This window comes from Streptomyces sp. NPDC045695 (genome assembly GCF_056432025.1).
Window position 1 is genome coordinate 274300 of record NZ_JBWKJU010000007.1, and the last position, 57671, is coordinate 331970.

At 73.0% G+C, this 57671-nt stretch carries 45 protein-coding genes and 1 pseudogene (1 of these 46 running past the window's edge); 18 read left to right on the forward strand and 28 right to left on the reverse strand.

Annotated elements, in window-relative coordinates; translation table 11 throughout:
• Positions 1-47 precede the first annotated feature (47 nt).
• Together AC07DU_RS15735 and AC07DU_RS15740 are read right to left on the reverse strand one after the other, a co-directional pair.
• Complete coding sequence (locus tag AC07DU_RS15735; protein ID WP_479111809.1) at positions 48-1085, reverse strand: DNA polymerase Y family protein; 1038 nt, start codon at positions 1083-1085, stop codon at positions 48-50.
• Positions 1082-4687 carry a DNA polymerase III subunit alpha gene (locus AC07DU_RS15740; protein ID WP_479111811.1) on the reverse strand — a complete coding sequence of 1202 codons (3606 nt, stop codon included), beginning with the start codon at positions 4685-4687 and terminating at the stop codon, positions 1082-1084. Before AC07DU_RS15740 ends, AC07DU_RS15735 begins: the two co-directional genes overlap by 4 nt.
• A 157-nt stretch (positions 4688-4844) precedes the next feature.
• Between AC07DU_RS15740 and AC07DU_RS15745 the strand changes: the two genes are divergently transcribed.
• The 8 genes from AC07DU_RS15745 to AC07DU_RS15780 all read left to right on the forward strand — a co-directional run bounded on the left by AC07DU_RS15745 (position 4845) and on the right by AC07DU_RS15780 (position 16826).
• Entirely contained in the window at positions 4845-5936 is a 1092-nt protein-coding gene (locus AC07DU_RS15745) for a DUF3533 domain-containing protein (RefSeq protein WP_479111813.1), read from the forward strand.
• A gap of 87 nt (positions 5937-6023) precedes the next feature.
• Positions 6024-6953, forward strand: a complete 930-nt coding sequence (locus AC07DU_RS15750) for an alpha/beta fold hydrolase (RefSeq protein ID WP_479111815.1) — start codon at positions 6024-6026, stop codon at positions 6951-6953.
• Between the two features lie 225 nt (positions 6954-7178).
• On the forward strand, positions 7179-7343 hold the full coding sequence (locus AC07DU_RS15755) for an FxSxx-COOH cyclophane-containing RiPP peptide (RefSeq protein WP_479111817.1): 165 nt from the start codon (positions 7179-7181) through the stop codon (positions 7341-7343).
• A gap of 29 nt (positions 7344-7372) precedes the next feature.
• Positions 7373-9649, forward strand: a complete 2277-nt coding sequence (fxsBH, locus tag AC07DU_RS15760) for a radical SAM/SPASM protein FxsBH, inactivated beta-hydroxylase extension form (RefSeq protein WP_479111819.1) — start codon at positions 7373-7375, stop codon at positions 9647-9649.
• A 50-nt stretch (positions 9650-9699) separates the two neighbouring features.
• Positions 9700-10434 carry an AAC(3) family N-acetyltransferase gene (locus AC07DU_RS15765; RefSeq protein ID WP_479111882.1) on the forward strand — a complete coding sequence of 245 codons (735 nt, stop codon included), beginning with the start codon at positions 9700-9702 and terminating at the stop codon, positions 10432-10434.
• A gap of 43 nt (positions 10435-10477) precedes the next feature.
• Positions 10478-11872, forward strand: coding sequence for a TIR-like protein FxsC (locus AC07DU_RS15770; RefSeq protein WP_360888005.1), 1395 nt, complete (start codon positions 10478-10480; stop codon positions 11870-11872).
• On the forward strand, positions 11856-15845 hold the full coding sequence (gene fxsT / locus AC07DU_RS15775; RefSeq protein ID WP_479031792.1) for an FxSxx-COOH system tetratricopeptide repeat protein: 3990 nt from the start codon (positions 11856-11858) through the stop codon (positions 15843-15845). Before AC07DU_RS15770 ends, fxsT begins: the two co-directional genes overlap by 17 nt.
• An 84-nt stretch (positions 15846-15929) precedes the next feature.
• Entirely contained in the window at positions 15930-16826 is an 897-nt protein-coding gene (locus AC07DU_RS15780; protein ID WP_360888008.1) for a DUF4231 domain-containing protein, read from the forward strand.
• Positions 16827-16870: 44 nt separating this feature from the next.
• Here AC07DU_RS15780 and AC07DU_RS15785 read toward each other — a convergent pair whose 3' ends face one another.
• From AC07DU_RS15785 to AC07DU_RS15795, 3 genes are all read right to left on the reverse strand, one after another.
• Entirely contained in the window at positions 16871-17350 is a 480-nt protein-coding gene (locus tag AC07DU_RS15785) for a hypothetical protein (RefSeq protein ID WP_479111821.1), read from the reverse strand.
• An 89-nt stretch (positions 17351-17439) separates the two neighbouring features.
• A complete protein-coding gene (locus AC07DU_RS15790; protein ID WP_479111823.1) occupies positions 17440-18321 on the reverse strand; it encodes a S1 family peptidase in 882 nt (293 codons plus the stop codon).
• Positions 18322-18992: 671 nt separating this feature from the next.
• Positions 18993-20309, reverse strand: coding sequence for a DUF5685 family protein (locus tag AC07DU_RS15795; RefSeq protein ID WP_479111825.1), 1317 nt, complete (start codon positions 20307-20309; stop codon positions 18993-18995).
• A 285-nt stretch (positions 20310-20594) separates the two neighbouring features.
• Between AC07DU_RS15795 and AC07DU_RS15800 the strand changes: the two genes are divergently transcribed.
• The gene (locus AC07DU_RS15800; protein WP_360887858.1) at positions 20595-21044 is read left to right on the forward strand and encodes a cell division protein SepF; all 450 of its coding nucleotides are present in this window, start codon (positions 20595-20597) and stop codon (positions 21042-21044) included.
• A gap of 9 nt (positions 21045-21053) precedes the next feature.
• Here AC07DU_RS15800 and AC07DU_RS15805 read toward each other — a convergent pair whose 3' ends face one another.
• Together AC07DU_RS15805 and AC07DU_RS15810 are read right to left on the reverse strand one after the other, a co-directional pair.
• On the reverse strand, positions 21054-22223 hold the full coding sequence (locus AC07DU_RS15805) for an acyl-CoA dehydrogenase family protein (protein ID WP_453373878.1): 1170 nt from the start codon (positions 22221-22223) through the stop codon (positions 21054-21056).
• Positions 22224-22454: 231 nt separating this feature from the next.
• Positions 22455-24152: an MFS transporter gene (locus tag AC07DU_RS15810; RefSeq protein ID WP_479111827.1), complete on the reverse strand. Its 1698-nt coding sequence runs from the start codon at positions 24150-24152 to the stop codon at positions 22455-22457.
• Between the two features lie 315 nt (positions 24153-24467).
• Here AC07DU_RS15810 and AC07DU_RS15815 point away from each other — a divergent pair, with 315 nt between their 5' ends.
• Together AC07DU_RS15815 and AC07DU_RS15820 are read left to right on the forward strand one after the other, a co-directional pair.
• Positions 24468-25583: a hypothetical protein gene (locus AC07DU_RS15815; RefSeq protein WP_479111829.1), complete on the forward strand. Its 1116-nt coding sequence runs from the start codon at positions 24468-24470 to the stop codon at positions 25581-25583.
• A gap of 238 nt (positions 25584-25821) precedes the next feature.
• The gene (locus AC07DU_RS15820) at positions 25822-26883 is read left to right on the forward strand and encodes a phosphatase PAP2 family protein (RefSeq protein ID WP_453373881.1); all 1062 of its coding nucleotides are present in this window, start codon (positions 25822-25824) and stop codon (positions 26881-26883) included.
• A gap of 309 nt (positions 26884-27192) precedes the next feature.
• On the opposite strand, the pseudogene AC07DU_RS15825 reads toward AC07DU_RS15820, so the two are convergent.
• Together AC07DU_RS15825 and AC07DU_RS15830 are read right to left on the reverse strand one after the other, a co-directional pair.
• Positions 27193-28146 (reverse strand): annotated as a pseudogene (locus AC07DU_RS15825) (helix-turn-helix transcriptional regulator); the annotation flags it as partial.
• Positions 28147-28176: 30 nt separating this feature from the next.
• Positions 28177-28902, reverse strand: a complete 726-nt coding sequence (locus tag AC07DU_RS15830; protein ID WP_479111831.1) for a LysM peptidoglycan-binding domain-containing protein — start codon at positions 28900-28902, stop codon at positions 28177-28179.
• Positions 28903-29197: 295 nt separating this feature from the next.
• On the opposite strand from AC07DU_RS15830, the gene AC07DU_RS15835 reads away from it, so the two are divergent.
• A complete protein-coding gene (locus AC07DU_RS15835; protein ID WP_360887879.1) occupies positions 29198-30010 on the forward strand; it encodes a hypothetical protein in 813 nt (270 codons plus the stop codon).
• Between the two features lie 230 nt (positions 30011-30240).
• Positions 30241-30639: a hypothetical protein gene (locus AC07DU_RS15840; RefSeq protein ID WP_479111833.1), complete on the forward strand. Its 399-nt coding sequence runs from the start codon at positions 30241-30243 to the stop codon at positions 30637-30639.
• 24 nt (positions 30640-30663) lie between these two features.
• Here AC07DU_RS15840 and der read toward each other — a convergent pair whose 3' ends face one another.
• The 4 genes from der to AC07DU_RS15860 all read right to left on the reverse strand — a co-directional run bounded on the left by der (position 30664) and on the right by AC07DU_RS15860 (position 34791).
• Complete coding sequence (gene der / locus AC07DU_RS15845) at positions 30664-32127, reverse strand: ribosome biogenesis GTPase Der (RefSeq protein ID WP_479111834.1); 1464 nt, start codon at positions 32125-32127, stop codon at positions 30664-30666.
• A gap of 75 nt (positions 32128-32202) precedes the next feature.
• Positions 32203-32790: a lysophospholipid acyltransferase family protein gene (locus AC07DU_RS15850; protein WP_360888013.1), complete on the reverse strand. Its 588-nt coding sequence runs from the start codon at positions 32788-32790 to the stop codon at positions 32203-32205.
• Between the two features lie 56 nt (positions 32791-32846).
• Positions 32847-33554: a (d)CMP kinase gene (cmk, locus tag AC07DU_RS15855; RefSeq protein WP_479111836.1), complete on the reverse strand. Its 708-nt coding sequence runs from the start codon at positions 33552-33554 to the stop codon at positions 32847-32849.
• 148 nt (positions 33555-33702) lie between these two features.
• On the reverse strand, positions 33703-34791 hold the full coding sequence (locus tag AC07DU_RS15860; protein ID WP_479111838.1) for a prephenate dehydrogenase: 1089 nt from the start codon (positions 34789-34791) through the stop codon (positions 33703-33705).
• Positions 34792-34914: 123 nt separating this feature from the next.
• On the opposite strand from AC07DU_RS15860, the gene AC07DU_RS15865 reads away from it, so the two are divergent.
• From AC07DU_RS15865 to AC07DU_RS15875, 3 genes are all read left to right on the forward strand, one after another.
• Complete coding sequence (locus AC07DU_RS15865) at positions 34915-35259, forward strand: DUF952 domain-containing protein (RefSeq protein WP_479111840.1); 345 nt, start codon at positions 34915-34917, stop codon at positions 35257-35259.
• A gap of 81 nt (positions 35260-35340) precedes the next feature.
• Positions 35341-35853, forward strand: coding sequence for a Rieske (2Fe-2S) protein (locus AC07DU_RS15870; protein ID WP_479111842.1), 513 nt, complete (start codon positions 35341-35343; stop codon positions 35851-35853).
• A gap of 28 nt (positions 35854-35881) precedes the next feature.
• Positions 35882-36562, forward strand: coding sequence for a nucleotidyltransferase domain-containing protein (locus AC07DU_RS15875; RefSeq protein ID WP_453373888.1), 681 nt, complete (start codon positions 35882-35884; stop codon positions 36560-36562).
• Here the strand turns inward: AC07DU_RS15875 and AC07DU_RS15880 are convergent.
• The 13 genes from AC07DU_RS15880 to AC07DU_RS15940 all read right to left on the reverse strand — a co-directional run bounded on the left by AC07DU_RS15880 (position 36551) and on the right by AC07DU_RS15940 (position 51577).
• The gene (locus AC07DU_RS15880) at positions 36551-37588 is read right to left on the reverse strand and encodes an ADP-ribosylglycohydrolase family protein (RefSeq protein ID WP_479111845.1); all 1038 of its coding nucleotides are present in this window, start codon (positions 37586-37588) and stop codon (positions 36551-36553) included. The genes AC07DU_RS15875 and AC07DU_RS15880 overlap by 12 nt on opposite strands.
• Complete coding sequence (locus tag AC07DU_RS15885; RefSeq protein ID WP_479111885.1) at positions 37585-38358, reverse strand: NUDIX hydrolase; 774 nt, start codon at positions 38356-38358, stop codon at positions 37585-37587. Before AC07DU_RS15885 ends, AC07DU_RS15880 begins: the two co-directional genes overlap by 4 nt.
• The gene (locus tag AC07DU_RS15890; protein WP_479111846.1) at positions 38322-39401 is read right to left on the reverse strand and encodes an AAA family ATPase; all 1080 of its coding nucleotides are present in this window, start codon (positions 39399-39401) and stop codon (positions 38322-38324) included. The genes AC07DU_RS15885 and AC07DU_RS15890 overlap by 37 nt, the downstream gene beginning before the upstream one ends.
• Positions 39398-39994, reverse strand: a complete 597-nt coding sequence (pnuC, locus tag AC07DU_RS15895; RefSeq protein ID WP_479111848.1) for a nicotinamide riboside transporter PnuC — start codon at positions 39992-39994, stop codon at positions 39398-39400. Before pnuC ends, AC07DU_RS15890 begins: the two co-directional genes overlap by 4 nt.
• Before the next feature lie 115 nt (positions 39995-40109).
• Positions 40110-41567: a pseudouridine synthase gene (locus AC07DU_RS15900; protein ID WP_479111850.1), complete on the reverse strand. Its 1458-nt coding sequence runs from the start codon at positions 41565-41567 to the stop codon at positions 40110-40112.
• On the reverse strand, positions 41567-42202 hold the full coding sequence (gene scpB, locus AC07DU_RS15905; protein WP_361948225.1) for an SMC-Scp complex subunit ScpB: 636 nt from the start codon (positions 42200-42202) through the stop codon (positions 41567-41569). Before scpB ends, AC07DU_RS15900 begins: the two co-directional genes overlap by 1 nt.
• On the reverse strand, positions 42199-43179 hold the full coding sequence (locus AC07DU_RS15910; RefSeq protein WP_479031923.1) for a segregation and condensation protein A: 981 nt from the start codon (positions 43177-43179) through the stop codon (positions 42199-42201). Before AC07DU_RS15910 ends, scpB begins: the two co-directional genes overlap by 4 nt.
• A gap of 400 nt (positions 43180-43579) precedes the next feature.
• On the reverse strand, positions 43580-44119 hold the full coding sequence (locus AC07DU_RS15915; RefSeq protein WP_360887918.1) for a hypothetical protein: 540 nt from the start codon (positions 44117-44119) through the stop codon (positions 43580-43582).
• Positions 44104-45255 (reverse strand): ParA family protein, encoded by a 1152-nt coding sequence (locus AC07DU_RS15920; protein ID WP_479111852.1) that lies wholly within the window; start codon positions 45253-45255, stop codon positions 44104-44106. The genes AC07DU_RS15915 and AC07DU_RS15920 overlap by 16 nt, the downstream gene beginning before the upstream one ends.
• 368 nt (positions 45256-45623) lie before the next feature.
• Positions 45624-46739, reverse strand: a complete 1116-nt coding sequence (ald, locus tag AC07DU_RS15925) for an alanine dehydrogenase (protein WP_479031833.1) — start codon at positions 46737-46739, stop codon at positions 45624-45626.
• Positions 46740-46891: 152 nt separating this feature from the next.
• Positions 46892-48856: a tetratricopeptide repeat protein gene (locus AC07DU_RS15930; protein WP_479031836.1), complete on the reverse strand. Its 1965-nt coding sequence runs from the start codon at positions 48854-48856 to the stop codon at positions 46892-46894.
• A 364-nt stretch (positions 48857-49220) separates the two neighbouring features.
• Entirely contained in the window at positions 49221-49856 is a 636-nt protein-coding gene (locus AC07DU_RS15935; RefSeq protein WP_360888019.1) for an NUDIX hydrolase, read from the reverse strand.
• Positions 49857-49939: 83 nt separating this feature from the next.
• Positions 49940-51577, reverse strand: a complete 1638-nt coding sequence (locus AC07DU_RS15940) for a CTP synthase (protein ID WP_392059611.1) — start codon at positions 51575-51577, stop codon at positions 49940-49942.
• A 500-nt stretch (positions 51578-52077) separates the two neighbouring features.
• Here AC07DU_RS15940 and AC07DU_RS15945 point away from each other — a divergent pair, with 500 nt between their 5' ends.
• The gene (locus AC07DU_RS15945; protein WP_453287565.1) at positions 52078-53889 is read left to right on the forward strand and encodes a glycoside hydrolase family 15 protein; all 1812 of its coding nucleotides are present in this window, start codon (positions 52078-52080) and stop codon (positions 53887-53889) included.
• Between the two features lie 105 nt (positions 53890-53994).
• A complete protein-coding gene (locus AC07DU_RS15950) occupies positions 53995-55377 on the forward strand; it encodes an FAD-binding protein (protein ID WP_479111854.1) in 1383 nt (460 codons plus the stop codon).
• Between the two features lie 19 nt (positions 55378-55396).
• Here AC07DU_RS15950 and AC07DU_RS15955 read toward each other — a convergent pair whose 3' ends face one another.
• Positions 55397-57040: a flavin monoamine oxidase family protein gene (locus AC07DU_RS15955; protein ID WP_479031842.1), complete on the reverse strand. Its 1644-nt coding sequence runs from the start codon at positions 57038-57040 to the stop codon at positions 55397-55399.
• Positions 57041-57051: 11 nt separating this feature from the next.
• Positions 57052-57671, reverse strand: the 3' end of a protein-coding gene (locus tag AC07DU_RS15960) for an APC family permease (RefSeq protein ID WP_479031845.1). It continues 943 nt past the right edge of the window; 620 of the gene's 1563 nt are visible here — the last part of the coding sequence; its start codon lies beyond the right edge, outside the window; the stop codon is at positions 57052-57054.

A 57671-nucleotide genomic window follows, 5' to 3' on the forward strand; every position in this document is an offset into this window, starting at 1 on the left:
CGCGTCGGTAAAAACTGGCGTGTCGGCGAACCGGCGCCGATCCTCCGTCAGGCGGCGAGCGTGCCGCGGCCGATCGCCCGCGGCCCGAAGCGTGCGCGGACCCGGTCCGTGACGGCTTCCAGGCGGCGGGCCTTCTCGTCCTCGGGGTCCAGACTGAGCTGATGCGCGGCCCGTTCGGCCGGGGTCAGGTCCTCGGCCCGCAGGGACAGCGCGCGGACCCGCGCCCGTTGCAGGCCGAGGCCCGCGTACAGGGCGTAGGCGGCCTCGGTCAAGGCGGCGGAGTGCGCGGTGGGTTCGGCGAGCGTGCGCGTGCGCGTGAGCGTGGTGCGGTCGGCGCAGCGCACGGTGAGCGAGAGGGCGCGACAGACCTGCCCGCGGCCCTCTTCCTGTGTACGAAGCCTCGCGCCGAGCTCCTGCGTCAGCGAGAGCAGGGCCCGCCGGTGCCGCACGGGATCCAGCTCGTCCCGGTCGAAAGCCCGCTCGGCGGCGATGCTGCGGGCGGCCGCCCCCGGCTGGACGGGGGTCCGGTCGATCCCGAGGGCGCGCTCGCGCACCTCGCGCCCGAGCCGGGCTCCGAGGATCCGCCGCAGGGCCGCGGGCGGGGCGGCGGCGACCCGGCCGACGGTGTCCAGGCCGTAGGAACACAGGGTGCGGGCGGCCTTGGGGCCGACCCCGTCGAGGAGGGTGACGGGCTTGTCCGCCAGGAAGTCCCGTACGGCGGCGGGCTCGTCGGGGATCAGCCGGGTCTCCCCCGCCCGGGTCCCGCGGGCCGCCGCCCGGGCCAGCATGGGGTTGGCGGCCACGCCGACGGCGGCGTCCACCCCGTACAGGGCGAGGGCCCGGACCCGGATCACGGCGGCCAGCCGGGCGGCGTCGCAGCCGAAGTAGCGCAGCGCGCCCCGGACATCGGCGAGGGCGCTGTCCGGCGGCAGCGCCTGCACGGCCGGGGTGATGCCGCCGAGCAGCGCGAGCACCCCGGCGTACGCCTCGGCCCCGAGCGGTCCCCCGTCGGCGGGGCGCAGCCGCAGGCACATCACGGCCGCGCGGGGCCCGGCCCCCCCGCCCGCGGACCGCCCGGTGGTCATCCCGCGCTCCCGGGGCTGGAGTGCCACAGCTTGCGGCCGGTCGCGGGGCCGGCGCCGGGGGGCTGGAGGTCGGCCCAGGGGTTCATCTCGTACCCCGTGGAGAAGTGGATCCGGCGGCCCGCTCCCCGCTCGGCGGCCGCGGTGTCACCGGTGCCGCCGCCCTCGTCACCGTCGCCGTCGCCGTCGACAGGCACGGACGGGCTCGACGCGCCCGGCGCGGCCGGTTCGGCCAGCCGGGCCGCCACCGCGTCCAGGCCGCCCGACGCCCGCAGTTCCACCAGCTCCGCCAGGTTCCACGCCGCCGCCCCGACCACGCTCAGGCTCTGCGGGCCCCGCCGCTGCACGACGCCCCGTACCAGCAGCAGGAAGGAGTGGAAGACGGTGTGCGCGCACCGCTCGTGGCTGTCGTCGAAGAAGGCCAGGTCGACCAGGCCCGTGCCGTCGTCCAGCGTCGTGAAGATGACCCGCTTCCCGGACCGGATCGGCGGGGTCTGGGTGGCCGCCTTGGCCCCCGCGACCAGGACGGTCCGCCCGTGCGCGGTGTCCCGCAGCCGGCTCGCCGGGATCACCCCCAGCTCGGCCAGGAAGGCGTGGTGGTCCGCCATCAGGTGCCGCGAGGCGTCCATGCCGAGGACGCCCAGCTCGGCGCTGAGCCGTTCCGCTTCGGTCAGGTCGGGCAGCCCGACGCGGGCCGTGGACCGGCCGCCCTCCAACGGGAGTTGAGCGCCGCCCCGGACCCCCGCCGCCCGCTGCGCGCCGTGCAGCTCGGTCAAGTGCAGCAGCAGATCGCGACGGTTGGCGCCGAAGGAGTCCAACGCCCCGACCTGCGCCAGCCGTTCGGCGACCGGGCGCCCGGGGTGCGCGCGGTCCCAGAAGTCGCGCAGGGAGGTGTACGGCCGTCCGGCCGCGATCCGCTCGGCCTCGGCCTCGCTGATGCCGTGGACGTCGGACAGCCCGAGGCGCAGCCCCCACACGGCGGGCGTCTCGGACACCAGTTCGATGCGATGGGCGACCGCGGACCGGTTCACGTCCAGCGGCAGCACCGGTACGCCCCGCCGCCGCGCGTCCGCCAGCAGCAGCCGCTTCGGGTACATCCCCGGATCGTGCGTGAGCAGCCCGGCGTAGAAGGCCGCCGGATGGTGCGCCTTGAGCCATGCCGACTGGTAGGTGGGCACCGCGAAGGCCACCGCGTGCGCCTTGCAGAAGCCGTACGAACCGAAGGCCTCCACGATCTCCCAGGTCCGGCCGATCACCTCCACCGGATAGCCGCGCTCGGCCGCCTTCGCCGCGAACCAGACCTTGATCCGCGCCTGCGACTGCGGGTCGGACAGCCCGCGCCGCACCCGGTCCGCCTCGTCCCGCCCGCAGCCGGTCATCACGTGCACGATCTCGATGACCTGCTCGTGGAAGACCACCACCCCGTACGTCTCGCGCAGCGCGTCGGCCAGGTCCGGGTGCGGGAAGCTGACCGGCGCCCGCCCGTGCCGGGCCGCGATGAAGGGCCGCACCATGTCGGCGGCCACCGGCCCGGGCCGGAAGAGGGAGATGTCGACGACCAGGTCGTGGAAGGTCGACGGCTGCAGCCGCCCCACCAGGTCGCGCTGGCCCGGCGATTCGATCTGGAAGCACCCCAGCGTCTCGGCCGAGCGGATCAGCTCGTACGTGGCCCGGTCGCCCGGCGGCACCTGCGCCGGGTCGTCCAGGTCGAGCTCCTGCCCCGTGCCGCGCCGGATCTCCGCGACCGCGTGCGCCATCGCGGACTGCATCCGCACACCGAGCACGTCGAGCTTGAGCAGCCCGAGCTCCTCCACGTCGTCCTTGTCGAACTGGGCCATGGGGAAGCCCTCGCCGCTGGTGGGCACCACCGGCGTACGGGCGAGCAGCGAGGCGTCGGAGAGCAGCACCCCGCACGGGTGCATGGCGATCCCTCGCGGCAGCGCGTCGAGCGATTCGACGAGCTCCCACAGCCGCCCGTACGACTCGCCCCGTACGTCGCGCAGTTCGGGGAGTTCCTCCAGCGCGGCGCGGGCGTCGCGGGCCCGGATGTGCGGGAAGGCCTTGGCGAGCCGGTCGACGGCGGCCGGGTCCATGGAGAGGGCGGCGCCGACGTCGCGGATGGCGTGCCGGACCCGGTAGGTCTCGGGCATGGAGACGGTGGCGACCCGCTCGGTGCCGAACCGGTCGATGATCCGCCGGTAGACCTCCAGCCGGCGGGCGGACTCCACGTCGATGTCGATGTCGGGCAGCACCCGCCGGCGCTTGGACAGGAAGCGTTCCATCAGCAGGCCGTGCGCGACGGGGTCGGCGTGCGCGATCCCGAGCAGGTGGTTGACGAGGGAGCCGGCGCCGGAGCCGCGTGCGGCCACCCGGATGCCCATCTCCCGTACGTCGTCCACGACTTGGGCGACCGTCAGGAAGTAGGAGGCGAAGCCGTGGTAGGCGATGACGTCGAGCTCGTGGTGCATCCGCTCCCAGTACGCGCGGTCGTCCGCGTAGCCCCGCAGCACCATGCCCGCCGAGGCCCGGGAGGCCAGGACCCGCTGGGCGCTGCGGTGGGCGGCGCCGACGAGCCGGGCCTCGGGGAAGTGCACGGAGCCCATGCCGAGGTCGTCCTCCGGGTCCACGGAGCAGGCCTCGGCGGTGTGCCGGGTCTCCGCGAGCAGCCGCCTGGCATCGGCGGGGCGCAGGCCCGCCGCCCGGGCGATCCGGTCGGCGGCCTCGGCCATGGCGGCGGGGCCCTTGAGCCAGCGCTCGCCGGTGTCGAGGGGGCCCCGGGTGTCGATGGGGACCAGGCGGCGGGCCGCGTCGAGGATGTCGGCGACCGGACCCTGGCCGGGGTCGGCGTAGCGGACGGCGTTCGTGAGCACGGCCGGGACGCCCTGCTCGGCGGCGAAGCCGACGGTACGGGCGGCCAGCCGCAGCGAGCCGGGCCCGGTGCCGGTGCGGCCGTGGTGGACGGCCTCCAGGCGCAGGGAGTCGCCGTAGACCTCCCGCCAGGGCGCCAGCAGCCGGGCGGCCCGGTCGGGGCGCCCGGCGGCGAGCGCCCGTCCCACCTCGGAGCCGGGCCCGAGCAGGACGAGGACGCCCTCGCCGCGCAGGGCGCTCCAGGGCAGCAGCGGGACCTCGGGGCTCCCCGCGTGGGCGGCGGTGACCATCCGGCACAGCTCGGCCCATCCGGCGGCCCCGTCCCGGGCCAGGAACACGGCCCGGGCGGCGGACTCGTCGAGGAAGGCCCCGCCCTTGACGGGGGTGCGCCGCCGGTACGAGGCCTCGCCGGCCGGGGCCCGGCCTCCGGTTCCGGGTCCACGGACACCCGTACGCGCGCCGCCCCCGGCGGAGCCGGTCGAGCCCCCCGACCCGGCCGGCCCCGCCTCGGGCGACACGGCGGGCGATACGGCCATGTCCACTCCGAACAGCGGCCGGATCCCCGCCGCCGCGCACGCCTTGGCGAACCGCACCGCGCCCGCCAGGGTGTCGCGGTCGGTCAGGGCGAGGGCGTCCATGCCCCGCTCGGCGGCGCGTTCCGCCAGCCGTTCGGGGTGCGAGCCTCCGTAGCGCATGGAGAACCCCGAAACGGTGTGCAGATGCGTAAAACCAGGCACCCGCGGCCTCCTGCTTCCCTCGTTGAACACCTCCTCCCCCTGTCTCCACCATAGAGCAATTCGAATACCCGTGCGAAACGCTTGTTCGACCGTCCGGGGGTCATCCGTTCGGCCCACCCCTGCTGCGGCCGGGCCCCCGCACGCCGAGCGTGTGAGCATGACCCAGCGCACCGAGAGCACCGACCCGCGCCCGTCCCAAGGCTTCCCCGCCGAGATCAAGGACGCCGTGACCACCCGGGCGGCCCTGCTGGTCCTGGGAGTGCTGGTCCTCCAGCTCGCCTTCATCACCTCGTACATCGGGGCCTTCCACCATCCGAAGCCCAGCGAGATCCCGATCGCCGTGACCGCCCCCGCCGCACCGGCGGCCGAACAGTCCGTGAAGCAGCTCGCGGCGCTGCCCGGCAAGCCGCTCGACCCGCACACGGTCAAGGACGAGGCGACGGCGCTCGCGCAGATCAACGACCGGGACGTCGACGGCGCGCTGATCATCGACCCGGCCGGCACGACCGACAGGCTGCTGGTCGCCTCCGGCGGCGGAGCCTCGCTCTCCCAGGCCCTGGAGGAGATCGTGGGCCGCGCCGAGAAGGCCCGCGGCCGCACGCTCCGGGTCACCGACGCGGCCCCGGCCGACCAGGGCGACAGCCGCGGCCTGAGCTCCTTCTACCTGGTGGTCGGCTGGTGCGTGGGCGGCTACCTGTGCGCCGCGATCCTCGCGATCAGCGCGGGCGCCCGCCCGGCGAACTCCGCCCGCGCCGTCATCCGGCTCGGCGCACTGCTCGCGTACGCGATCGCCGCCGGGCTGCTCGGGGCGGTCATCGCGGGCCCGGTCCTGGGCGCGCTGCCCGGCGGCATCGCGGGCCTGTGGGGGCTGGGCACCCTGGTCGTCTTCGCGGTCGGCGCCATCACCCTCGCCTTCCAGGGACTGGCGGGCGTGGTCGGCATCGGCCTGGCGATCCTGCTGATCGTGGTGTTCGGCAACCCCAGCGCCGGCGGCGCCTACCCGTACCCCCTGCTGCCGCCGTTCTGGAGGGCCATCGGCCCGGCCCTGCCGCCGGGCGCCGGTACGTACGCCGCGCGCTCCCTCGCGTACTTCAAGGGGAACGACGCGGCCGCTCCGATGCTGGTGCTGGCCGCCTGGGCGGTGGCCGGCTCGGCCGTCACCGTGGCCTGCGCGGCGTTCCGCAGGGGCCGTCCGGGGGCCGCCGTGGGCAGCGGACTCCCCGACGACGCGTCCTCCGATTCTCGATGATTCCGCTCGAAGTGCGCCCTACCGCGCTCCTCCCCCAGCGCGCACAATCACCGTGACGACTCGAGTCGACCGTGAGGGAGGGAACGCGTGCGCAAGCAGGTGCGCGCCGCGGACGGACGCACTCTGACCGTGGAGCGCTGGGGCGATCCGGACGGCAAACCCGTTTTCCTCCTCCACGGCATGCCCGGCAGCCGCCTGGGCCCGGCGCCCCGCGGCATGGTCCTCTACCAGCGCCGGATCCAGCTCATCGCCTACGACAGACCCGGCTACGGGGGCTCCGACCGCCACCCGGGCCGCACCGTCGCCGACGTGGCCCAGGACGTGGCCACCGTCGCCGACGACCTCGGCCTGGAGACCTTCGCCGTGGCCGGCCGCTCCGGCGGCGCCGCGGGCGCCCTGGCCTGCGCGGCCCTGCTGCCGCACCGGGTCACCCGGACGGCGGCGATGGTGGGTCTGGCCCCCCGCGACGCGGAGGACCTGGACTGGTTCGCCGGCATGGCCGCCTCGAACGTGAAGGAGTACACCACCGCCTTCGACGACCCGGAGGAGCTCGCGGCCCGGCTGATCCCGCGCGCCGCCGGCATCCGCAAGGATCCCGGCCGGCTGCTGGACGAGCTGCGCCGGGAGCTGACCGACAACGACCGCATGATCGTCTCGGACGCCGGCCTGCGGTCGATGCTGCTGCGCAACTACAGCGAGGGGCTGCGCCATTCGGCGTACGGGTGGATCGACGACGTGCTGGCCTTCATCCGACCCTGGGGCTTCGACCCGGCCGACATCCGCGGGCCCGTGCTGATCTGGCACGGCGAGCTCGACGTGTTCTCCCCCGTGGGCCACTCCCGCTGGCTGGCCCGCCGCATCCCGGGGGCCACCACCACCTTCGAGCCGGCCGCCGCGCACTTCGCGGCCCTGCGCGCCCTGCCCGACGTACTGAACTGGCTGCTCCGCCAGCCGCCCGCCGACGGCCCGGCCCCCCGCGGCCTGACCACCGGCCGCACAGAACAGCAGCCCGCCTAGGGACCCTCCGGCGACGGCCCGCCAGAAGAAATGGATCTTGCCATCCGGCGAACGGCCGAATAAGCCGCCTCGGAAATCCGTTGCGGTTGCTCTGGAACGGTTGACCAGGCGTCATGTCTGCGGTTGCCAAGGGGGTGTGGCCGAGTAAAGTCCACGCATGACGGCAGCGCGTCGCTGTTTGTCATACGCATGCCCATTCCACATGGCTTCCCCGAGGACGGTGTCGTGAACACTTCCGCAACCCCCCCGACCAGCACGGTCAAGGCCCGCCGGGTCCCGCTCACCAAGATCGACGTCCACACCGCCTCCGCGGTGTCGGCGCTCGGCCGCGTGCTGCCGTCCGAATCCGGTCGTTCGGTGCAGTCGCCGATCTTCAACTCCGCGCTCTGACACCGAAGTAAGCGCTCTAGACTGGTGGAATGACCGGCCTGATCGCATTTCGCGAGATCGTCCTGAAAGTTCACAGCAGATGCGATCTTGCTTGTGATCATTGCTATGTCTACGAACACGCAGATCAGAGCTGGCGAGCCCGGCCGAAAGTGATCTCCCCCGAGGTTATTTCGCATACCGCGTCGCGGCTCGCCGAACATGCCCGTGACCATGCACTCCCCTCCGTCACGGTGATCTTCCACGGAGGGGAACCCCTGTTGGCGGGCACCGCCCGGCTCCGGCTCGTCTGCCAGGAGTTCAGCCGGGCGCTGGCCGGTATCGCGGCCCTCGACCTGCGGATCCACACCAACGGGCTCCAGCTCAGCACCCGTTACCTCGACCTCTTCGACGAGTTCGGCGTCCGGGTCGGCATCTCCCTCGACGGCGACCGCGCCGCCAACGACCGCCACCGCCGCTTCGCGGACGGCCGTACGAGCCACCCGCTGGTCCTGGCAGCCGTCGACCTGCTCCGCTCCGAGCCCTACCGCCACCTCTACCAGGGCCTGCTCTGCACCGTGGACGTGGCCAACGACCCCGTGGCGGTCCTGGACGCGCTCGTCGAACTCGAGCCCCCGCGCGTCGACTTCCTCCTCCCGCACGCCACCTGGGAGAGCCCGCCGGCCCGGCCCGACGGCGCCCCCGACGCGTACGCCCGCTGGCTCCTGCGGGTCTTCGACCACTGGGAGCGCCTCGGCCGCCCGGTGCCCGTACGGCTCTTCGAGTCGCTCTTCTCCACCCTGCGCGGCGGACCCAGCCTCACCGAGTCGCTCGGCCTCGCGCCCACGGACCTCGTCGTCGTCGAGACCGACGGCACGCTGGAACAGGTCGACTCGCTCAAGAGCGCCTTCGAAGGTGCCGCCGCCACCGGGTTCAACGTCTTCGACCATTCCTTCGACCAGGTCGCGGCCCATCCGGGGGTCCGGGCCCGGCAGCTGGGCCTCGCGGGCGTCAGCGGTTCGTGCCGCCGGTGCCCCGTCGTACGTTCGTGCGGAGGCGGGCTCTACACCCACCGCTACCGGGACGGGGGCGCGGCCGGCGGCGACTTCGACAACCCCTCCGTGTACTGCACCGACCTGCGCGAGCTCGTGGACGGGGTCGAGGGCCGCACGGCCCTGCGGGAGACCGCGCCGCAGCTGTCCGATCCGGCCGAACTGGCCCGTTCCCAGGAGGAGCTGACGCGGGTCCTGCTGGCCCGGCTGCACGCGGACCTCGCCGGCGATCCCGGCTGGGCGCGCGCCTGGGAGCTGCTCGACGCCGTGGAGCGGGCCGGGGACGCGGGCGTGGACGCGCTGGACGCCGTACTGGAGCACCCCTTCACGCGGACGTGGGTACTGGCGGCCCTGGACGCCGCCCGGGACGGCGGGCGCGACGGCCGGCGGGACGGCTCCGAGGCGGCGCGCAGACTGACCGCGCTGGCCGTGGCCGCCGTGCTGCGGGGCGGGCTCGACCTGCCGGCCGAGGTGGTCTACCGGGACGGCGAGGTGTACCTGCCGACGCTCGGGCTGCTGCGGCTCGGGGAGCCCGGCACGCAGGGGCGGGCCGCGCTGCGGACCACCGACGAGGGGTACGCCGTACGGGACGGCCGCGCCGAGCACCGCTTCGGGCCCGCGGCGGGGGACGCGCGCTGGCAGCCCGTACGCACCTGGTCGCCCGGGCCGGACGCGGCCCCGGTGGCGCTGGAGGACCTCGACCCGTACCGCAATTGCTTCGCCCGCCCGCCCCGGCTCCGCCTGGGCGCCGGTGAGGCCGAGGAGTGGCGCGGCAGGCTGGACCGGGCGTGGGCGCTGCTGCACGAGGCCGTGCCCGGGTTCGCCCGGGCGGCGGCGGCCGGGCTGACCACGCTGACCCCGTTGGCGGGCGGCCCTCGCGCCGGCGGCTGGGGCGAGGCGGGCCGGCACGGGCCGGGGGCGCTCGGGGTGCCCTACGCGGCGGGGGTGCGGGAGACCGCGCTCGCGCTGCTGACCGGCCGGCGGCGGGCCCGGCTGCGGGCCCTGACCGAGGTGACCGACCTGTACGCGCTGGACGGGGAGTGGCAGCACCCGTCGCCGTGGCGGGAGCGCCCGGTGCCGGTGTCCCGGCTGCTGGCCGACGTGCACGAGCGGGTGGCGGTGGAGGCGTACCGGCGGGCCACACGGGCCGCAGAGCCGGGCGGAGCGGACCGTATCCACCAGGCTCTGGACCGGCTCTCGGAGGCGGCCGAACTGACCATCACCGGCAAGCGGCTCGTGGCGGAGCTGCGCTGGGAGCTGAAGGCGGTCGACGCGTGAGCACCCTGCGGCTGGCCGCGGCGCTGCGGCTGCTGGGGGTGCGTCCCGGGATGCGGCTGCTGGTGCACGCCTCGCTCGGCGGGACGGGGCTGCGCGCCGAGCAGCTGCGCGACGCCCTGACGGGCGTCCTCGGCCCGCGCGGCACCCTGGTGGTGCCGGCGTTCACTCCCGAGAACTCCACGACCTCCCATGCCCATCGGGAGCGGGTCGCGGGCCTGGACGAGGCGGGGCGACGGGCCTTCCGTGACCGGATGCCCGCCTTCGATCCGGCGAGCACCCCGAGTCAGGGCATGGGCTCCTTCGCCGAGGCCGTCCGCACCGCGCCGGGTGCCGCGCGCAGCGCCCACCCGCAGACCTCTTTCGCCGCTCTCGGCGCGGACGCGGAACGCCTCTGCTCCGGCCACCGCCTCGAAAGCCACATGGGGGAGGAGTCACCCCTGGGGAAGTTGTGCTGGGAGGGCGGCCGGGTACTCATGATCAATGTGGGGTTTTCCGTCTGCACCGCTTTCCATCTCGCGGAGTATCGAATTCCGAAGCCCCCCTTGCGCATGTACGAGTGTGTGGTGAAGGTGAACCTTCCGGGGGGCCGGCAGGGGCGGTGGGGGGAGGAGTGGACCGCGTACGAGGACGTCGCACTGGACGACGCCGATTTCGCGGAGATCGGCCGGGCGTTCCCGGATTCCGGGGTGCGCCGGGGGCGGCTGGGAGCCGCGCCGGCCATGCTCTTCTCGATTCCGGACGCAGTCGACCACGCCCTTGAGTGGATGACCGAAAACAGACGCTGATTGACTGAACGATGAGGGGATCTGGCGAAGCAGCTCCGGAATGATGTTTCTTCGCTCGCATCTTCGGGACGGGGGTCGTGTGCCCGCAAAAGGGGAGCCGTACTTTTTTCTGAGTTATGCGCATACACCGAGATTCGGGGCCGGGGGACCCGATCCGGACATGTGGGTGGAGCGCCTCTTCCGCGATCTCTGCGGCCACGTGATGGCGCTGACGGACCTGCCCGCCACCTACGAGGTCGGGTTCATGGACCGGGAGATACGCAGCGGTGAGGGCTGGTCGGAACGGCTCGCGCAGGCACTGGCCAAGTGCCGGGTCTTCGTTCCCCTGTTCTCGCCGCGGTACTTCGCCAGCGAAATGTGCGGAAGGGAGTGGTACGCCTTCGCGCAGCGCACCGTCCACCACGGGGCGGTCAACGCCGGCGGCTCGCCCGCCGAGGCCATCGTGCCCGCGTTGTGGGTACCGGTGCCCCCGGCCCAACTGCCCGGCCCCGCCGAGCGTTTGCAGTTCAACCACAACACCTTCGGCGAGCGCTACGTCACCGACGGCCTGTACGGGCTGATCAAACTGCGCGGTTACGCCGAGCAGTACGAGAAGGCCGTGTACGAGCTCGCCCGGCGCATCGTCCAGGTCGGCGAGAGCGTCCACCTCGATCCCGTCCGCCCGGTGGACTACCGCGTGGTGCCGAGCGCCTTCGGCCCGTCCAACAGCCCGACCGGCAGCCCCGCCCGCACCCTCCACGTCACCGTGGTGGCCGCCTCCCGGCACGACCTGCCGGACGGCCGCAGCCCCGAGTACTACGGGGACAGCGCGCTGGAGTGGAACCCGTACCACCCGGTGTCCCAGCGGCCCATCGCCTACGTGGCCGAGGACCTGGTCAAGAACCTCAACTACCAGACCACCATCGCCTCCTTCGACGACGAGGCCGGGCACTTCGACAGCAAGCAGCCGCCGACCCGGCCCGAGATCCTGATCGTCGACCGCTGGGTGGTGGAGGACGAACACCGCCGCCAGCGCCTGGCCGCCTTCGACCAGGAATCCCGCCCGTGGATCAACGTGGTCGTGCCGTGGAACCGCTACGACCACCAGAGCCGGGCGAAGGAGGCCGAGCTGGCGCGGCGACTGGAGGAAACCCTGCCCGTCAAGATGAGCCAGGGCCGGGCCGCCTGCCGGGCCGCCGCCAACGGCGTGGCCAACATGGAGACGCTCGGGCAGATCCTGCCCCAGGTGGTGGAGGCCGCCGCGCAGCAGTTCCTCAGACACGCGCAGGTCTACCTGCCGGCCGGCAACACCCACACCGACCGCCCGAGACTGCTCGGGCCGATGGGAATGGGCGGGCCTCCCACCCATCCGCCGGCCCCCTTCCCGCCCGACGCACACGACGGCCACAACGACACCAACGACACCGATCGGGGGGACGCGGATGACAGCGAGTCGTGACAGCAGGGACAGCCGTGACGGACGCATCGTCACCTTCTACTCGTACAAGGGCGGCACCGGCCGCACCATGGCGCTGGCCAACACCGCCTGGATCCTGGCGGCCAACGGCAAGCGGGTCCTCGCCGTGGACTGGGACCTGGAGGCCCCGGGCCTGCACCGCTTCTTCCACCCCTTCCTGGACCCCTCCACGCTCGGGGCCACCACCGGCGTCATCGACCTGATCAGCGAGTACGCGTGGGCCGCGACCAGCCCGGTGCAGCGCCCCGACGACTGGCACAAGGACTACGCGCGGATACAGCCCCACGCCGTCTCCCTCACCCCGGAGGCCCTCGGCTGGGAGTTCCCCGACGGCGGCACCCTGGACTTCGTCTCGGCGGGCCGGCAGAACCGCGAGTACTCCGCGACCGTCTCCACCTTCGACTGGGACAACTTCTACGACCGGCTCGGCGGCGGGCTCTTCTTCGACGCCTTACGCGCCGACATGAAGCAGAACTACGACTACGTCCTGATCGACAGCCGCACCGGCTTGTCCGACATCGCGGACATCTGCACCGTCCACCTCCCGGACGTGCTCGTCGACTGCTTCACCCTGTCCGACCAGTCCATCGACGGCGCCGCCTCCGTCGCCCGCCAGATCGACGAGCGGTTCAACGACCGGGGCATCAAGATCTACCCGGTCCCCATGCGCATCGACGAGGGCGAGAAGGAGAAGGCCGACGCCGGCCGCGCCCTGGCCCGGATCAAGTTCGACCGCTTCCCCCACGGCCTGGTGGGCGACGAGCTCACCTCCTACTGGGGCGCGGTGGAGATCCCGTACCGCCCCTACTACGCCTACGAGGAGACCCTGGCCACCTTCGGCGACGAGGCCGGGCTCACCAACTCCCTGCTCTCGGCCTTCGAGCGGCTCACCACGGTGATCACCGAGGGCGAGATCACCTCCATGCCGGTCATCGGCGACGAGGTCCGCCTGCGCATCAGGGACGCCTTCACCCGGCGCCGCCCGGCGCTGCCCGCCGACCTCTTCCTCTCGTACGTCGCCGAGAACCGCATGTGGGCCGACTGGATCGAGTCGGTGCTCACCCGGGCCGGCTTCCGGGTCGTCCCCAGGGACGTCTCGGCCGAGCGGCCCCCCGCGACGTCCTCCTCCGGGGACACCCTCGGCGGCGCGGGCATCAGCATCGACGCCGCCGCCCGGACCGTGGTGCTGCTCTCGACGGCCTACCTCAAGTCCGCCCGGGCGGTGGAGGTGTGGCAGCGCGCGGCCGCCGAGGACCCGACCGGGGGCCGGCGCCAGCTGGTGCCGCTGAGGGTGGGCGACGTACGGCTCTCCACGCCCTACATCGACCGCAATCCGGTGGACCTCTTCCGGCTCGACGAGGCACACGCCGTCAGCGCCCTGCTGCGCGCGGTGGAGCGGCCCACGGCCCTGCCCGACGGCGCCACCAGCTCCACCCATCCCGGCCCCCGCTTCCCGGGGACCGTCCCGAAGATCTGGAACGCGCCGCCCCGCAATCCCGGGTTCACCGGGCGCAGCACCGTGCTGGAGAGGATGCGCGACCAGCTCGGGGGCGGCATGGCCGTGGTGCTTCCGCAGCCGCAGACCCTCTTCGGGCTCGGCGGCGTCGGGAAGACCCAGGTGGCGCTGGAGTACGTCCACCGGTTCATGGCCGACTACGACCTGGTGTGGTGGATCTCCTCGGAGCAGACCGACGACGTGGTCGCGGCCCTCGCGGAGCTGGCCGTCCGCCTGGGCGTGCAGACCGGCGAGGACATGGCGGCCGCCTCCCAGGAGGCGATCGACCTGCTGCGCCGCGGGGTTCCCACCTCGCGCTGGCTGCTGGTCTTCGACAACGCCGACGACCCCGAGACGCTCAAGCGGTTCCTGCCGCCGGGCGGCCCCGGCCACGTGCTGGTGACCTCCCGCAACCAGTCCTGGTCGCAGTACGGGGACGCGCTCCCGGTGGACGTGTTCCTGCGCGAGGAGTCCATCGAACACCTCCAGCGCCGGGCCGACTCGCTCAGCAAGGAGGACGCCGAGCAGGTGGCGGTGGCCGTGGGTGACCTGCCGCTGGCCGTCGAGCAGGCGGGGGCCTGGATCGCGGAGACCGCGACCCCGGTGTCCGCGTACATCGAGCAGCTGGCCCAGCAGGCCGCCCGGGTGCTGAGCCTGAACCAGCCGCCCGGCTACCCGGAGCCGGTGGCCGCCACCTGGAACATCTCCATAGAACGGCTGCAGTCCCGCTCCCCGGCCGCCGTCCGGCTCCTGCAGCTCTGCGCCTTCCTGGCGCCCGAGCCGATCTCCGCGGACCTGCTCTACAGCAAGGAGATGATCGACGCCCTCAAGCCCTACGACCCCTCGCTCCAGGAGAAGCTGGTCCTGGGCCGGGTGATCCGGGAGATCGGCCGGTTCGCGCTGGCCAAGGTCGACCAGGTCAGCAAGAGCATCCAGGTGCACCGGCTGGTCCAGGCCGTGATCCGGTCCCAGATGCAGGAGGAGGAGCAGCGCGAGGCCCGGCACGCCGTGCACCGGATCCTGGCGGGCGCCCGTCCGGACGACGACGAGCCGATCGACAACCCGGCCACCTGGCCGCGGTTCAACACCATCTGGTCGCACCTGACCCCGTCCGAGGCCCGCTACTGCAAGGAGCCGGAGACGCGCAGGCTGCTGATCGACCGGGTCCGCTACCTCTGGAAGCGCGGTGACTTCAAGGCCGCGTACGCGCTGGGCGAGGAGCTGCGGGCGGCCTGGAAGGAGCAGCTGGGCAACGACGACCTGCAGTACCTGTACCTGCGTTTCCACCTGTCGAACATCCTGCGCTCGCAGGGGCGGTTCGTGGAGGCGAAGGAGCTCGACGAGGTCACCCTGGAACGGCAGCGCGCCGTGCTGGGCCCCTCGCACCCGCACACGTACATGACCATGAGCGGCCTCGCCAACACCCTCGGCGCGCTCGGGCAGTACGGGAAGGCGATGGAGCTGGCCACCGACGCCCACGAGGGCTTCAGCCAGATCTTCCACGAGGCGCACCCGCGCACGCTGGCCGCCGCGAACAACCTGGCGCTGAACCTGCGGCTGGTCGGCCAGTACACCAGAGCCCGTGAGATCGACCAGGAGGTGCACGACCTGCGCACGGAGGTGCTCGGGCCGGAACACCCGTACACCCTGTCCTCCGCGAACAACCTCGCCCGCGACCTGCGCGAGGTGGGGCGCTACGAGGACTCGGTCCAGCTGCTCAGCCGGACCTACGACACCTACAAGCGGACGCTGGGAAGCGCCTTCCCCGGCACGCTGGCCGCCGCGAAGAACCTGGCGGTGTCACTGCGCCGGGCCGGCCAGCTGGAGGACGCGCTGCGGCTGACCACGGCCACCCGGGCCCGCTACCGGGCCAAGTACACCGCCGTCAATCCCGACCTGCTGTCCTGCGAACTGAACCTGGCCTCCGACCTGTTCGCGACGGGGGACCCCGGCGGGGCGCGGGACCTGGCGCAGGAGGTGGTCGACGAGTACATGAAGGTGCCGGGCGAGCGGCACCCGTACACCCTGGCGGCCGTCAACAACCTGGCGGTGTTCCACTGGGGCACGGGCGCGGCGCAGACGGCGGAGACGCTGCTGAGGCAGACCATCCGGCTGATGCGGGACGTGCTCGGCGACAGCCATCCGCACACGGTCTTCGCCCTCCTCAACCTGGCCAACGCACGGGCCGACCTGGGCGATCCGGAAGGCGCCCTGGACCTGGAGCGGACGGCGGTGGTGCGGCTGCGCGAGGCGCTCGGGGCGCACCATCCCGAGACGCTGGCGAGCAGCTCCAACATGGCGGTCAGCCTGGACTCGATGGGCCGCAAGGAGGAGGCGGCCCGGCTGCGGACGGAGGCCGTGGTCGAGCTGACGAGACTGCTCGGCGAGGACCACAGCCTGACCCGCTACGCCCGTGACGAGCGCCGGATCCACCGCGACCTGGAACCGCTCGCCGTGTGAACCGACGGTGGGCGGCGGGGGCCCGCGACCGCGGTGTCCCCGCCGCCCACCACCCGACAGCAGGGGGGCGCCGTGCCCGACAGCATGACCTTTCGAAACGAGGACCTGCCGGCCCTCTTCCACCACACCGACCAGGCGGCCATCTCCCGGCAGCGGGAGTCCACCCAGGCGACGCGCGCGCAGCTGATGCTGCTGGTCGCGGCCGCGGTGGCCGCCGCCCTGCCCGACGGGCCGAAGCTGGGCTCGATGTACCTGTTCGGGCTGCTGAGCGCCCTCTCGTACCTGGGGGTACTGGCCGTGGGCATGCGGGCGACCCGGCGCCGGGCCCGCCCGCAGTGGCAGCTCAACCGCAGCGCGGCGGAGTTCATCAAGTCCCTGGCCTGGCGGTACGCGGTCCACGGGGCGCCGTTCGGCAGCGAGGCCGCGGCTCCCGAGGACACGTACCGCACGCGGCTGGAGGCGGGTCTGGACGAGCTGCGCAAGATGGGCTGGGAGGACCCGCGGACCACCGGGACGGTGCCGGAGGGCGGGGAGATCACCGGCGCGATGCAGCGGCTGCGCGGGATGGACTACCACGTGCGGCGCGAGACGTACGTCCGGGACCGGCTGATCGAGCAGCGCAACTGGTACCGGCGCAAGACCGAGGTGTCCCGGCGCGCGACCAACGTGTGGGCGTGGACGATCGTGCTGCTGACCTGTCTGGGCCTGGCCGTGGCGCTGCTGGGGTCGTTCGGGTCGGGCCCGGGGCCGAGGCTGACCGGGCTGGTGAGCGCGGCCGCGGCGGCCGGCATCGCCTGGAACGAGGTGCGGCGCCACCATCCGCTGATCGAGGCGCACACCCTGATCGAGCAGGATCTGGCGGCCATGATGGTCGTGATGCAGACGACCATCACCGAGTCCCAGTGGCCCACGTCGGTGTACGAGACCGAGCGGTACGTCTCGCCGCAGCACACGGACTGGCTGGCTCGGCACAGCAGTTGAGGCACCGGCGCAGCGGTTGAGGAAGGGGACGGGCGGGGTGTGACTCAGTCCCGGGTCACGCCCTCGCGCCAGATGACGGTGACCGGTTTGCCGAGGGCGCGCGCGTAGGCGACGATCTCGGCGGTGCCGCCGTGGCCGCGTGCGGGCTGCCCGTCCCAGACGGCGACGAGCCGGTCGCAGGAGTCGGCGATGTAGGTGCCGGCGGCGTAGTAGGCCTCGTCCGTGGAGCGGGGGAAGTCCATCCGGATCTCCTGGGTGGCCCGGAGCCTGAGCTGCTCGTAGCGGGCCAGGGCTGCGGCGTCCTCGAAGGTCTGCTCGTAGTCCCCGCTGGGGATCACCACGGTGAGGTCGGCGCCGCATTCGAGGGCGATGGCGGCGAACATCTGGTCCGCGCCCTCCGCGAGGCTGGAGAAGGCCTCCAACGGCCCCTCGCGGCCGGCCAGTACGGCGCGCAGGCCGCTCTCCACATGGCCGAGCACCGCGTCCGGGATGGACCGGTGCCCGGTCACGCCGATGCGTTTCATGCAAAAGCCTCCCCCCGTCAACACCCCTGGACATCCTCCCAGAAGCGGGGAGTACGTCCAGGGGTGCGGCGGGGGCGCGTGGGTCACCGTCAGTAGACGCTGACCCCGTAGGCGTTGAGCGCCTCGACCACGGGCTGGAAGAAGGTGGTCCCGCCCGAGGAGCAGTTGCCGCTGCCTCCGGAGGTGAGGCCGACGGCGCGGGTGCCCGAGTAGAGCGGGCCGCCGCTGTCGCCCGGTTCGGCGCACACGTTGGTGCGGATCATGCCGTAGACGATGTCGCCGCCGCCGTAGTTGACGGTGGCGTTTAGGCCGGTCACCGAACCGCTGTGGGTGCCGGTCGTGGAGCCGCGCCGCGTGACGGACATGCCGACGGTGGCGTTGACGGCGCTGGTGATGTCCTGGCTGCCGACGGTGCCGGGCGGCACCGGCGAGTTGCTCGCGTACTTGATGAGGCCGTAGTCGTTGTTCGGGAAGCTGGAGCCGACGGTGGAGCCGACCACGGTGGTGCGCGCCGAGTTGCTCCACCAGGTGCCCGCGCCGTCGGTGCAGTGGCCTGCGGTCAGGGCGTAGTACGTGGTGCCGCTGCGCACGTTGAAGCCGAGCGAGCAGCGCCAGCCGGAGGCGTAGATGGCGTCGCCGCCGGAGACCAGTTTGGTGAGCTTGCCGGGGGTGCGCTCGATGCGCAGGGCTGCGGCGTCGGCTCCGGCCTCGCGCTTGATCCTGGCGATGTCGGCGGCGGAGACGGTGGAGTCGGCGGTGACCACGAGGGTCCCGGTGGCGGAGTCGATGTGCCAGGCGGTGCCCGCTACGTCGGCGCGCAGGACGGATGCGCCGGCCGCGGCGAGCCGGTCGGCGCTGAAGCCGTCCTGTGGGTCCGCGCTCGCCGCGGTGGGGACGGCGAACGCTGCCGCGGCGGCCAGGCCGGTGGCCATCGCGAGCAGCCTGTTACGGGTCTTGCGCTTGATCCTCACTTCTCGTCCTCCTGGAGAGGGTCGGGGGCCGGCGGTCGTGGGGGTGCCTGGGCCCGTGAGGCGCAGCCGGGGGCACGGGGGTCGCATGCATTTTGACCGTGTCCCTGACAAGCGCTGACGGGAGTGTGCGGTCGTCAGATATCGGTCGCAAGAGCGGCTTTCAGCCGCCGCTCGCCGGCCGGGACGCCCCCGACCGGCGCGTCCCCCGGCGTGGGAACGGAGAGACGAAATGGTCCGCGACGGCGCACGGGGGCAGCAGGGACCGAGGGGAATCCACAGCGGGTCGCGCCGTGCGCGCCGGGTATCCCGGACTCCGGGAAACCCGGGTCGGGGTCGTACGGTGTGGTCGCCCTGCCGGCGCCGGCCCGGCGGACCGCGCGGCCGCGGTCCAGGACGCGCGCCGCTCCCGGCCCCGCGCGGCGGACACGGACGGGGCGCGCCTCCCGTACGGCGAGCCGGGAGCGCGAGGACGGGGCCGCGGCGGCGCCGGCCGCGCGCCGGCGCGCGGGAACGGCCGGAATTCGACCCTCCGGGTCATCGGCGTGCCCCGGGCTCCCCCCGGACGGAGCGTGCGGATCGTCTGCGTCGTCACTCATCCCGCTCACCCCTTCCACCCTGGTCCGTACGGGAATCCCCGCGTACCCCGTCCGGACCTGTGGAAGGCCGAGAGCTCAGCAGTCGCACCCGCAGTCACACCCGTCGCAGCAGCCGCCTTCGCCGCAGCAGTTGCAGCCGCTGCAGTCACAGTTGCCGCAGTCGCAGTTGTCACACCACGGCTGCTTCCTCTCCCGGGACCACGGGCCGTCGTGCTCGGTGCAGCACAGCTGGCAGGTGCAGAAGAGCCCGATGGCCACCGCGCAGCCCGCGAGCAGCCCGCGCCGCGGCTTGCGCGGGGGCAGGCCACCGCCGCCACCGGAACCGCCCCAGCCGGGGCCGCCCGGACCGCCCGGACCGCCCGGGCCCATGGGCGGGGCCGTTCCGGGGCCGCCCGGGGCGTAGGGGTTCCCGTTGCCGTAGGGGTGGCCGCCCGCGTACGGGGAGCCCGCGCCGGGGGCACCCGCGCCCGGGGCGTAGCCCTGCGGCGGCGGGCCGAAGCCCTGCCCGGCGGCGTTCATCGCCGTGTGTCCGCAGCTGCCGGTCCCGAAGGCCCGGTCCACCGAGGTGCGCAGCTCGTGCACGAGCAGCCGGTGGGCCAGCCCCGCGTCCGCGAACTCGACCTCGCGCAGGGCGAGCTTGATGCCGTGCAGGGCGTCGTCGCACAGCCTGCGGGCCTCGGCGAGCGAGGTCCCGGTGGCGGTGAGCGGGTTCCAGGCCCCGCAGGCCGCGTCCGCGCCCTGGTCCTCCACCGCGTCCAGCAGGTGCGCGAGCCGCCCGAAGTACCGGCCCGCCTCGGCCAGCGCGGGGGCGTTGCCTGGCCGTCCGGCCAGCTGCGCGGTATGCGCGAAGGCGGCAGCCGTCGCGGTCTCCGTCGGCTCGGTCACCACGAGGACGGACGTGCCGGGTCCGGCCAGCGTCTCGATCCCCTCCTGCCGGTCCACGGCGTCGACGAGCACCGCCGTGTCGAAGCCGAGCGAGGCCCCGGTGCGGGCGCCGGCCCGGTCCCAGCCGCGGGCCACCCGGCGCGCGGCCATGGCTATGGGAGCCCGGGCCAACAGTCCGTCCCGGTCCGCCACGTGGTCGCGCACCTTCGCGGAGGCGAGCACGAGCGAAACGGCCGCGGCCAGCCGCGCGCCCTCGCCGTTGGCGACGGAGGCGGTGCGCATCCCGCGCAGGGGACAGGGGCCCGCGGTGCGTCGCGAGCCGGAGGCGGGCCCGGACTGAGCGTCCGTCAGGACGGAGACGAGCAGCCCGTCGTAGTTCGTGACGATCCGGGCGAACTGTCCGTGGTCACCCCGAAGTGCCAGACACAGCCCGCACAGATGAGCCATCCACTCCGCTTTGAACCGCTCCCCCAGCCGGTGCGTGCAAGGCCTGACGATGCCGAACAAGGTGCTTCCCCCGTGTGTCGTACGCGTGCTTGCCGGGCATCGTATCGACCCGCCTTCTTCACCCGTACGTCCGCATCGCTCACCCGCACGGCGGCAGCAGTCGTATTTTCACTCAGTCAGCAGTGGTAGGCATCAGGATCCTTGACCGTACAACGGATGTTCTGCACCAGTACCGTCACGAAACCCCTGCGCGGTGACTATCCACTTGGCGCGTTGTCAGCATCATGGACGAGCATAGGGGCAGCGGAGAGAAGACAGACTGACCGCGGTGAAAGGAGGCAGTCCATGGGTTCGGTGCGTAAGGCGAGTGCCTGGCTGGGTCTCGTGGAGGACAGCGACGACGAGCGCTACTACGACGACGACTACGCGGAGGCGGCCCCGGGTTCGGTGGCCGGCCCCGGCGAGCAGTGGGTCACCGACCCGCGGGTCAAGGTGGCCTCCGAGTCGGCCGTGGAGCACGGCCGTCGGATCGCGACGGTCACCCCGGACGGTTTCCGTGACGCCCGGGGCATCGGTGAGCTGTTCCGCGACGGGGTCCCGGTGATCGTCAACCTGTCGTCGATGGACCCGGGCGACGCGAAGCGCGTCGTGGACTTCGCGGCCGGACTGACCTTCGGGCTGCGCGGTTCCATCGAGCGGGTGGCGACCAGGGTCTTCCTGTTGACCCCGGCCGACACCCAGATCGTGAGCGGCGAGGCCGGCGGCCGCGCCCGCGACTTCTTCAACCAGAGCTAGGCAGGGCTCTCACCGGAAGGCGTCCAGGCCGGTGAGCGCCTTGCCCAGCACCAGCTGGTGCATTTCGACGGTGCCCTCGTAGGTGAGCACCGATTCGAGGTTGGTGGCGTGCCGCATGACGGGGTATTCGAGGGAGATCCCGTTGGCGCCCAGGATGGTCCGCGCGGTGCGGCAGATCTCGATGGCCTCGCGGACGTTGTTGAGCTTGCCGAAGCTGATCTGCTCCGGCCGCAGGGTGCCCGCGTCCATCCGCCGGCCCAGGTGGTGGGCGAGCAGGATGCCCTTGTGGAGTTCGAGGGCCATGTCCGCCAGTTTGGCCTGGGTGAGCTGGAAGCCGCCGATCGGCCTGCCGAACTGCTCGCGCGTCCGCGCGTAGTCGAGCGCCGACTCGAAGCTGGCGCGCGCCGCGCCCATGGACCCCCAGATGATCCCGTACCGCGCGTGGCTGAGGCAGCCGAGCGGTCCCTTGAGGCCGGTCACCCCCGGCAGCACCGCATCCGCGGGCAGCCGTACGTCGTCCATGACCAGCTCGCTGGTGACGCTGGCCCGCAAGGACCACTTGTGCTTGATCTCGGGCGCGGAGAACCCGGCGGCCTCGGTGGGCACCGCGAAACCGCGGATCCCCTCGTCGGTCTGCGCCCACACCACGGCGACGGAGGCCACCGACCCGTTGGTGATCCACATCTTGCGGCCGTTCAGCACCCAGTCGCCGCCGTCGCGCTTGGCGTAGGTCCGCATGGCGGCGGGGTCCGATCCGACGTCGGGCTCGGTGAGCCCGAAGCAGCCGATCAGCTCACCGGCCGCCATGCCGGGCAGCCAGCGCTGCTTCTGCTCCTCGGAGCCGTACTTCCAGATCGCGTACATGGCCAGCGACCCCTGTACGGAGACGAGCGAGCGGATCCCGGAGTCGGCGGCCTCCAGCTCCAGGCAGGCGAGCCCGTACTGCACGGCGCTGGCACCGGCGCACCCGTAGCCCTGGAGGGACATCCCGAGCGCCCCGATGGCCCCGAGCTCCCGGGCCAGCTCCCGGATCCCGGGCAGCTCACCGCTCTCGTACCACTCGGCGATGTGCGGCAGCACCCGGTCGGCGGCCCAGCTGCGGACGGTGTCCCGGACGGCGAGGTCCTCGGGCCCGAGGAGCTCGTCGAGCCCGAGCGGATCGGTGGGAACGAAGGACACGGGGCCTCCCGGCGGCCTGACAGAACCTAGCGGCGCAAGTTTTACGCCGCACCGCTGACGCTAGCGACCCGACGCCCGCACATCCAGCCCCGCCGGCCACACATCCCGCTCCGCCGGCCACACATCCAGCCCCGCCGGCGTTCGAGGCGCGGGGCCCGGGGCAGCGCCCCGAAATCCAGCCCCGCCGGCGTTTGAGGCGCGGGGTCCGGGGCAGCGCCCCGGCAACGGCGGTCAGCCCGCATGCTCCACGGAAGCCGGAACCGAAGCGGGAACCGAAGCGGGAACGGGAGCCGAAGCCGAAGAAGCCGGGCCCGCCGCAGGCACCCGGCCCGCCTGCGCGGGCAACCGCACCGGCTCGGCCACGCCCACCCCCCCGCACTCCATCACCCGCGGCAGCCTCAGCGCCATCGCGGCCCCCGCGAGCAGCAGCCCCGCACTCACCAGGAGAGTGACGTGCAGCCCGTGCACGAACGACTCCCGCGCGGCGGCGTACAGCGAGGCCCCCGCCGCCCCGCCGAGGTGCGCGGCGATCTGATAGGCCTCGCCCAGAGAATTGGCCGCGCCCGCCGAGTCCGCGGCGGAAACCCCCGGCACGCCCACCAGCCCCGGCCGGTAGGCCGCGTTCATCACGCTGCCCAGCAGGGCGATGCCCATCCCCGCGCCCAGCTGGTACGAGGTCTCGCCGATCGAGGCCGCACCGCCCGCGCTGGCCACCGGCGCCTCGCTCAGCATCGACTCGTACGCCGCGAACAGCGTGGTCTGCAGCCCGAAGCCGAGCAGCACGAAACCGACGGTCAACAGCACCGGCCGGTCCTGCTGGCCCATCAGCGTCAGCAGCAGCACGGCGGAGGCGGTCAGCAGGAAGCCCAGCGACACCATCGTGCGCGGCCCGATCCGGCCCAGCGTGTACGACCCGGTGGCGCCCGCGGCCATGGCGGCGAAGGTCAGCGGCAGCAGCCGCAGCCCGGTCTCCAGCGGGCTCAGGTGCAGCACCAGCTGGAGGTACTGGACGGCGATCAGCTCCAGGCCCACCAGGGCCAGCATGGCGAGCACGATGCAGGCCACGGAGGTGGAGAAGGCGGCGCGGGAGAACATCCGCATGTCGATCAGCGGGTGCTCGCGCCGCCTCTGGCGCCGCACGAACAGTACGAGCAGCACCGCACCGAGCAGGAGCGGGACCACCGCCTGGGCGTCGAGGAGGTGACGTTCGGCGCCGAGGCGCTTGACCCCGAGCACCGACCCGAGGACACCGGCGGCGGCCATCAGCGCGCCGAGCACGTCCCACGGCCCGTCCGAGGCGCCGCGCGACTCCGGCAGCAGCCAGCGTCCCAGTGGCAGGATCAGCGCCATCAGCGGGATGTTGATGAGGAAGACGGAGCCCCACCAGAAGTGCTGGACGAGGAACCCGCCGAGCACCGGCCCGCTCGCGGCGCCGATGGCGGCGACGGCGGTCCAGATGCCGATGGCCAGGGCCCTCTCACGGCGGTCGGGAAACACCTGGCGCAGGATCGACAGGGTCGCCGGCATGATCATCGCGCCGCCGATGCCGAGCAGCGCGCGGGCGGCGATGAGGACCTGGGCGTTGTCGGCCAGGGCCGCCATCGCGGAGGCCGCGCCGAAGAGCCCGTAGCCGAGGAGGAGTACCCGGCGGCGGCCGACCCGGTCGCCGAGGGTGCCGAAGAGGATCAGCAGGGCCGCGCAGACCAGCGGGTAGGCGTCGACGATCCAGAGGAGCTCGATGGAGCCGGGGCGCAGGTCCTCGGTGACGGAGGGGACGGCGACGTGCAGGATCGTCGCGTCGAGGGCGACCAGGACCAGGCTGACGCACAGGACGCCCAGGACGACCCAGCGGTTGTTCCCGCCGGAGGCGGCGCTCAGCCGCTGCCAGGGGGAAGGGGCCTTGACCCCGCCCGCGTTCGTCCCCGACATGCATGTACCTCCCAGGTGATCCCTCGCGCTCGGCGGACCAGCGTCTTCGGAGCCGCGGGGGGTGGTGCGCTGTGCGGCGTCCAACGGGGCCCGGCATCGACACGCGGGTGAACGGTCAGCGTACGCGAGTTCGCTTCTGGGACACGTGGCCAAGCTCTCATCCCGGCCGCGCCCCCGGTGTGGCGTACGCCACTCCCGGCGCTCCGGTCTCAGCCCGCCGTGCACACGCCCTCACGGCGCGTGGTGACAGTCGGCCACCGCCGGTGTCACCACCTGGACCGCCACCCGGGCCACCGCCCCGCGGCACCGATAATCATGCCCGTGAAGGATCTTGGATTTCGCCGGGCCGCGCCCGCGCTGGCGCTCTTCGCGGCGGTCCGGCTGCTCGGGCTGACCGTGCTCGCGGTGTGGGGCGCGGCGGTCGGCAGCAGCCCGCACACGTTGCTGTCGGCGCGCTGGGACTCGCTCTGGTACGCCCGCATCGCCGCGCAGGGGTACGGGTACCAGGTGGTCCTCCCGAACGGGGACGTCCACTCCAACCTGGCCTTCTTCCCCCTCCTGCCGTGGCTGGAGCGGCTGGTGTCGGCGGTGAGCGGGCTCTCCCACGGCTCGGCGGGTCTGGTGGTGTCGGCGCTCGCGGGGCTCGCCGCGGCCTGGGGGATCTTCGCGGTGGCCGATCTGCTCCACGGGCGCCGCACCGGGGTGTTCGCCGTCGGGGTATGGGCGGCGCTGCCGGTCGGGATCGTGCAGTCGATGGCGTACAGCGAGTCGCTGTTCACGGCGCTGGCCGCCTGGGCGCTGTACGGGGCTCTGCGCGGCCGGTGGCTGACGGCGGGGCTGCTCGCGGCCGGGGCGGGGCTGACCCGCCCGGTCGGTGCGGCGGTGGTCGCGGCGGTGTGGGTGGCCGCGGTACTGGCATGGCGGCGCGGGGAACGGTCGTGGCGGACGGCGGCGGGTGCGCTGGTGGCCCCGACGGGCGCGGCGGCGTACGTGCTGTGGGTGGGCGCGCGCACCGGGGGCGGACTGCTCGGGTACCTGGACGTGCAGGCGGGTTGGGGCAACGGCTTCGACGGCGGCTGGGCCTTCGCCCGGTTCATCGGGGCGAAGCTGGCCTCGTCGGCCTTCCTCGCCGGGGCGGGTCTGCTGGCGGGGGTCGTGCTGGTGCTGTGGCTGTACCGCGCGTGCGTGCGCCAGCGGCAGCCGGCGCCGCTGCTCGTGTACGGCGGGATCGTCGTGGCGCTGGCGCTGTGCGCCTCCGGGTACTTCGGCTCCAAGCCCCGGCTGCTGCTGCCCGCCTTCCCGCTGCTGCTGCCGTCGGCGGTGGCGCTGGCCCGGTGGCGGACGGGGCGGGCGGCCCTGGTGCTGGGCGCGGCGGCCCTCGCCTCGGCGGTCTACGGAGCCTTCTGGCTGAACGGCTCGGGACCTCCATAGATCCCCCACGTCACGGAACGGATCATTCCGAACCATCTTTCAGCAAAGGAAATGACCTTCGGCAATATGGCTCGGCTAAGCGCGTGAAACAATTGCCGGGACGGTGATCAAAACCGGCCCAACCGGTGCGGAAATACCGGGAATTAAGTCCCGCATGAGACCAACTCCACATCACATGGTCATCACAAAGCCCGCGATTCGCCCGGGCTGAGCAGCGGCGCGCGGTAACGTCGATTGAGTGCGTACCGACCAAATCCTGACCCGTCTGGAGCGGGTGTTCGCCCGGCTGGACCGGGAACCAGAGCGACCGGCTCATCTGCAAACCCCGCAGATGAGCCGGCACCGCGTCGTACTCCTGGGATCGACCCTCGTCTTCTACCTCGCCATCGTGGTGGCCGTACTGACCACTTCCTGGCTGGTCCGCCTGGACTGGCAGGTCATGTTCTTCCGGCCCTACGAGCAGTGGCCGCAGCTGCACGCCTTCCTCGACTACCTCGTCGTCCTGGGTCAGCGCGGACCCACCGCGGTCATGGTCGCCGCGTGGCTCGGCTGGCGCTCCTGGCGCCAGCACACGCTGCGCCCGCTGATCACCCTCGGCGTGGCGCTGCTGCTGCTCAACATCACCGTCGGGTCCGTCAAGCTCGGCCTGGGACGGCTCGGTCCGCACTACGCCACCGAGATCGGTTCCGCCGAACTCTTCGCCGGCGGCGATATATTCCCTTCCGGCCACACCGCCAACGCCGTGGTGACCTGGGGGATCCTGGCCTATCTGGCCTCCACCGTGGTCACCCGGCGGGTGCTGTCCGTGGTGTCCGCGGTCGTCTCGCTGAGCGTCGGCGCCACCACCGTCTACCTCGGTACCCACTGGGTCAGCGACGTCCTGCTCGGCTGGTCCGCGGGCCTGTTGATCCTGCTGGCCCTCCCCTGGTTCGAGCCGCTCATCGCACGGGCCGAGGCCTACGTCTTCGACCTGCGCGAGCTGCTGCGCCGCCGCGCCGAGACCGGACGGATGCCCGCCCCGGTCGCCACCGCGCTCACCCCGCTGCTCTCCGCGGGCGGCAAGTGGCAGCTGCGGCGCGTCGCCGACTCCACCGGGGAGCCCGCCGCGGCCCCCGCCACGGCCGGCGCCGCCACCGCGCACTCCCCGGCGCCGCGGCCCGCCGCCGTGCACCCCGCCGCGCGGGTGCACCTGATCCGCTCCGAGCGCACCCCGGTGACGCCGGTCGGCAGCCGCCGCCCGGCGCACGCCGAGCGGACCGCCGCCCGCAGCGCCGCGGCCCGTCCGGTGGCCGGCGGCTGACGGCCGCGCCGCGGGGGCGGTACGCACCACCTCACCCCGCGACGTGAAGGCGGGCCGGGTCACTGACCCGGCCCGCCTTCGTCGTCCGTCAGCGCCACGCCCGGACGTTCGTCCGTCCCGGGTCACGCTTGTGTCACAGAATATCTACAACCGCAAAGGGATTCGCGGACCGCGACACGCCCGCCGCTCAGGCGTTTTGGAATTCCCGCCGAGCGCCATGGAATTCGGGCCGGAGATTGCCACGCGGCGTGGACCGGGCCAGCTGAATCCCCCTCAAGCTCGCTACATTTCCTTCACTTCTCCGGGATCCACGGCCCGCCCCAGGAGATCCCGCGCCGCTCTGATCCGGTCGGTCAGCTCCGGCGGCTCGACCACTTCGAACTCACAGCCGAGCAGCATGATGTGAATCACCAGAACGTCCAGGCTCACCGCCCCGGTCCGCAGCAGGCAGCTCTGCCCGTCGACCGGTTCGAGGACCCCGTCGCTCGGCCCGATGATCCGCGCCGCCTCCTGCGCCGACGTCTTCAGCCGCACCACCGCGCGAGCCGCGTACGCCCGCTGGGCCACGCCCTGGGAGACGTACGCCGCGAGGTCCTCGGAGGGCGGCGGGCGCGGGGTGAAGCGCGGTCCGTGCGGCGGCCTGGGCTCGATCCGGTCGGCGCGGAAGGTCCGCCACGCCTCCCGGTCCAGGTCCCAGGCGACCAGGTACCAGCGCCGCTCGGTGCACACCAGGCGGTGCGGCTCGACCGTGCGGCGGGTGGCGATGCCCTCGTGGTCCCGGTACGCGAAGCGCAGCCGCTCGCCGTCCCGGCAGACGGAGGCCAGGTCGGTCAGGACCGAGGGGTCCACGGTGGAGCGCTGGGCTCCGCGCAGCATCGGCACGGTGAACTCGTTGAGCGCGGACACCCTGCGCCGCAGCCGCGACGGCAGCACCTGCTCCAGCTTGGCGAGGGCCCGCACGGACGCCTCCCCGATCCCCTCCACGCCGTTCCCGGCGGCGGTGCGCAGCCCGACCGCGACGGCCACGGCCTCGTCGTCGTCCAGCAGCAGCGGCGGGAGCTCGGCCCCCGCCCCCAGCTGGTAGCCGCCGCCGGTCCCGGGACGGGCGTTGACCGGGTACCCCAGCTCCCGCAGGCGGTCCACGTCGCGCCGGACCGTCCGCGGGGTGACGCCGAGGCGGTCCGCGAGATCGGCCCCGGTCCATTCGCGGTGGGCCTGCAACAAGGACAGCAGGCGCAGCAGTCGTGCGGAGGTGTCGAGCATCCCCCGAGTCTGCCAGCGGGGCAACGGGGTTCAGCGGGGAGGCGACGGAACCGGCACGGGGGCACTGGGCGACACGACCACCGGAACCGGCGCGGCCGACGGAGCCACCGGCACAGGCGTAGGCGTAGGTGAAGGCGAAGGCATCGGCTGCGGCTGCGGCGTCGGGATCACCAGCATCATGCCCACCGCGAGCACCGCGGGCAGCGGACCGATCAGCTCCCGGTTCGCCTCGTACAGCGCCTTCCACCCGCCCCGCACCCGGCGCTTCCGGGCGATCGACACCAGCGTGTCCCCGGCCCGCACCACGTGCATCCGTCCCGCCAGCCCGTACCGCTTGGAGCAGACCGGCCAGGCGTTCCACCCCTGCGCGCCGAGGACGTCCTCGGCGATCCGGATCTGCTGCCCGCGGCCGGCCAGGTCGGCCCGCGGGGCGAAGGCCAGCCCGCCGTGCTCCTCCCACGTCGGCTGCCAGATCTGCAGGCCGCCGTAGAAGCCGTTGCCCGTGTTGATCGCCCACCGCCCGCCGCTCTCGCAGTCGGCCACGCAGTCCCAGGGCCACTCCGCGCCCGGCCCGCAGTCCCCGGGCCCGGTCCCGATGACGCCCGGGGAGCCGGGGTGCGCCGCCCCCGCCGGGCCGGGCGCGGGAGGCGGCGGAGCCGAGGTGGCCGCGCCGCCCGGGGGTGCCAGCGCCAGTACGGCGAGAGCCGCGGACGCGGCCGTGACGCCGGCGGCCCGGCGGATCCGGAGGTGGGGCATCGGGTCACGCTAGGCAGCCGTCCGTCACCCCTCCGGGCCCGCCACGCCGCGGTCACCGCACCCCACCCGGTCGGCCGACCCGTCACCCCTACCGCAAACGGCCACACCCGGCCACAACTGCGCACAACGAGAAAAGAGTTGGTACGAAAAGGAACCTCCGGTCGGACGGTTCACTCGTCCGGGGGCCCGGTTCGAATCCGTTCCCTCCAATGGCGTGACCCCGGCCACCGCTCCCCCGTTGAGCCCGGCGAGCCGGGAGCCCCCCGGCCCCGCCCCTATGCCGAGGAGCCACCCCGTGCCGCGCATGCTCGACGTCAGTGATGAGGTACGTGCCGAGATCGGTGACGAAGAAGCCGACAGGCTGCTCGTCGGCGACGACGCGCCGCGCAGTTACGACTGCACCTCCTGCCGCACCCCCGGCGACCCGGAGAACGACCGCACCAGCACGGTGCTGTTCGTCGGTGAGGAGACCGCCGTCCTCGCCTTCGCCCACGCCGCCTGCATCCCCTCGCAGGTCGTCTCCGTCTCCGAGGAGCAGCTCCAGGGAGCCGTCCGCAGCATCACCGGCGACAGCCCGGCCCCTGACGCGTCGGCCGGCGGCAGCGCCCCGCAGAACGTGCCCGGCGGCCAGGCCGTCCTCGGCATCACCAGCGGCCTGATCCTGATCGGCGGCGAGCTGCACCCCGCGCTGGTCGTCGAGCCGACCGCCCCGATCGCCCGCCCCGGCAGCGACGGCCCCGGCGACGACTTCCTGCCGCTCCTCATCGAGCAGGGGTTCCGGCCGGTCATCGACACGACCGAGCTCCCCACCCTCCTCGGCGGCTGGTCGGTCCTGCTCGCCGCGGGCCAGCTGCACGCCGTACTGCAGCCGGGTACCGAGGGCGGCGGCCAGGTCGCCTGGTGGCAGGCGCACCAGGCGCTGTCGGTCACCGACGGCTGGCGAGCCGCCGTCAACAAGACCCAGCGCGTGCTCATCTACGCCGCCCCGGTGGGCTCCATCGGCCAGCAGCCCCGCGAGGACCTGCTGCGCGACGCGCTGGACAAGGCCGCTGCCGCGGGCAAGCTCGTGGCCGCCGCGATGCCCCTGGCGGGTACGCCCGGCGCCTGAGCCAGCCGACCGGCACCCACGGCCGTCAGCCTCCCGCCGAGGGGGCCGGGCGGCGTGCGCCGGGGGTGTGCGGTCCGTCCCGCACACCCCCGGCGATCTGCGTTTCCGAGCCGGTCACCCCGGTTTCCGCCCCCGTCACCCCGCATCCGCAGGGCGCCGGTTTCGTTGGCTGATACGTGCATTCATACGACTCCTCCCGCGCCCCGTCCTATCCGAGCTCCGTCCCCGCGATGCGCCCCGCACGGGACCGGGACAGCTCTCCGGCCGCCGTCTCGCACACCCCGATCTACGACACGCTGTACTCGGAGTACCTGCGCGCCTTCCGGGCGCTGCCGGGCGACCGCAGCGGCGAGGAGGACCTCGGGTTCACGGCCTTCTCGCACGGGCGCGGGTACGGCGGGGGCGGCTCGTACGACAGCGGCTGGAGCAGCTCCGCCTGGCAGCGGATCGAGGACTGGCAGCCCTCGTACACCCCGCAGCCCGCGTCACAGCCCGCGCCGCAGTCACAGCCGCAGCCGGCGTACTCGTACGCGGGCAACGGCCGTGGATACGCCGACGGGCGGCAGCACCAGACCGGGATGACACACGTCCCGGCGGCCCTGCCGCCCGCTCCGCGCCGGGGCTACTGACCCCGGCGCCTCCGGCGAGTCCGGCTACTTCTTCTTCTTGTACTGGGCGCCGCGCTTCTCGCGCACCCGCACCGAGATGTGGATCGGGGTGCCCTCGAAGCCGAACTCCTCGCGCAGGCGGCGCTCGATGAAGCGCCGGTAGCCGTGCTCCAGGAAGCCGGAGGCGAAGAGGACGAACCGCGGCGGCTTGCTGCCCGCCTGGGTACCGAACAGGATGCGGGGCTGCTTGCCGCCACGGATCGGGTGCGGGTGGGCGGCGACGACCTCACCGAGGAAGGCGTTCAGCCGACCGGTCGGGACACGCGTCTCCCAGCCCGCGAGGGCGGTCTCGATCGCCGGGACCAGCTTCTCCATGTGACGGCCGGTGAGCGCCGAGACGTTCACGCGGGGCGCCCAGGCGACCTGCTGCATCTCGGTCTCGATCTCGCGCTCGAGGTAGTAGCGGCGCTCCTCGTCGAGCTCGTCCCACTTGTTGTAAGCGATCACGATCGCACGGCCCGCTTCGACGGCCATGGTGATGATGCGCTGGTCCTGGACGCTGATCGTCTCGGTGGTGTCGATCAGGATGACCGCCACCTCCGCCTTCTCGACGGCCGCGGCCGTACGCAGGGAGGCGTAGTAGTCGGCGCCCTGCTGGAGGTGGACCTTCTTGCGGATGCCGGCGGTGTCGACGAACTTCCAGGTGATGCCACCGAGCTCGATCAGCTCGTCGACCGGGTCGCGGGTGGTGCCGGCCAGCTCGTTGACGACGACGCGGTCCTCCTTCGCCACCTTGTTGAGCAGCGAGGACTTGCCGACGTTCGGGCGGCCGATCAGCGCGATGCGGCGCGGGCCCCCGGGGGCGGCGGCGCCGAAGGTCTGCTCGGGGGCCTCCGGCAGGGCCTCCAGGACGGCGTCGAGCATGTCGCCGGTACCGCGGCCGTGCAGCGAGGAGACCGGGTGCGGCATGCCGAGGCCCAGGGACCACAGGGACGCCGCGTCGGACTCGCCGCTCTGGCCGTCGACCTTGTTGGCGCACAGGACGACGGGCTTGCCGGCCCTGCGCAGCAGGCGCACGACGGCCTCGTCGGTGTCGGTGGCGCCGACCTTGGCGTCGACGACGAAGACGACCGCGTCGGCGGCCTCGATGGCGTATTCGGCCTGGGCGGCGACGGAGGCGTCGATGCCGAGGACGTCCTGCTCCCAGCCGCCGGTGTCGACGACCTTGAAGCGGCGGCCGGCCCACTGGGCCTCGTAGGTGACGCGGTCGCGGGTGACACCGGGCTTGTCCTCGACGACCGCCTCGCGGCGGCCGATGATCCGGTTCACCAGGGTCGACTTGCCGACGTTCGGGCGGCCGACGACGGCGAGGACGGGCAGCGGGCCGTGACCCGCCTCCTCGATCGCGCCTTCGACTTCCTCAAGGTCGAAGCCCTCTTCCGCGGCGAGCTCCATGAACTCCGCGTACTCGGCATCGCCAAGTGCTCCGTGGTCGTGCTGGTCGTTCATGAAGTCCGTTCCTCGTCGTTCGTGGTGATCGGTGGCACCCGCGCAGCGCGGTTCCACTACTAGGTCAAGTCTCGCTCAGCGCCCGGTGAGGCGCTTGGCTTCGGCCAGGTGGGCGGTCAGCCGGTCCTGGATGCGTACGGTGGCCCCGTCCAGGGCGGTGCGGGTGCGGCGGCCGGTGCCGTCGCCCGCGTCGAAGGCCGAGCCGAAGACGACGTCGACCCGGCTCTTGAGGGCGGGCAGGCCCTTGACGATCCGCCCGCGGGTGTCGCCGCTGCCCAGCACGGCCACCGGCACGATGGGCGCACCGCTGCGGACCGCGAAGTACGCGAGGCCCGCGCGCAGCGAGGCGAAGTCCCCCTCGCCGCGGGTGCCCTCGGGAAAGATCCCCAGGGCCCCTCCGTGGTCGAGCACGGCGAGGGCGCGGCCTATCGCCGTGCGGTCGGGGCCGGCGCGGTCGACCTTGACCTGCCCGATCCCGTCGAGGAAGGGGCCGAGCGGGCCGACGTACGCCTCCTTCTTGATCAGGAAGTGCAGGGGGCGGGGCGCGGTGCCCATGACCATCGGGCCGTCGATGTTGTGCGAGTGGTTCACGGCGAGGATCACGGGGCCCGACACGGGCACCTTCCAGGCCCCCAGAACGCGCGGCTTCCACAGCCCGTACATGAGGCCGATGCCGATGCGCCTGGCGACCGCCGCACCCCTGAGGGAGGGCGCTTCGCTCACTTGCGGCCCGCCCGCTTCTCCTCGACGAGCGTGACCACGCACTCGATGACCTGGTCGAGCGTCAGCTCGGTGGTGTCCACCTCGACGGCGTCGTCCGCCTTGGCCAGCGGGGAGGTCTTGCGGCCGGAGTCGGCCGCGTCGCGCTTGATCAGCGCCTCCTTGGTGGCCGCGAGGTCCGCGGCCTCCTTGCCCCGGAGCTCTCCGCTGCGCCGGGCGGCGCGCGCCTCGGGGGACGCCGTCAGGAAGACCTTGAGGTCGGCGTCGGGCAGGACGGTGGTGCCGATGTCCCGGCCCTCGACGACGATCCCCTCGGCCTCCCGGGCCGCCTCGGCGGCGATGGAGCGCTGGAGCTCGGTGATGAGGGCGCGCACCTCGGGGACGGCGCTGACGGCGCTGACCTTGGCGGTGACCTCCTGGGTCCGGATGGGACCGGAGGCGTCCAGGCCGTCCACGGTGATGGTGGGGGCGGCCGGGTCGGTGCCGGACACGAGGGCGGGCTTGCCCGCGGCGACCGCGACGGCCTGTGGGTCCTCGGTGTCCACGCCGTTGGTGATCATCCACCAGGTGATGGCCCGGTACTGGGCACCGGTGTCCAGGTAGCGCAGCCCGAGCTTGGCGGCCACGGCTTTGGAGGTGCTGGACTTGCCCGTGCCGGAGGGACCGTCGATGGCGACGATCACGGCGGACGGAGCTGCGGTTTCCACGGTGCGGGCACCTTCCTGGTTGCGCGTACGTGTCCGGGCGCGGCAAAGCGCCCCTCCCCAAGGTTACCGGCCCCCGGCGCCCCCGGATCCCGGCCCGCTTTTCACGCCCCGCCGGGGTGGGGGCTGGGGCCGGGGCGGGGCCGCAGGACTACTGCTGGCGCAGCGCCCAGCCGCGCTCCCTGAGCTCCGCGGTCAGGCCGGCCACGGCCCGGGGTTCCACCATCAGCTGCACCAGACCCGCCTGCTGCCCCGTCGCGTGCTCGATCCGCACGTCCTCGATGTTGACCCCCGCCCGTCCCGCGTCGGCGAAGATCCGCGCGAGCTCGCCCGGCTGGTCGGAGATGAGCACCGCCACCGTCTCGTAGACGGTCGGCGCCGCGCCGTGCTTGCCCGGCACCCGCACCCGGCCCGCGTTCCCCCGCCGCAGCACGTCCTCGATGCCGGCCGCCCCGCCCCGCCGCTTCTCCACGTCGCCCGACTCCAGGCCCCGCAGCGCCTCCACGGTCTCCTCCAGGTCGGCGGCGATCCCGGCGAGGACGTCCGCCACCGGCCCCGGATTGGCCGAGAGGATCTCCACCCACATCCGCGGGTCGGAGGCCGCGATCCGGGTCACGTCCCGGATGCCCTGCCCGCACAGCCGCACCGCCGTCTCGTCGGCCTCCTCCAGCCGGGCCGCGACCATGCTGGAGACGAGCTGCGGGGTGTGCGAGACCAGCGCCACGGCCCGGTCGTGCGCGTCCGCGTCCATCACGACGGGTACGGCGCGGCACAGCGCCACCAGTTCCAGCGCGAGGTTGAGCACCTCGTGGTCCGTCTCCCGGGTCGGGGTCAGCACCCAGGGGCGGCCCTCGAAGAGGTCCGCCGTCGCGGCGAGCGGCCCCGACTGCTCCTTGCCCGCCATCGGGTGCGTCCCGATGTACGCGCTGGCGTCCACGTCGAGCGCCGCCAGCTCCCGCCGCGGCCCGCCCTTGACGCTGGCCACGTCCACGTACGCCCGCGCCACCCCGCGCCCGATCAGGTCGGCCAGCGTGGCCGCCACGTGGGCCGGCGGTACGGCGACGATCGCCAGGTCGACCCTGTCCTGCGGCACCTCGTCGGTGCCGGCGCCCAGGGCGGCCGCCGTACGGGCCTGGTCCGGGTCGTGGTCCGCGAGGTGGACGGTGATGCCGCGGGCGGTCAGGGCGAGGGCCGCCGAGGTGCCGATCAGTCCGGTTCCGATGACGACGGCGGTTCTCACGGGGCGCTCCAGGGTTGCGTACGGCACGACGGCGGGACTCCCGCCAGGGTAGCCAGCGCGGGCGGCAGGAGGGCCCGGGTGTCCGTTCGCTGGGACGGCGGGCGCTGGGGTAGAACGTCCGGCATGATCTTCCACATCGTCCCCCTCGCCGCCTGGGCCGCCGCGCTCGACGTCCCGTACGCCCCGCCCTCGCTCGGCTCGGAGGGTTTCGTGCACTGCTCGGCGGACCGGGCGACGGCGCTCGAGATCGCCGACGCGCACTACCGCGCGGTGCCGGGGACCCTGCTCGCGGTGGAGCTCGACGAGGAGGCCCTGACCGCGGAGGTCCGCCGTCCGGGTGATTCCGGCGGCCGGTACCCGCACGTCCACGGGCCGTTGAACCGGGACGCCGTGGTCCACGTGTGGGAGGTCGTACGCACACCCGGCCGCCCCGCCGCACTGGCCCCATGGCGACCGGGTGGCCACTGACCGGCGCGGCGGACTTCTCCCGGGGGGCCGCCGCAGGCCAGGATGCTGCTCGCCCACCGGCCACGAACCGAGGAGACACCCATGAGCGACCCCCTGCAGACGGCCCGGCGCACGGTACTGGCGGCCGGCGCGGCCGCCCTGGCCGGCGGCACCCTCGCCGCGTGCGGCGGCGACGGCGGCGACGGCGGCGGAAAGACCGCCGGAGCCCAGTCGAGCACCGCGGCCACCCTCTCCGCCTCCGCCCCCGCCTCCGCCCCCGCCTCCGGCTCCGCCTCCGCCCCGGCGGAGACCGGCGCGGCCGGCGGGAAGGCCATCGCCAAGTCGGCGGACGTGCCCGTGGGCGGCGGCAAGATCCTCAAGGACGAGAAGCTCGTGGTCACCCAGCCCACGGCCGGGTCCTTCCGCTGCTTCACGGCGGTCTGCACCCACCAGGGATGCCTCGTGAACAAGGTGGAGAACGGCACCATCGACTGCCCCTGCCACGGCAGCAAGTTCGAGGTCGCGGACGGCGCCGTGGCCAAGGGACCGGCCACCCGCCCGCTGGCGGAGAAGAAGATCGCCGTCGCACCGGACGGCACTATCTCGCTCGCGTAGCGGCAGGTCAGGCGCCTACGCTCCCGGGATGGACGATCTGACGCTGGTACGGGACCACACGGTCTACCAGTGCGTGATGGGCTCCCGGGCGTTCGGGCTGGCGACGGAGGCGAGCGACACCGACCGGCGCGGTGTCTACCTCGCCCCGACGCCGCTGTTCTGGCGGTTCGACAAGCCCCCCACGCACGTGGAGGGCCCGCGGGACGAGGAGTTCTCCTGGGAACTGGAGCGCTTCTGCGAACTGGCCCTGCGCGCCAACCCGAACATCCTGGAGTGCCTGCACTCCCCGCTGGTGGAACGCGTCACCCCGGTCGGCGAGGAACTGCTCTCCCTGCGCGGGGCCTTCCTCTCGCGCCGGGCGCACACCAGCTTCAGCCGGTACGCGGCCTCCCAGCGCGGCAAGCTGTTCGCGGACGTACGCGTCCACGGCGCCCCGCGCTGGAAGCACGCCATGCACCTGCTGCGCCTGCTGCTGTCCTGCCGGGACCTCCTGCGCACGGGCCGTCTGACCGTTGAAGCGGCCCCGTACCGCGACCGGCTCCTCGCGGTCCGCCGCGGCGAGCTCACCTGGGAGGAGGCCGACGCCTGGATGGCCCGCCTCCAGGAGGAGACCGAGGCGGCTCTCGCCACCACGTCCCTGCCCCCGGAGCCGGACCGCGCCCGCGTGGAGGACTTCCTCGTCCGCGTCCGCCGGGCGTCAGCCGCCTAGCCCGTCGTCCCACAGGGCGCCGAAGGCCAGGAGCTCGTCCCGGTACTCGATGCGGCCCTCCCAGTCCCGGGGCCAGACGTCGGCGCCGAGGTGGGCTCCGGCGAAGGCGCCGGCGAGGCAGGCGATGGAGTCGGAGTCGCCCCGGGTGCAGGCCGCGCGGCGCAGGGCCAGGAGCGGCTCGTCGGGGAAGAGCAGGAAGCACTGCAGGGCGGTGGCGAGGGCCTCCTCCGCGATCCAGCCGTCTCCGGTGGTCAGGCAGGGGTCCGTCTCCGGGGACGGGGAGCGCAGGGCGGCCGCCAGCCGGTCCAGGGCCGCCAGGCACTCGTCCCAGCCCCGCGCGATGAAGGATTCCGGTGTGGCGTCGGAGGCGGTCCGGCGCCAGAGGTCGCCGAGCCAGCGCTCGTGGTAGCGGGTGCGGTTCTCCAGGGCGTATGAGCGCAGCCGCCCGACCAGGCCCGTCACCTCGGTGCCGGCGGCCAGCAGGTACACGGCCCGCGCCGTCAGGTCGCTGGCCGCGAGCGCCGTGGGGTGGCCGTGGGTGAGGGCCGACTGGAGCTGGGCCGCGCCGGCCCGCTCCTCCTCGGTCCAGTCCTGGACCAGGCCGACGGGGACCACGCGCATGTTCGCGCCGCAGCCCTTGGAGCCGAGCTGGCTGGCGTCGCGCCAGTCCCGCTCGGGGTGGTTCAGCAGGGAGCAGGCCCGCAGGCAGGTGTTGCCCGGGGCGCGGTTGTTCTCCGGCGAGTGGTACCAGTCGACGAACTCCTCGCGGACCGGCCGGGTCAGCCGCAGCGGGCCGACCGGGCCGCGGTCGGCGGCCGTCTTCATGCCGCGCGCCAGGGCGAGGGTCATCTGGGTGTCGTCGGTGACGAGGGCCGGGCGCGGCAGCGCCATCTCGCGCCACGGACCGGTCTTGGCCAGGATCGACGGGACGTCGCTGAACTCGGTCGGGAAGCCGAGGGCGTCGCCCAGGGCCAGGCCGATCAGGGCTCCGGTCGCGGCTCGCTTGGTCTGCGCGGGCATCGTCATCCTTGTCCTTCCGAGGGGCGGAGCAGGGGCGGGTGAAGGGTGGTCGCCGGTCCGGCCCGGTAGAGGGCGGCCGGTTTGCCGCGGCCGCCGGTGAGCCGGGCGGCGCCCGGTACGGCCTCGACGAAGCCGGGGGTGGCCAGGACCTTGCGGCGGAAGTTGGGGCGGTCCAGCGGTGTGGCCCACACCGTCTCGTAGACGTTGCGCAGCTCGCCCAGGGTGAACTCGGGCGGGCAGAACGCGGTGGCCAGGCAGGTGTACTCCAGCTTCGAGCCGACCCGCTCGCGCGCGTCGGCGAGGATCACCGCGTGGTCGAAGGCCAGGTCCGCCGCCTCGTCCACCGGCACCCAGCGGGCCTGGGCCGCGTCACCGCCGCCCTCGGCCACCGGTTCCGGCATGTCCGGGACGAGTGCGGTGAAGGCCACCGAGACCACCCGCATCCTGGGGTCGCGGTCCGGCTCGCTGTAGGTGCGCAGCTGCTCCAGGTGCAGGGCGGCGACCACGGGCGCCGACAGGCCGGTCTCCTCGGCCAGCTCCCGGCGGGCGGCCGTCTCGGCGGACTCGCGGGGCAGGACGAAGCCGCCGGGCAGCGCCCAGGCCCCCGCGTACGGCTGCTGCCCGCGGCGGATCAGCAGCACCTGCAGCCGCCCGCTGCGTACGGTGAACACCGCGAGGTCGGCGGTCACCGCGAACGGCGTGAAGGCGTGGGGGTCGTAGCCCGCCGGCAGCGCCCCGCTCACCGGGTCTCCGGGAGGGGGTCGGCGAAGTGCCAGCCTTCGACGAGCAGGGCGTCGACGGCCGTCACCGCGGCCGCCAGCCGCTCCTCGCGGTCGCCCCGGACGGTGAGGAAGCGCCTGCCGGTGGCTTCGAGCTCCTCCCGGAACCGCCCGGTCATCCAGGGCCGCAGGTGCGGGCCGTCGCGCAGGCCGTCGTCCTCGAAGGGGACGTCCGCGTGGTCCGTGAGCAGGTACAGGTCGCGTCGGGTCCGGGCAGCCCGCTTCTCGACCTCGGCGCTGCGGCCGCCCGTGTACCGCTCGTGCCAGATGCCGGTCGCGAAGGAGTCGGTGTCGCAGAACAGCACCGGCGAGCCCGTCCGGGCGGCCCGCTCCTCCTCCGCGTCCTGGCGCCGCGCGATGACCGGGAACTCCGCCGAGGCGAAGGAGATGTCCGTCCAGGTGGCCCCGGGGTCCGCCGCGCGGGCGGCGGCCAGCTTCTCCTCGCTGTACAGGCGTCCGTACTCGGCGACCCAGCCCGTCCGGGCCCAGACCCCGCCGCGCCGCCGGTAGTGCGCGGCGAGCGCCCGCGACAGCGTGGTGGTGCCGGTGGACTCGGCCCCGAGGACGACGACCCGTCGCGTCAGCGCGGCCCGTACGGCCGGCCCCAGGAAGTCCCAGCAGGCGACCGGGTCCGCCCGCACCGCCGTCCCGGACACCGGGAACAGGGTCCGCGCCGGGTCCACGCAGACCTCCTCGGCGCCGAACCGCCGGGCGAGCTCGGTTCCGTACGCCTCCGAGGTGAAGACGGCGTCCACCGGCCCGGCGACCGCGGCCCGGAAGATCGCCATGTGCGCCTCCCAGACGTCCGGGTCGTGCAGGTCGACGGGGACGTCGTCGACCGCGCCGACCACCTCGGCGCCGGGGTGCGCCTCGCGCATCCACGCGACCCGGTCGGCCAGCGGGACCGACTCCACCGAGGAGGCGCAGACCAGTACGGTCAGCCGCTCGCACCGGTCCTGGGCGGTGCGCACCAGATGGTGGTGGCCGGCGTGCGGCGGGTAGAACTTGCCCAGCACCAGGCCGTGCCCGAAGCGCCTCATGCCCGCGCCTCCCGTACCGTACGGGCGCCGGCGGCCGGGAGCGTCCGGCGCCAGCCGGCCAGTCCGGCCACGCACAGCGCGAGGAAGCCGACGTAGAGCAGCGCGGTGAGGTGGAGCCCCTTGTAGGCGTAGAGGGGGATGTAGATCAGGTCGGCCGCGATCCACAGCCACCAGGACTCGACGAGCTTGCGGCACTGGCCGTAGGTGGCGGCGAGCGAGAGAGCCGTCGTCAGGGCGTCCCAGAACGGGACGGTCGAGTCGGTGGCCCTGCTCAGCAGCAGCGTGAGGGCGAGCACCCCCACCGCCCCCGCGGCGGCCAGAGCGGCCCACTCGGTGCGCGTGGTGCGGCGCACCGGCAGGGCCCCGGTGGTTCCTGGTCCACCCCCGTGGGTCCAGGACAACCAGCCGTACGCGGCGAGGGCGATGAAGACGATCTGGAGCCCGGCGTCGGCGTACAGGCCGGCCTGGGCGAACAGCACGATGAAGAAGACGTTGTTGGCGATGCCGATCGGCCAGTTGGCGATGTGCTGCCGGGCGACGAGCCAGACGCACAGGGCACCAGTGACGAATCCGAGTACCTCGGTCCAGCTCATGACGACCCCCTTTAATAGTCAGGTTGACTATAAACAGAGGGATGGCCGTCGGGCAAGCGAAAAGCCCGCAGCGCCGAAGGCACTGCGGGCTTTTCCGGTCCTGGGGTCAGACGGTCTACAGACCGACCTCGCGCATCAGCATGCCGACCTCGGTGTTGGTCAGGCGGCGCAGCCAGCCGGACTTCTGGTCGCCCAGCTCGATCGGCCCGAAGGAGGTCCGCACGAGCTTCTCGACCGGGAAGCCGGCCTCGGCCATCATGCGGCGGACGATGTGCTTGCGGCCCTCGTGGAGGGTGACCTCGACCAGGTAGTTCTTGCCGACCTGGTCCACGACGCGGAAGTGGTCGGCGCGGGCGTACCCGTCCTCCAGCTCGATGCCGTCCTTGAGCCGCTTGCCGATCTCACGCGGCAGCGGGCCGGTGATGGCGGCGACGTAGGTCTTCTTCACGCCGTACTTCGGGTGCGTGAGGCGATGGGCCAGCTCACCGTGGTTGGTGAGGAGGATGATGCCCTCGGTCTCGGTGTCGAGCCGGCCGACGTGGAACAGACGCGTCTCACGGTTGGTGACGTAGTCGCCCAGGCACTGGCGGCCGTCCGGGTCCTCCATGGTGGAGACGACGCCGGCGGGCTTGTTCAGCGCGAAGAACAGGTACGACTGGGTGGCGACGGTCAGGCCGTCCACCTTGATCTCGTCCTTCGGCTGGACGCGCTTGCCCTGCTCCAGCACGATCTCGCCGTTGACCTCGACGCGGGCCTGCTCGATGAGCTCCTCGCACGCGCGGCGCGAACCCATGCCGGCGCGGGCGAGCACCTTCTGCAGACGCTCGCCCTCCTCCTCGGCACCCGGGAAGGTCTTCGGGGTCTTGATCACGGGCTTGTCGGCGTACCGGTCGCGCACGCGCTCCTCGATCCGCGCGTCCAGCTCGCGCGGCCGGGACTGGCCGCTGCGGCTGCCGGGACCGCGGCGCGGGCCGCCGGCCCCGCCGATGCCGGGGGTCTTGGAGGTCTTGGGGCCGCCCTTGGCGCCACCGCGCGCGGAAGCGCCACGGGCACCGCCGCCGCCGGCCTTGGGGCCCTGGCGTCCGCTGCGCTCGCCCTCGGGGCCCACGTCGTAGCGACGCTCCTCGGGGCGGGGGTTGCGGATGCGCGGCGCCTGGTCGCGGTCACGCGCGTCGGAGCCGCCCTGGTAGCCACCGCCCTGGTAGCCACCGGAGGAGGAACCACCGCGGTAGCCACCGCCACCGGAGGAGGAACCGCCCGAGGAGGAGCCGCCGGAGGAGGAGCCGCCGCGGTAGCCACCGCCCGAGGAGGAGCCGCCGGAGGAGGAGCCGCCGCGGTAGCCGCCGCCCGAGGAGGAGCCGCCGGAGGAGCCACCGCGGTAGCCACCGCCCGAGGAGGAGCCGCCGCGGGAGCCGCCCCCGGAGGAGTTGCCGCCGCGGGAGCCGCCCCCGGAGGAGTTGCCGCCGCGGTAGCCACCGCCGGAGCCGGAGCCGGCGCCACGGGATCCACCGCGTCCGCCACCACCGCCGCCGCCGCTGTTCCTGTTGCCGCCGCCGTTACCGTTGCTTCGCATCAAATGTCCGTCGTCTTGTCGTCGTCTTCATCAGTGTCCGGTGCGTCCGGATCGAACGACGGCACACCTTCTTGCGTCTCGGCTTCGATCGCGTCCGCCTCGGGGAGGAAGGGCGCGAGCTCCGGGAGCTCGTCCAGGCCGCGCAGGCCCATCCGCTCCAGAAAGTAGTTCGTCGTCCTGTACAGGATCGCACCTGTTTCGGGTTCCGTCCCCGCCTCCTCCACCAGACCCCGCTGGAGGAGGGTCCGCATGACCCCGTCACAGTTGACTCCGCGGACCGCCGAGACCCTCGATCGGCTCACCGGCTGGCGGTACGCGACGACCGCCAGGGTCTCCAGCGCCGCCTGGGTGAGGCGGGCCTGCTGGCCGTCCAGGACGAAGGACTCGACGGCCGGTGCGTACTGCGCCCGCGTGTAGAACCGCCACCCGCCGGCGACCAGCCGCAGCTCGAAGCCCCGGCGGGCCGCCGTGTACTCGTCGGCGAGCTCCCGCAGCGCCGCCGCGACCTCGCGGGGTGTGCGTTCCAGCACCTTGGCGAGGTGCGCCTCGGTCGCGGGCTCGTCCACGACCATGAGGACGGCTTCCAGGGCCGGCTTCAGCTCCAGCGCGGCCACCGCGCTCGTGTCGCTGCTCAATCCTTCGCCTCCACGATCTGGTCGAACTCATCCGTCACGGTCGGCATGCCGTCGCCGTCCCCGCCGCTCCAGCGCACGGTGAGGGTGTCCAGGGCCGTCTCCTGGTCGAGGACGACCGCCTTCTCCCGGTAGAGCTCCAGGAGGGCCAGGAAGCGCGCGACGACGGTGAGGGTGTCGTCGGCGTCCTCGGTGAGCTCCTGGAAGGTGGCCTCCCCGCGCGCCTTCAGCATCCGCACCACGAGCCCGGCCTGCTCGCGCACGCTGACGAGCGGCGCGTGGATGTGGTCGACGTACACCTGGGGCTTGGCCTTGGGCTGCATGGCCTTGACGGCGAGCCGGGCGAACCCCTCCGCCCCGATGCTGATGACGACCTCGGGCAGCAGATCGGCGTGGTGCGGCTCCAGCCCCACCGTGCGCGGGTAACGCCTGCCCTCGGCCTCCGCCCGCCGCTCGAAGATCTCGGCGATCTGCTTGTACGCCCGGTACTGGAGCAGGCGCGCGAAGAGCAGGTCCCGGGCCTCCAGGAGCGCGAGGTCCCCTTCGTCCTCGACCTCGGCGACCGGCAGGAGCCGGGCGGCCTTCAGGTCGAGCAGGGTGGCGGCGACGACGAGGAACTCGGTGGTCTGGTCGAGGTCCCAGTCCGGCCCCATGGCCCGGATGTGAGCCATGAACTCGTCGGTGACCTTGGACAGCGAGACCTCGGTCACGTCGAGCTTGTGCCGCGAGATCAGCTGGAGCAGCAGGTCGAAGGGCCCCTCGAAGTTGTCGAGCCGCAGCGTAAACCGCCCGTCACCCGCCTCTCGCCCCGACGGGCCCCCAGGACTCCCCGCAGACGCCTCAGGAGCCCCTTGCGGCTCCGCACCGCCCCCGTCCGGTGCGGGGCGCTCAGCGGCCGCCTCAGGGCCCTCCCCCCGCGCACCGGCACCGCGGCCCAGCGGGCGGCGGGAGGGACGGCCGGATTCGGCGGAGAGGGGCATCACGATCCAGGGTGCGAAGAAAAGGGCCACCAGCAGCGTAGGCCCTGCCCAGGGATCAGGCCGAGACCCACACCCCCACTGGCGACGGCGCGTGACGGGGACGGGTGTGCGGCGCGGGCGTCCCGACAGCCCGCCGGTTGCGACGGGGTCGGGTGTGTGGCGGGGTGTCCCCGCAGGGCGCCGAACACACCGCCGCCGCACTCCCCGACCCCTCGCCACGTTCGGCGCCCGAGGAGACACCCCGGCGCGCGCCCGGCCCCGTCGCAACCGGCCCCGCAGCCGGGCCCCGCCCCGAGCCGCACCGCCGACCGGAAGCCGAAACGGCCCGACCCGAAACGGGCCGAGCCGAAACAGGCAGCGCCAAGCCAAGGCACACCCCACCGAGCGGGCCGCAGGCCACTCAGCGGCCGCGCAACCTCCGCACCAAAATACTGGCGTCCCCCCGCGATTCGAGATCGGCGAGCACGACCGCCACCGCCTCCCGCACGATGCGCCCCCGGTCGACCGCCAGCCCGTGCTCACCCCGCAGCACCAGCCGCGCGTGCTCCAGGTCCATCAGTTCCTCGGCGGAGACGTAGACCGTGATCTTCTCGTCGTGCCGCTCGCGGCCGCTCGGCCGCCGGTTCGCGCCCCGGCCCTGGCCCTTGCCCCGGCGGGTCGCGCCCGTCGGGCCGGAGCCCGCCCCGCCCGGCGTACCGGCGGGGCTGACAGAACCTTCCTGCGGTCGCCGCGGCTGTCCCACCACGGGCCCGCCGGACTCCGTACCGGCCGCAGCCTCCCGGCTTCGGCCCTCCTGCCCCGCGCCCTCGGCCGAAGCGGCCGCGTGTTCCACGGCGGGCGACTCCTCGGCCCCGCGCCGCGGCGAGGACGACTGGAGCGCCATCCCCCCGGTCGTACGGAACAGTTCGTCGGCTCCGGGCAGACTCACTCGGCGTGACACCGGGCGAGCACCTCCCTGGCGAGCTGGCGGTACGCGGCGGCGCCGACGGAGTTGGAGGCGTACGTCGTGATCGGCTCACCGGCGACCGTGGTCTCCGGGAAGCGCACCGTGCGGCCGATGACCGTGTGGTAGACGTGGTCGTCGAAGGCCTCGACGACGCGCGCCAGCACCTCGCGGCTGTGCACCGTACGGGAGTCGTACATCGTGGCGAGGATTCCGTCGAGTTCCAGCTCGGGGTTGAGCCGCTCCTGCACCTTCTCGATGGTCTCGGTCAGCAGTGCCACCCCGCGCAGTGCGAAGAACTCGCACTCCAGCGGGACGATGACCTTGTGAGCCGCCGTCAGGGCGTTCACGGTCAGCAGACCGAGCGAGGGCTGACAGTCGATCACGATGTAGTCGTAGTCGGCCATCAGGGGCTTCAGGGCCCGCTGCAGCGTGGACTCGCGCGCGACCTCGCTGACCAACTGCACTTCGGCAGCGGACAGGTCGATGTTGCTCGGAAGCAGGTCCATGTTGGGGACCGCCGTCTTGAGCAGCACCTCGTCGGCCGACATGCCCCGCTCCATGAGCAGGTTGTAGACCGTCAGGTCGAGTTCCATCGGGTTCACGCCGAGACCCACGGACAGCGCGCCCTGCGGGTCGAAGTCGACGAGCAGCACGCGGCGCCCGTACTCGGCGAGCGCGGCACCCAGGTTGATGGTCGACGTGGTCTTGCCCACGCCGCCCTTCTGGTTGCACATCGCGATGATCTTCGCCGGACCGTGGTCGGTCAGCGGACCCGGGATCGGGAAGTACGGCAGCGGGCGTCCGGTCGGGCCGATCCGCTCACGGCGCTGGCGGGCAGCGTCGGGGGCGAGGGTGGCCGCGTACTCGGGGTCCGGTTCGTACTCCGCGTCGGGGTCGTAGAAGTGCCCCTCGGGCACATTGTCGTAGTCGGCGAAACCAGTGGGCTTTTCGCCGCTCAGGTCGCCGGCCCTGGAGTTCACGTCTAGGCCGTCCATGCTCTTTTGAGGCGTCGTCATGTGCTGGTGGTTTGCGAAGGTGCGTACTGCGACGGAGCCGACCGCTTCGAGCCCGGTCGGGCTCTGGGCCCGCTCGGGGGGTACCTCCGCGCCTGCAGGGCGCTGGGGGTGCATCCCTGCTCGACCACCCCCAGGAGCAAATGTCGACTCATTCACAAGTCGTCTTACCTCCTCGGACGTGACCAGGACACTTATCGATAGGTCAGCGTGGCACCATGCCGACGGTTGGCGACTCTATGGCGTGTCACCACTCAGCGGCAACACAATCCGCCGGACCCGGCACGATGTGTCGGCAACCGAACACCACTCTGTCAAGGGCGTACGAGCTGTCGCCGCGAAGTTTCGCGGGTGCGCGAAAGGGTTAAAGGGTTACGTTCGAAGCGAGTTGAGCGGGCTCTGCGGGCACCGCGCAAAAGCGCCCGGCCGGACCTTGGGGGCAAGGTCCGGCCGGATACGTGAGATTGACGTCAGTCGTTGACGGTTCAGCCGAGCAGCGTGCTCAGCTCAAGGGTCTCCAGGCCGTGGGCCTCGGCGACGGGACCGTAAACGACGTGCCCGTCATGGGTGTTGAGGCCCAGGGCGAGCGCGGGGTCACGGCGCAGCGCCTCGACCCAGCCGAGGTTCGCGAGCTGCACGATGTAGGGCAGCGTGGCGTTCGTCAGCGCGTAGGTGGAGGTGTTCGGCACCGCGCCCGGCATGTTGGCGACGCAGTAGAAGACCGAGTTGTGGACCTGGAAGGTCGGCTCGGCGTGGGTGGTCGGACGGGAGTCCTCGAAGCAGCCGCCCTGGTCGATCGCAATGTCGACAAGGACACTTCCGGGCTTCATCTTGGCGACGAGCTCGTTGGTGACCAGCTTCGGGGCCTTCGCACCCGGGATCAGCACCGCGCCGATGACGAGGTCGGCCTCGATGACGGCCTTCTCCAGCTCGTAGGCGTTGGAGACGATCGTCTTGATCTTCGTACCGAAGATCTTGTCGGCCTCGCGGAGCTTGTTGATGTCGCGGTCCAGCAGGGTCACGTGGAAGCCCATGCCGACGGCGATCTGCACGGCGTTCCAGCCGGAGACGCCGCCGCCGATGACGACGCACTCGCCGGCGTGGGTGCCGGGGACGCCGCCGGGGAGCACGCCGCGGCCGCCGACCGAGCGCATCAGGTGGTAGGCGCCGACCTGCGGGGCCAGGCGGCCCGCGACCTCGGACATCGGGGCGAGCAGCGGAAGCGCGCGGTTGGCGAGCTCGACCGTCTCGTAGGCGATGGCGGTGGTGCCGGACTCCAGCAGGGCGTCCGTGCACTCGCGGGAGGCCGCCAGGTGCAGGTAGGTGAAGAGGGTCTGATCCTTGCGGAGGCGGTGGTACTCCTCCGCGATCGGCTCCTTGACCTTCAGCAGCAGGTCGGCCGTCGCCCACACCTCGTCGGCGGTACCGAGGATCTCGGCGCCGGCCGAGACGTACTCGGCGTCCGTGATCGAGGAACCCACACCGGCGTTCTGCTCGATGAAGACCTGGTGGCCGTTACGGACGAGCTCGTGGACACCGGCGGGGGTGATGGCCACGCGGAACTCGTTGTTCTTGACCTCGCGGGGGATGCCGACCTTCATCGTCGATCACGGTCCTTGGCTCAGGGGAAATTATGGGGCACTTCCATACATACCCGCCCACAAGAACGCGCAACGGGATGCACCACGGGATGACGTGGTGAACCCAGTTTAATGAAGGATGAACTCGTGTCTAGCCTTGCAAACAAATAATCTTAGTCGGATCCACTGCGGATTTCGCAGGCTGCGGGGTCGTCTCCCAGCAATCTGTCGGCTGCGGACCGGTGCAGCCTGGCAGCCGCGGGGTCCCCCAGCCGGTCCAGCGTGTCGGCCAGCCGGACCTGCAAGGCGGCCTGAAGCCGCAGGTCCCCGGCCCGGCGCGCCAGCTCCACCGCCTCGCGGCAGGTGTGCAGCGACTCCTCGGGCCGGCCCGCGTACTCCTGGACCCGCGCCATCTCGCTCAACGCCTTTGCCTGGCCCGGGACATCGGCCAGCTTCCGGTAGCCGGCGGCGGCCGCCCGCCAGCTGCGCAGCGCGTCCCCGTACCGGCCCGCGTACGTGTACACGTTCCCGAGCCGCCCGTACAGCCGCGCCTCGTCCGCGCGCTCCCCCCGCGCGAGGGCCTGGGACAGGGCCCGGCCGAACCAGTCGGAGGCCCGGTGCCAGTCCCCCAGCTCCTGGTGGGCGCCCCCTACGGATTCCATCGCGCGGCCCGTCGCGTACGGGTCGTTCGCGGCCCGTCCGGCGTCCAGCGCGGCCCGGTAGCGCTCCAGCGCCTCCCGGGTCCGGCCGGTCTCGGCGTCCAGGTCGGCCAGGTTCAGCAGCGCGGCGGCCTTCTCCCGGTGCAGCTCGCGGCGCTCGGCCACGCCCAGCACCAGGCGGTGCAGCCCGTACAGCTCGGGGGCGGCCGCGGCCGTGCCGCGGTGCTCGGCGAGCGCCCGTACGAGCGCTGCGACCAGCCGGCGGGCCAGGGTGTCCAGCTCCCCGTCGGCCACCGCCAGCGAAGCGGCCGCGCTGAGCGCGGGCAGCCGGGTGTCCAGCCAGGTGGCGGCGGCCCGCCGGTCGGGGAACCGCAGGGCGCGCGGCAGCCCGTCCAGCATCTCCCGCGCCCCCTCCTCGTCCGGTGCGGCCGTGGCCCGGCAGGAGTGCAGCAGCCGTACGGTGCGCTCCAGCATCCGGGCCCGGGCGAGCTGGACCTCGGCGGGGCGTTCCTTGGCCTGGAGCAGGGCCTGGAGCAGCGGTGCGAGGCAGCCGGGCAGCAGGAACAGGCCGTCGGCCGCATGGTGTACGAGCCCCAGAGCGGCGAAATCGTCCAGCGTGGACTGGGCTGCGGCCACCGAGCAGCCGGCGAGGGCGGAGGCGGTGTGCGAGTCGATGATCCCGGCGGGGGCGAGGGGCAGCAGGCGCAGGGTCCGCTGGGCGGGCTGCGGCAGGGACTCGTAGACGAGCCGGAATCCCCGGGCGAGCGGGCCGCCGGTGCTGGCCGGCATGTCGTGCAGCTGCTTGGCCAGGTCGGAGACGGAGGCCTTGGGGTGGGCGGCGAGCCATCCGCCGACGAGGCCGAGCGCGGCGGGCTGGCCCCCCAGCTCCTCGGCGAGGGTCTCGGCGGCGCGGGGGTCGGCGGTGACGCGGGTGTCGCCGATGCGCTGCGCGAGCAACTCCACGGCCGACGGCGTGTCGAGCCCGCCGAGGGTGCAGGGCCGCACGTCCGGGATCCCCGTGAGCGGCCCCTCGGCGGTGACCACGACGAGGCACTCGGGGGTGTCCGGCAGCAGGGCGTCCACCTGGTGCGGATCGGCGGCGTCGTCGACCAGGATGATCACCCGCCGCCCGTCGAGCGCGGTGCGCAGGGCGGAGCTCAGCTCGTCCTCGCCGGCGCCGGGCGGGGTGGCCTGCCCGAGCGCCTCCAGCAGGCCCCGCACGGCCCGCTCGGTGGCCACGCCCTCCCCGCCGGGAGTGGTCAGCCGCGTCCGGAGCACGCCGTCGGGGTACTGCCCGGCGACCTCGCGCACGAACGCCTCGGCCAGGGCCGTCCGCCCGGATCCGGGCCGCCCGGCGACGAGCAGGACCCGGGCCCGGGGCGCCTTGGCCTTGCGGCCGGAGAGGGTGTCGAGCCCGGTCCGCGCGATGTCCTCGCGGAGCTCCTTGAGCTCACGCCGCCGCCCGACGAAATCCGTCACGGATCCGCTCCTCTCCCTGCCTTCGGATGGCGAGCGTAGTTCACGCAGAGCGACGACCAGGGTGGAGCGCGGCGGGCATATCGCCTGATCGGATCAGTAGATGGTCCCATTTTTCGACGCAGCGCTCGCGCGGCTCCGCCCTTGGGGTCTCCCTCGGCTTCCGGCTTCCCGGCGCCGCGCCGGGGCCCCGTCCGTGGTTTCACCGAGCGGGGGCCGAGCCGTGCCCCGGGTCCGGCCGCTTCGCGGAACTGTCCCCTGCCCGCCCTTCCACCGTTCTCCGGGGCTCCGCCCCAGCCCCCGCGCCCCAAACGCCGGCGGGGCCGAAATACGGCCTCCCCGGCGTTTGGGGCGGGGGGCTCGGCGGCTACGCCTCGTACGGCCGGGCCGGCCAGGGGGCCAGGGCCGGGCGGAGGGCTTCGATGCCGCCCTCGGAGGCCAGGGCGGCGGACAGCGCCAGCGCCCCCGTCACCAGACCCGGGTTCCCCAGCCTTCCCGCCAGGACGCCGGCCACCACGTCCCCGAGGGGGACACGGGCGATCTCCATGTCCGCCTCCTCCTCGGAGACCACGTACCGCTCCCCCTCGGCCTCCGAGAGGTCCCGCGCCAGGAAGACCCGTACCGCCTCGTCGGACCCGCCGGGCGAGGAGAAGAAGTCGGCCAGCACCCGCCAGTCCCCCGCCTTGACGTGCGCCTCCTCGTACAGCTCCCGCTGCGCCGCGCGCAGCGGGTTCTCCCCCGGCACGTCCAGCAGCCCGGCCGGCAGCTCCCACAGGCGGTGGCGCACCGGGTGGCGGAACTGCCGCAGGACCAGCACCCGCTGCTCCTCGTCGAGGGCCAGGACGCAGACCGATCCCGGGTGCGCCTGGTAGTCGCGCCGCACGACGGCCCGGTCCGGCATCCGGACCTGATCGGAGCGCACCGCCGTCTTCGCCCCCTGGAACGGGGTCCGCGAAGCGACGACCTCCCACTCCTCCGGTGTGTCCGCGATGTCGTTGCCCATGGCCATGGCCAGTACCTTCCCGAGAAACGCGACAGCCGGGACACGGTCCGTGCCCCGGCTGTCTACGTTATGCGGTCAGGCGCTCACTTCGCGGACTGCTGCCGCTCCACGGCCGCCTTGACCAGACCCGCGAACAGCGGGTGCGGACGCGTCGGGCGCGAGCGCAGCTCCGGGTGGGCCTGGGTGGCCACCAGGTAGGGGTGCACCTCGCGCGGGTACTCGACGTACTCGACGAGCTTGTTGTCCGGGGAGGTGCCGGAGAAGACGAGGCCCGCCTTCTTCTCCAGCTCGCCGCGGTAGGCGTTGTTGACCTCGTAGCGGTGCCGGTGACGCTCGTCCACGTACGCCTGGTCGCCGTAGACCTCGCGCACGATGGAACCCTCGGCGAGCTTCGCCGGGTACATGCCCAGGCGCATGGTGCCGCCCAGGTCGCCCGCGCCCTCGACGAAGGCCAGCTGCTCCTCCATGGTCGAGATGACCGGGTGCGGGGTGGAGGCGTCGAACTCGGTGGAGTTCGCGTCCTCGATGCCCGCCAGGTTGCGCGCGGCCTCGATGACCACGCACTGCAGGCCCAGGCACAGGCCGAGCAGCGGGACCTTGTTCTCGCGGGCGTAGGTGATCGCGCCGACCTTGCCGTTGACACCGCGGTCGCCGAAGCCGCCGGGCACGCAGATCGCGTCCACGTCGCCGAGCACCGCGGCGGCGCCCGCCGGGGTCTTGCAGTCGTCGGAGGTGACCCACTTGATCTGGACGCGGGCCTTGTTGGCGAAGCCGCCGGCGCGCAGCGCCTCGGTCACCGACAGGTAGGCGTCGGGCAGGTCGATGTACTTGCCGACGAGCGCGACCTTGACCTCGTGGTCGGGGTTGTGGACCCGGTCGAGCAGGTCCTCCCACACCGTCCAGTCCACGTCGCGGAAGGGCAGGTCGAGCTTGCGCACGACGTACGCGTCCAGGCCCTCGGTGTGCAGCACCTTCGGGATGTCGTAGATCGACTTGGCGTCGATCGCGGCGACCACGGCGGCCTCGTCCACGTCGCACATCAGCGAGATCTTGCGCTTGATGGAGGTGGGGACGTCGCGGTCGGCGCGCAGCACGATGGCGTCGGGCTGGATGCCGATGTTGCGCAGGGCCGCGACCGAGTGCTGGGTCGGCTTGGTCTTGAGCTCGCCGGAGGGGCCGATGTAGGGCAGCAGCGAGATGTGCACGACGAAGACGTTGTCGCGGCCGACCTCGTGGCGGACCTGGCGGACGGTCTCCAGGAACGGCAGCGACTCGATGTCGCCGACGGTGCCGCCGACCTCGGTGATGACGACGTCGACGTCCTCGGTCGCCATGCGGCGGATGCGGTGCTTGATCTCGTTGGTGATGTGCGGGATGACCTGCACGGTGTCACCGAGGTACTCGCCGCGCCGCTCCTTGGCGATGACCGTCGAGTAGACCTGGCCGGTGGTGACGTTGGCCGAGCCGTCGAGGTCGACGTCGAGGAAGCGCTCGTAGTGGCCGATGTCCAGGTCGGTCTCGGCGCCGTCGTTGGTGACGAACACCTCGCCGTGCTGGAACGGGTTCATCGTGCCGGGGTCGACGTTCAGGTACGGGTCGAGCTTCTGCATCGTGACCCGCAGGCCGCGCGCCTTCAGCAGCGCACCCAGGCTGGAGGCCGTCAGGCCCTTGCCGAGGGACGAAGCGACACCCCCGGTGACGAAGATGTGCTTGGTCGTCATGGCTGTGCTGTTTCGAAAAGCAGCGGGCGGCGTCGCCAAGAGGGGGCTCCCGTGGTCGCGAGGTGAGGTGCTTCCGGCGCCGGCCACCCTCGATCCGGAAGGGTCTCAGGGGGCGCCGAAGCTGCGGTTTCGGGGCTCCTGGTTCGCACAGGCAGACCACCGGTCCACGGGGTACCAGCCTATCAGCGCCCGGGCCGGTCCGCCTCCGGCCACGCGGCGCGGCGCCCTCGGCCGGGCCCCGCCGGGGCGCGCTGCGCCGACGCGTCGCAGGCTCACCCGATCGGCCCAGCCGCATTCTTGCCCGGCCCGCGGAGATCACTAGGGTGGGCCGACATATCCTGCTCGGATATTGCACACATCAGCGCCGGGCAGTCCGTCAGACGGCCTAGCCGAGCCGATATGCGGAATCATGGGCTCACGCGGGGATCCCTGCACACAGGAGACCGCGCAACCGCGCAATGCAAGCGCCCTTCGGGGCGGACGTGGCCGTTCGACTGGAGATGCACGTGTCCGGGCGCATCGAGGATTACGCACTGATCGGGGACATGCAGACCGCCGCACTGGTCTGCCGGGACGGGGCAGTGGACTGGCTGTGCCTGCCACGTTTCGACTCCCACGCCGTGTTCGCGAGCATTCTGGGCACCGAGGACCACGGGTTCTGGCGGATCGGACCCGCCTACCCGGCGGGCGCCGAGGCTCCGCTCGCCACCCGCCGCCGCTACCGCGGCGACTCGCTGGTGCTGGAGTCGGAGTGGGACACCCCGCGCGGAAAGGTCCGCGTGATCGACTTCATGCCGCCCCGCGAGCAGCACGCGCCGCAGCTGATCCGCATCGTGGAGGGCGTCAGCGGGCGCGTCCCGATGCGCTCGGCGCTGCGGATGCGCTTCAGCTACGGGCGGGTGGTGCCCTGGGTGCACAAGATCGACGGGCGCACGGTCGCCGTCGCGGGCCCGGACTCGGTCTGGCTGGACACCGAGGCGCAGACGTACGGCAAGGACCTGACGACGTACTCCGACTTCACCGTCGGGCCCGGCGACCGCATGGCCTTCAGCATCAGCTGGCAGCCCTCGCACCGCGGCGCCCCGGAGGCCCCCGACGCGGAGGCGGCCCTGGAGTCGACCACCGAGTTCTGGCGGGAGTGGGTCGACCAGTGCACCTACCACGGGCCCTACCGGGAGGCCGTGGTCCGCTCCCTGATCACCCTCAAGGCCCTGACGTACGGGCCCACGGGCGGGATCGTCGCCGCGCCGACCACCTCCCTGCCCGAGGAGATCGGCGGGGTCCGCAACTGGGACTACCGCTACACCTGGCTCCGCGACGCGGCGATCACCCTCTCCTCGCTGCTGCGCACCGGCTACCGCGAGGAGGCCCGCGCCTGGCGCGAGTGGCTGCTGCGCGCGGTGGCGGGGGACCCGGAGAACCTCCAGATCATGTACGGGATCGCGGGCGAGCGGGAGCTCGGCGAGACCGAGCTGGACTGGCTGCCCGGCTACGAGAACTCCCGCCCGGTCCGCGTCGGCAACGGCGCCGCGGGCCAGCTCCAGCTCGACGTGTACGGCGAGGTCACCGAGGCCCTGCACCTGGGCCACATGACCGGCCTGGCGCGCAGTGACTACGCCTCGCTGCTCCAGCTGAAGCTGATCCGCTACCTGGAGACCCACTGGGACCAGCCGGACGAGGGCATCTGGGAGGTGCGCGGCCCGCGCCGCCACTTCGTGCACTCGAAGGTGATGGCCTGGGTGGCCGTGGACCGCACGATCAAGCTGATCGAGAGCGGGGACGCGGACGGCCCGCTGGAGCGGTGGCGCGAGCTGCGCGACGAGATCCACCAGGACGTGTGCGAGAAGGGCTACGACAAGGAGCGCAACACCTTCACCCAGTCCTACGGGTCGAGGGAGCTGGACGCCTCCCTGCTGCTGATTCCGCAGATGGGCTTCCTGCCGCCGGACGACAAGCGCGTCATCGGCACGATCGAGGCGATCCAGCGCGAGCTGTCCACGCCCGACGGTTTCATCCTGCGCTACCCGACGGCCGGCGACGAAGCCGGTGTGGACGGCCTGCAGGGGGACGAGGGGGCCTTCCTCGCCTGCTCGTTCTGGATGGCCGACGACCTGGCGATGATCGGGCGGGTCGACGAGGCGCGGCGGCTCTTCGAGAGGCTGCTGGCGCTCCGCAACGACCTGGGGCTCCTCGCGGAGGAATGGGACCCGCGGCTCCAGCGGCAGGTCGGGAACTTCCCGCAGGCCTTCAGCCACGTTCCCCTGATCGACACGGCGCTGCGGCTGACGGCGAGCGGGGCGTACGGCGGTTAGTGACGTGCCCGGGCACCCTGCGCACGGCGGGGTGCCCGACGCGCCGTAATGATCTCCCCCGCCTACGCTGGAAGGGTCCTACGCCCTTCTCGGAAGGGGGAGGCCATGGCGCCCCTCTCGAAGGCGGGTACGGCGCTGGCCGCACTCCGCGACGATCTGGCCGGTGACGTCTTCGCCCCGGACGATCCCGGGTACGACGAGGCCCGGACGGTCTTCAACGCGATGATCGACCGCAGGCCCGCCGTCATCGCCCAGTGCGAGAGCTCGGCGGACGTGGTGACCGCCGTGCGGTTCGCGAGGGACCTGGACCTGAAGATCGCCGTGCGCGGCGGCGGGCACAGCGTCGCCGGGATGTCTCTGTGCGACGGCGGCCTGGTCGTGGACCTGCGCCGGATGCACGAGGTGACGGTCCACCCGGCGGCCCGGGCGGCCCACATCGAGGGCGGCGCCACGATGAGCCATCTGGACCGCGCCTGCGAGCCGTACGCGCTGGCGACCACCGGCGGCCGCGCCTCCACCACCGGAGTGGGCGGCTTCGTCCTGGGCGGCGGCAGCGGCTGGCTGGACCGGAAGTTCGGGCTGGCGGTGGACAACCTGCTGGGCGTGGAGCTGGTCACCGCCGACGGCGAGCTGATCCACGCGACGGAGCAGGACCACCCCGAGCTGTTCTGGGGGCTGCACGGCGGCGGCGGGAACTTCGGCATCGCCACCTCGCTGACCCTGCGGCTGCACGAACTGCCCGCCATGTCGATCGCGTTCCTCCTGTACCTGCCGGAGCACGGCCCCGAGGTGGTGCGTACGTACCGGGACGTCATCGAGGCGGGTCCCGTCGAGGCCTCCGGCGGCGCGATCTACCTGACCGGCCCGCCCGAGGAGTTCGTGCCCCCGCACCTGGTGGGCAGGCTGCTGGCCGGCGCGATCCTGACCTACGCGGGCCCCGAGGAGGAGATGCGCAAGCTGGCCGAGCCGCTGCTGGCGATACCCCACGAGGTGGAGATGGTCACGGCCATCCCCTACGCCGATCTGCAGTGCATGATCGACGACCCGCCGGGCATGCGGAACTACTGGTCGGCGGAGTACCTCACGGGGGCGTCCGACGCGTTCGTCGACGTGTTCTGCGCCCGCGCCGACTCGATGCCGGTGCCGACCGGCACCCAGCACGTGGTCTGGCCGCAGGGCGGCGCGATCGCCTCGGGGCCCGCGGACTACCCGGTGGCCTTCCGCGACGCGCCCTGGGCGGTGCACCCGTTCGGCATCTGGGAGGCCCCCGAGGACGACGAGCGGGTCCGCCAGTGGGTCAAGGACGTCCGCGCCGACGTCCAGCCGTGGAGCACCGGCGCGGTCTACCTCAACTTCACCGGGGACGAGGGCGGCGAGCGGGTGGTCGCGGGCCTGGGCGCCGAGAACATGCGGCGCCTGGGCGAGCTGAAGCGGCGCTACGACCCGGACAACGTCTTCCGCTTCAACCACAACGTCCGGCCCCTCTGACGCCCGCCGTCGTCCGGCGTCAGACGAGGGCGGCGATCACCTCCCGGGCCGCCCGCTCGCCCTCGGTGGCGCCGCCCTCCATGAAGCCCTGGAAGTCGTAGCTGCAGTGCTCCCCTCCGATGTGGACGTTGCCCTGTGCGGTGCCCTCGTACTTGGCGTAGCGGTGCAGGTAGCCGGTCGGCCAGTACGAGTACGCGCCCAGCGAGTACGGGTTGCGGTGCCACGCGGAGAGCTGGGCCCGGCCGGTCCAGACGGCCTTGGTGCCGGGGTAGAAGGCGTCGATCCCGGTCAGCATCCGGGCGGCGAGGTCGCGTACGTACGGATCGGCCTCGGTGGCGAAGGGGCTCGCCGGGGTGAGGGATCCGGCGAGGGTGCCGCCGCCGTACTGGAGCAGGATGCCGCCGGTGCCGGGCTGCACCTTGGTGGTGTCCCAGGTCTGCTGCACCGCGGAGTCGGTGAAGCAGTCGCCCGCGGAGACACCGGGCCAGGGGCCGGTGCCGCGCCAGGGGCGGGCGGTGAACTGCATGTTGAGCTTGGTGCAGAAGCCCATCCGGGCGTCGCGCAGCAGGTTGCGCATGAGCGGGTCGAAGCCGGCCTGCGAGGTGTCGATGCGCTGGAGGATCGGCAGCGGCACGCACAGGATGGTGTGATCGGCGACGGCGGTGCGCACCGAGCCCGAGTCGTTGAAGGTGAGGGTCTGGGTGCCGTCGGCGTTGGCGCGTACGGCGACGAGCTCCCGGCCCATCACGAGCGAGCCGGGGGGCAGGGCGGCGGCGATGGCCTTGGGCAGCTGGTCGTTGCCGCCGGTGATGTGGTAGCGCTCGTTGGACAGGCCCCAGACGTTGAAGTTGCCCGGGTTGGGCTGGTAGCCCATCAGCAGGACCAGGGCGAGCGCCGACTGCCGGTCGGTGTCGGCGCCGTACTCGACGTTGTAGGCCACGTCGATGAAGCGGCCGAGCTGCGAGCCGTGGCCGCCGGGGACACGGGTCTCGATCCACTCGTACAGGGTCATGTTGTCCAGGGCGGTGCCGGTGGCGGTGGTGGTGTTCCAGGAGACCTCCCCGGCTTCCGACAGGTCCCGGTGCAGGGCCTGGTAGACGGCCTTGAAGTCCTCGTCGGCCTGGGTGCGGGAGTAGTACTCGCCGTTGAACCAGAGGACTTCCTCGGCCCCGTTGGGGCCGCCGCCGAGGAAGTCCTCGGTGCGCAGGTTGAAGCGGCGGCAGAGTTCGAGGATCTTCTTGTGGCTGGTGTCGATCAGCTCGCCGCCGATCTCGGAGGTCTGTCCGTACGCCCAGTGGCCGGACTGGGTCCACATCCGGCCGCCGACGCGGCCGGGGTTGGCCTCGTAGAGGGTGAAGGGGATCCCCGCGTCCTTGAGGGTGAGGGCCGCGGTGAGCCCCGAGATGCCGGCGCCGATCACGGCGACGCGGGCGGGCCCGACGGGCTTCTTGTCGGGGCCGGCGGTGGGGGCGGTCGCGGCGGCGTGGGCGGTCGCGGCGCCCGCGGAGGCGAACGCGGTGCCGAGGCCGAGTGCGGCGGCGCGCGCCAGGAGTTCGCGGCGGGTGGAGCCGCGGACCTCGGCGGCGGGCAGCGCGAGCCTCCGGGCGGCCGCGTGCTCGGCGGCGAGCCGGCGCAGGGCGTGCATGACGGGCGTACGGGCCATGGCGGGGCTCCTCAGAGGTGTGCGGCGGCGGTGGGGTCGGACGGGGTGGCCTGCGGCGGGACGGCGGGCCCGCCGGGGCGTTCGGCGGCGTCCTCCAGGACGATCCGGCCGATGATCTCGTAGCGCGCGGGGGCCTTGGCCTTGAGCCAGAGGCCGAGGCCGAGGCCGCCGAGGAAGACGGCGCCCACGATCCACGGGATCAGCTTGAAGAAGACGGAGCCGGCCGCGCTGCCCGCGGCGGTCTCCATGTTGAGGACCAGCAGGACCACGACGGCGATCATGCCGATGCCGCCGAGGAGGGGGGCGGTGAAGGTCCTGAACCAGTGCCGGTCCTCGGGGTGGTTCTTGCGGAAGTAGCCGATGACGGCGAAGGAGCACAGCGTCTGGACGATCAGGATCGCCATGGTGCCGAGGATCGCGAGCAGCGTGTAGAGGTGCAGGTACGGGTCCTGCCCGGTGAGCCAGAAACCGGCCACCAGCGCGGTGGCGATGGCGGTCTGCACGACCGAGGCCACGTACGGGGAGCCGTGCCGGGGGTGGGTGCGGCCGAGCTTCGGCGACAGGAAGCCCTCGCGGCCGATGGCGTAGAGGTAGCGGGCGGCGCACTGGTGGAAGGCCATGCCGCAGGCGA

What these genes read in the sequence shown, in the direction of transcription:
- AC07DU_RS15735 (WP_479111809.1), bottom strand. Translation starts at nt 1,085, where the DNA reads ATGACCACCGGGCGGTCCGCGGGCGGGGGGGCCGGGCCCCGCGCGGCC.
- AC07DU_RS15810 (WP_479111827.1), bottom strand. Translation starts at nt 24,152, where the DNA reads ATGTCGGGGACGAACGCGGGCGGGGTCAAGGCCCCTTCCCCCTGGCAG.
- AC07DU_RS15955 (WP_479031842.1), bottom strand. Translation starts at nt 57,040, where the DNA reads ATGGCCCGTACGCCCGTCATGCACGCCCTGCGCCGGCTCGCCGCCGAG.
- AC07DU_RS15945 (WP_453287565.1), top strand. Translation starts at nt 52,078, where the DNA reads ATGCACGTGTCCGGGCGCATCGAGGATTACGCACTGATCGGGGACATG.
- AC07DU_RS15870 (WP_479111842.1), top strand. Translation starts at nt 35,341, where the DNA reads ATGAGCGACCCCCTGCAGACGGCCCGGCGCACGGTACTGGCGGCCGGC.
- AC07DU_RS15745 (WP_479111813.1), top strand. Translation starts at nt 4,845, where the DNA reads ATGACCCAGCGCACCGAGAGCACCGACCCGCGCCCGTCCCAAGGCTTC.
- AC07DU_RS15830 (WP_479111831.1), bottom strand. Translation starts at nt 28,902, where the DNA reads ATGCCCCACCTCCGGATCCGCCGGGCCGCCGGCGTCACGGCCGCGTCC.
- AC07DU_RS15910 (WP_479031923.1), bottom strand. Translation starts at nt 43,179, where the DNA reads ATGCCCCTCTCCGCCGAATCCGGCCGTCCCTCCCGCCGCCCGCTGGGC.
- AC07DU_RS15840 (WP_479111833.1), top strand. Translation starts at nt 30,241, where the DNA reads ATGCGCCCCGCACGGGACCGGGACAGCTCTCCGGCCGCCGTCTCGCAC.
- AC07DU_RS15935 (WP_360888019.1), bottom strand. Translation starts at nt 49,856, where the DNA reads ATGGGCAACGACATCGCGGACACACCGGAGGAGTGGGAGGTCGTCGCT.
- AC07DU_RS15890 (WP_479111846.1), bottom strand. Translation starts at nt 39,401, where the DNA reads ATGAGGCGCTTCGGGCACGGCCTGGTGCTGGGCAAGTTCTACCCGCCG.
- fxsBH (WP_479111819.1), top strand. Translation starts at nt 7,373, where the DNA reads ATGACCGGCCTGATCGCATTTCGCGAGATCGTCCTGAAAGTTCACAGC.
- pnuC (WP_479111848.1), bottom strand. Translation starts at nt 39,994, where the DNA reads ATGAGCTGGACCGAGGTACTCGGATTCGTCACTGGTGCCCTGTGCGTC.
- AC07DU_RS15920 (WP_479111852.1), bottom strand. Translation starts at nt 45,255, where the DNA reads ATGCACCCCCAGCGCCCTGCAGGCGCGGAGGTACCCCCCGAGCGGGCC.
- AC07DU_RS15865 (WP_479111840.1), top strand. Translation starts at nt 34,915, where the DNA reads ATGATCTTCCACATCGTCCCCCTCGCCGCCTGGGCCGCCGCGCTCGAC.
- AC07DU_RS15780 (WP_360888008.1), top strand. Translation starts at nt 15,930, where the DNA reads ATGACCTTTCGAAACGAGGACCTGCCGGCCCTCTTCCACCACACCGAC.
- AC07DU_RS15785 (WP_479111821.1), bottom strand. Translation starts at nt 17,350, where the DNA reads ATGAAACGCATCGGCGTGACCGGGCACCGGTCCATCCCGGACGCGGTG.
- AC07DU_RS15850 (WP_360888013.1), bottom strand. Translation starts at nt 32,790, where the DNA reads ATGTACGGGCTGTGGAAGCCGCGCGTTCTGGGGGCCTGGAAGGTGCCC.
- AC07DU_RS15815 (WP_479111829.1), top strand. Translation starts at nt 24,468, where the DNA reads ATGCCCGTGAAGGATCTTGGATTTCGCCGGGCCGCGCCCGCGCTGGCG.
- fxsT (WP_479031792.1), top strand. Translation starts at nt 11,856, where the DNA reads ATGACAGCGAGTCGTGACAGCAGGGACAGCCGTGACGGACGCATCGTC.
- AC07DU_RS15800 (WP_360887858.1), top strand. Translation starts at nt 20,595, where the DNA reads ATGGGTTCGGTGCGTAAGGCGAGTGCCTGGCTGGGTCTCGTGGAGGAC.
- AC07DU_RS15950 (WP_479111854.1), top strand. Translation starts at nt 53,995, where the DNA reads ATGGCGCCCCTCTCGAAGGCGGGTACGGCGCTGGCCGCACTCCGCGAC.
- AC07DU_RS15900 (WP_479111850.1), bottom strand. Translation starts at nt 41,567, where the DNA reads ATGCGAAGCAACGGTAACGGCGGCGGCAACAGGAACAGCGGCGGCGGC.
- AC07DU_RS15940 (WP_392059611.1), bottom strand. Translation starts at nt 51,577, where the DNA reads ATGACGACCAAGCACATCTTCGTCACCGGGGGTGTCGCTTCGTCCCTC.
- AC07DU_RS15765 (WP_479111882.1), top strand. Translation starts at nt 9,700, where the DNA reads ATGCGGCTGCTGGTGCACGCCTCGCTCGGCGGGACGGGGCTGCGCGCC.
- ald (WP_479031833.1), bottom strand. Translation starts at nt 46,739, where the DNA reads ATGAAGGTCGGCATCCCCCGCGAGGTCAAGAACAACGAGTTCCGCGTG.
- der (WP_479111834.1), bottom strand. Translation starts at nt 32,127, where the DNA reads ATGAACGACCAGCACGACCACGGAGCACTTGGCGATGCCGAGTACGCG.
- AC07DU_RS15880 (WP_479111845.1), bottom strand. Translation starts at nt 37,588, where the DNA reads ATGACGATGCCCGCGCAGACCAAGCGAGCCGCGACCGGAGCCCTGATC.
- AC07DU_RS15875 (WP_453373888.1), top strand. Translation starts at nt 35,882, where the DNA reads ATGGACGATCTGACGCTGGTACGGGACCACACGGTCTACCAGTGCGTG.
- AC07DU_RS15770 (WP_360888005.1), top strand. Translation starts at nt 10,478, where the DNA reads ATGTTTCTTCGCTCGCATCTTCGGGACGGGGGTCGTGTGCCCGCAAAA.